50 protein-coding genes and 1 other RNA gene (1 of these 51 running past the window's edge) are annotated in these 57,671 nt (G+C 31.5%); 23 read left to right on the forward strand and 28 right to left on the reverse strand.

From position 1 onward, the window contains the following. Positions 1-1,015, reverse strand: a 1,015-nt coding sequence (locus H526_RS30090) for an immunoglobulin domain-containing protein (RefSeq protein WP_035086624.1), incomplete at its 3' end; no start/stop codon positions are given. Between the two features lie 325 nt (positions 1,016-1,340). On the opposite strand from H526_RS30090, the gene H526_RS0124620 reads away from it, so the two are divergent. The 5 genes from H526_RS0124620 to H526_RS0124640 all read left to right on the forward strand — a co-directional run bounded on the left by H526_RS0124620 (position 1,341) and on the right by H526_RS0124640 (position 7,352). Next, positions 1,341-2,063: a hypothetical protein gene (locus H526_RS0124620; RefSeq protein ID WP_027395388.1), complete on the forward strand. Its 723-nt coding sequence runs from the start codon at positions 1,341-1,343 to the stop codon at positions 2,061-2,063. A gap of 156 nt (positions 2,064-2,219) precedes the next feature. After that, complete coding sequence (locus H526_RS0124625; RefSeq protein ID WP_155839780.1) at positions 2,220-3,710, forward strand: SGNH/GDSL hydrolase family protein; 1,491 nt, start codon at positions 2,220-2,222, stop codon at positions 3,708-3,710. Then, the gene (locus H526_RS0124630; RefSeq protein ID WP_035086628.1) at positions 3,700-4,977 is read left to right on the forward strand and encodes a GDSL-type esterase/lipase family protein; all 1,278 of its coding nucleotides are present in this window, start codon (positions 3,700-3,702) and stop codon (positions 4,975-4,977) included. Before H526_RS0124625 ends, H526_RS0124630 begins: the two co-directional genes overlap by 11 nt. Beyond that, positions 4,970-6,628, forward strand: coding sequence for an MBOAT family O-acyltransferase (locus H526_RS0124635; RefSeq protein WP_027395391.1), 1,659 nt, complete (start codon positions 4,970-4,972; stop codon positions 6,626-6,628). Before H526_RS0124630 ends, H526_RS0124635 begins: the two co-directional genes overlap by 8 nt. Before the next feature lie 70 nt (positions 6,629-6,698). Continuing rightward, positions 6,699-7,352: a uracil-DNA glycosylase family protein gene (locus tag H526_RS0124640; RefSeq protein ID WP_027395392.1), complete on the forward strand. Its 654-nt coding sequence runs from the start codon at positions 6,699-6,701 to the stop codon at positions 7,350-7,352. Between the two features lie 72 nt (positions 7,353-7,424). Here H526_RS0124640 and H526_RS0124645 read toward each other — a convergent pair whose 3' ends face one another. Both H526_RS0124645 and H526_RS0124650 read right to left on the reverse strand, forming a co-directional pair. Continuing rightward, on the reverse strand, positions 7,425-7,958 hold the full coding sequence (locus tag H526_RS0124645) for a hypothetical protein (RefSeq protein WP_027395393.1): 534 nt from the start codon (positions 7,956-7,958) through the stop codon (positions 7,425-7,427). 181 nt (positions 7,959-8,139) lie between these two features. Next, positions 8,140-8,727, reverse strand: coding sequence for a DUF1287 domain-containing protein (locus tag H526_RS0124650; protein WP_027395394.1), 588 nt, complete (start codon positions 8,725-8,727; stop codon positions 8,140-8,142). Between the two features lie 208 nt (positions 8,728-8,935). On the opposite strand from H526_RS0124650, the gene H526_RS0124655 reads away from it, so the two are divergent. Then, complete coding sequence (locus H526_RS0124655; protein ID WP_027395395.1) at positions 8,936-10,198, forward strand: hypothetical protein; 1,263 nt, start codon at positions 8,936-8,938, stop codon at positions 10,196-10,198. Between the two features lie 4 nt (positions 10,199-10,202). Here H526_RS0124655 and H526_RS32000 read toward each other — a convergent pair whose 3' ends face one another. The 10 genes from H526_RS32000 to H526_RS0124705 all read right to left on the reverse strand — a co-directional run bounded on the left by H526_RS32000 (position 10,203) and on the right by H526_RS0124705 (position 18,447). Further along, the gene (locus H526_RS32000) at positions 10,203-10,385 is read right to left on the reverse strand and encodes a DUF6576 domain-containing protein (RefSeq protein WP_155839781.1); all 183 of its coding nucleotides are present in this window, start codon (positions 10,383-10,385) and stop codon (positions 10,203-10,205) included. 159 nt (positions 10,386-10,544) lie between these two features. Continuing rightward, positions 10,545-11,306, reverse strand: a complete 762-nt coding sequence (trpA, locus tag H526_RS0124665; protein ID WP_027395396.1) for a tryptophan synthase subunit alpha — start codon at positions 11,304-11,306, stop codon at positions 10,545-10,547. 87 nt (positions 11,307-11,393) lie between these two features. Further along, positions 11,394-12,575: a tryptophan synthase subunit beta gene (gene trpB / locus H526_RS0124670; RefSeq protein WP_027395397.1), complete on the reverse strand. Its 1,182-nt coding sequence runs from the start codon at positions 12,573-12,575 to the stop codon at positions 11,394-11,396. 49 nt (positions 12,576-12,624) lie between these two features. Beyond that, positions 12,625-13,299: a phosphoribosylanthranilate isomerase gene (locus H526_RS0124675; RefSeq protein WP_027395398.1), complete on the reverse strand. Its 675-nt coding sequence runs from the start codon at positions 13,297-13,299 to the stop codon at positions 12,625-12,627. Further along, positions 13,296-14,081, reverse strand: a complete 786-nt coding sequence (gene trpC / locus H526_RS0124680) for an indole-3-glycerol phosphate synthase TrpC (RefSeq protein WP_027395399.1) — start codon at positions 14,079-14,081, stop codon at positions 13,296-13,298. The genes H526_RS0124675 and trpC overlap by 4 nt, the downstream gene beginning before the upstream one ends. Before the next feature lie 17 nt (positions 14,082-14,098). Next, a complete protein-coding gene (trpD, locus tag H526_RS0124685; protein ID WP_027395400.1) occupies positions 14,099-15,094 on the reverse strand; it encodes an anthranilate phosphoribosyltransferase in 996 nt (331 codons plus the stop codon). Between the two features lie 93 nt (positions 15,095-15,187). Beyond that, complete coding sequence (locus H526_RS0124690) at positions 15,188-15,757, reverse strand: anthranilate synthase component II (RefSeq protein WP_027395401.1); 570 nt, start codon at positions 15,755-15,757, stop codon at positions 15,188-15,190. Positions 15,758-15,761: 4 nt separating this feature from the next. Next, positions 15,762-17,159, reverse strand: coding sequence for an anthranilate synthase component I family protein (locus H526_RS0124695; protein WP_027395402.1), 1,398 nt, complete (start codon positions 17,157-17,159; stop codon positions 15,762-15,764). 227 nt (positions 17,160-17,386) lie between these two features. Next, entirely contained in the window at positions 17,387-17,953 is a 567-nt protein-coding gene (locus H526_RS0124700; RefSeq protein ID WP_027395403.1) for a YceI family protein, read from the reverse strand. A 41-nt stretch (positions 17,954-17,994) separates the two neighbouring features. Next, complete coding sequence (locus tag H526_RS0124705; protein WP_027395404.1) at positions 17,995-18,447, reverse strand: MarR family winged helix-turn-helix transcriptional regulator; 453 nt, start codon at positions 18,445-18,447, stop codon at positions 17,995-17,997. Between the two features lie 218 nt (positions 18,448-18,665). Between H526_RS0124705 and H526_RS0124710 the strand changes: the two genes are divergently transcribed. The 4 genes from H526_RS0124710 to H526_RS0124725 all read left to right on the forward strand — a co-directional run bounded on the left by H526_RS0124710 (position 18,666) and on the right by H526_RS0124725 (position 20,707). Then, on the forward strand, positions 18,666-19,187 hold the full coding sequence (locus tag H526_RS0124710; protein WP_027395405.1) for a TlpA family protein disulfide reductase: 522 nt from the start codon (positions 18,666-18,668) through the stop codon (positions 19,185-19,187). 44 nt (positions 19,188-19,231) lie between these two features. Continuing rightward, positions 19,232-19,858, forward strand: coding sequence for a thioredoxin family protein (locus H526_RS0124715; protein ID WP_027395406.1), 627 nt, complete (start codon positions 19,232-19,234; stop codon positions 19,856-19,858). A 114-nt stretch (positions 19,859-19,972) separates the two neighbouring features. Continuing rightward, positions 19,973-20,287: a rhodanese-like domain-containing protein gene (locus H526_RS0124720; protein ID WP_027395407.1), complete on the forward strand. Its 315-nt coding sequence runs from the start codon at positions 19,973-19,975 to the stop codon at positions 20,285-20,287. A gap of 18 nt (positions 20,288-20,305) precedes the next feature. Continuing rightward, on the forward strand, positions 20,306-20,707 hold the full coding sequence (locus tag H526_RS0124725) for a rhodanese-like domain-containing protein (protein WP_027395408.1): 402 nt from the start codon (positions 20,306-20,308) through the stop codon (positions 20,705-20,707). A gap of 78 nt (positions 20,708-20,785) precedes the next feature. Here H526_RS0124725 and H526_RS31250 read toward each other — a convergent pair whose 3' ends face one another. The 3 genes from H526_RS31250 to H526_RS31260 all read right to left on the reverse strand — a co-directional run bounded on the left by H526_RS31250 (position 20,786) and on the right by H526_RS31260 (position 26,447). Continuing rightward, a complete protein-coding gene (locus tag H526_RS31250) occupies positions 20,786-23,104 on the reverse strand; it encodes an N-acetylmuramoyl-L-alanine amidase (RefSeq protein WP_027395409.1) in 2,319 nt (772 codons plus the stop codon). A 109-nt stretch (positions 23,105-23,213) separates the two neighbouring features. After that, the gene (locus H526_RS31255) at positions 23,214-25,646 is read right to left on the reverse strand and encodes a peptidoglycan DD-metalloendopeptidase family protein (protein WP_051336346.1); all 2,433 of its coding nucleotides are present in this window, start codon (positions 25,644-25,646) and stop codon (positions 23,214-23,216) included. A 141-nt stretch (positions 25,647-25,787) separates the two neighbouring features. Further along, positions 25,788-26,447 (reverse strand): response regulator transcription factor, encoded by a 660-nt coding sequence (locus H526_RS31260; RefSeq protein ID WP_027395410.1) that lies wholly within the window; start codon positions 26,445-26,447, stop codon positions 25,788-25,790. Between the two features lie 727 nt (positions 26,448-27,174). Here H526_RS31260 and H526_RS0124745 point away from each other — a divergent pair. After that, the gene (locus H526_RS0124745; RefSeq protein ID WP_027395411.1) at positions 27,175-27,531 is read left to right on the forward strand and encodes a T9SS type A sorting domain-containing protein; all 357 of its coding nucleotides are present in this window, start codon (positions 27,175-27,177) and stop codon (positions 27,529-27,531) included. Between the two features lie 104 nt (positions 27,532-27,635). Here the strand turns inward: H526_RS0124745 and H526_RS0124750 are convergent, their stop codons facing one another. Continuing rightward, positions 27,636-28,250, reverse strand: coding sequence for a hypothetical protein (locus tag H526_RS0124750; protein ID WP_027395412.1), 615 nt, complete (start codon positions 28,248-28,250; stop codon positions 27,636-27,638). Beyond that, the gene (locus H526_RS0124755; RefSeq protein WP_027395413.1) at positions 28,240-29,274 is read right to left on the reverse strand and encodes a reprolysin-like metallopeptidase; all 1,035 of its coding nucleotides are present in this window, start codon (positions 29,272-29,274) and stop codon (positions 28,240-28,242) included. The genes H526_RS0124750 and H526_RS0124755 overlap by 11 nt, the downstream gene beginning before the upstream one ends. A 95-nt stretch (positions 29,275-29,369) precedes the next feature. Here H526_RS0124755 and H526_RS0124760 point away from each other — a divergent pair, with 95 nt between their 5' ends. Beyond that, the gene (locus H526_RS0124760; protein WP_155839782.1) at positions 29,370-30,284 is read left to right on the forward strand and encodes a protein rep; all 915 of its coding nucleotides are present in this window, start codon (positions 29,370-29,372) and stop codon (positions 30,282-30,284) included. A 43-nt stretch (positions 30,285-30,327) separates the two neighbouring features. On the opposite strand, the gene H526_RS0124765 is transcribed toward H526_RS0124760, so the two are convergent. Genes H526_RS0124765 through tssD form a run of 3 tightly spaced genes read right to left on the reverse strand, consistent with a single transcriptional unit; the run spans position 30,328 to position 32,818 of the window. After that, complete coding sequence (locus H526_RS0124765; RefSeq protein WP_027395415.1) at positions 30,328-30,780, reverse strand: hypothetical protein; 453 nt, start codon at positions 30,778-30,780, stop codon at positions 30,328-30,330. An 8-nt stretch (positions 30,781-30,788) separates the two neighbouring features. Next, positions 30,789-32,129, reverse strand: coding sequence for a hypothetical protein (locus H526_RS0124770; RefSeq protein WP_027395416.1), 1,341 nt, complete (start codon positions 32,127-32,129; stop codon positions 30,789-30,791). Further along, positions 32,129-32,818 carry a type VI secretion system tube protein TssD gene (tssD, locus tag H526_RS31265; protein ID WP_051336347.1) on the reverse strand — a complete coding sequence of 230 codons (690 nt, stop codon included), beginning with the start codon at positions 32,816-32,818 and terminating at the stop codon, positions 32,129-32,131. The genes H526_RS0124770 and tssD overlap by 1 nt, the downstream gene beginning before the upstream one ends. 264 nt (positions 32,819-33,082) lie before the next feature. On the opposite strand from tssD, the gene H526_RS0124780 reads away from it, so the two are divergent. From H526_RS0124780 to H526_RS0124800, 5 genes are all read left to right on the forward strand, one after another. Beyond that, on the forward strand, positions 33,083-34,333 hold the full coding sequence (locus H526_RS0124780; RefSeq protein WP_027395417.1) for an ImmA/IrrE family metallo-endopeptidase: 1,251 nt from the start codon (positions 33,083-33,085) through the stop codon (positions 34,331-34,333). A 231-nt stretch (positions 34,334-34,564) separates the two neighbouring features. After that, positions 34,565-35,785, forward strand: coding sequence for a hypothetical protein (locus H526_RS0124785; protein WP_027395418.1), 1,221 nt, complete (start codon positions 34,565-34,567; stop codon positions 35,783-35,785). Positions 35,786-35,787: 2 nt separating this feature from the next. Continuing rightward, positions 35,788-36,804 carry a hypothetical protein gene (locus H526_RS0124790; RefSeq protein ID WP_027395419.1) on the forward strand — a complete coding sequence of 339 codons (1,017 nt, stop codon included), beginning with the start codon at positions 35,788-35,790 and terminating at the stop codon, positions 36,802-36,804. Further along, the gene (locus H526_RS0124795) at positions 36,797-38,632 is read left to right on the forward strand and encodes a metallophosphoesterase (RefSeq protein ID WP_027395420.1); all 1,836 of its coding nucleotides are present in this window, start codon (positions 36,797-36,799) and stop codon (positions 38,630-38,632) included. Before H526_RS0124790 ends, H526_RS0124795 begins: the two co-directional genes overlap by 8 nt. Positions 38,633-39,189: 557 nt before the next feature. Further along, entirely contained in the window at positions 39,190-39,399 is a 210-nt protein-coding gene (locus H526_RS0124800) for a hypothetical protein (protein ID WP_027395421.1), read from the forward strand. A 92-nt stretch (positions 39,400-39,491) separates the two neighbouring features. Here the strand turns inward: H526_RS0124800 and ssrA are convergent. Next, positions 39,492-39,889, reverse strand: a transfer-messenger RNA (tmRNA) gene (ssrA, locus tag H526_RS31570). A gap of 142 nt (positions 39,890-40,031) precedes the next feature. Here ssrA and H526_RS0124805 point away from each other — a divergent pair. The 4 genes from H526_RS0124805 to H526_RS0124820 all read left to right on the forward strand — a co-directional run bounded on the left by H526_RS0124805 (position 40,032) and on the right by H526_RS0124820 (position 44,041). Next, a complete protein-coding gene (locus H526_RS0124805; protein WP_027395422.1) occupies positions 40,032-41,240 on the forward strand; it encodes an NAD(P)-dependent oxidoreductase in 1,209 nt (402 codons plus the stop codon). 26 nt (positions 41,241-41,266) lie between these two features. After that, positions 41,267-42,088, forward strand: a complete 822-nt coding sequence (pyrF, locus tag H526_RS0124810; protein WP_027395423.1) for an orotidine-5'-phosphate decarboxylase — start codon at positions 41,267-41,269, stop codon at positions 42,086-42,088. A 297-nt stretch (positions 42,089-42,385) separates the two neighbouring features. Then, on the forward strand, positions 42,386-43,174 hold the full coding sequence (locus tag H526_RS0124815) for an ABC transporter substrate-binding protein (protein WP_027395424.1): 789 nt from the start codon (positions 42,386-42,388) through the stop codon (positions 43,172-43,174). Positions 43,175-43,255: 81 nt separating this feature from the next. Beyond that, positions 43,256-44,041 carry an alpha/beta fold hydrolase gene (locus H526_RS0124820; RefSeq protein ID WP_027395425.1) on the forward strand — a complete coding sequence of 262 codons (786 nt, stop codon included), beginning with the start codon at positions 43,256-43,258 and terminating at the stop codon, positions 44,039-44,041. 17 nt (positions 44,042-44,058) lie between these two features. Here the strand turns inward: H526_RS0124820 and H526_RS32005 are convergent, their stop codons facing one another. The 4 genes from H526_RS32005 to H526_RS0124840 all read right to left on the reverse strand — a co-directional run bounded on the left by H526_RS32005 (position 44,059) and on the right by H526_RS0124840 (position 49,806). After that, on the reverse strand, positions 44,059-44,232 hold the full coding sequence (locus tag H526_RS32005; protein ID WP_108801552.1) for a Lacal_2735 family protein: 174 nt from the start codon (positions 44,230-44,232) through the stop codon (positions 44,059-44,061). Between the two features lie 154 nt (positions 44,233-44,386). Beyond that, positions 44,387-45,748, reverse strand: a complete 1,362-nt coding sequence (locus H526_RS0124830; protein WP_027395426.1) for a RagB/SusD family nutrient uptake outer membrane protein — start codon at positions 45,746-45,748, stop codon at positions 44,387-44,389. A gap of 44 nt (positions 45,749-45,792) precedes the next feature. Then, on the reverse strand, positions 45,793-48,807 hold the full coding sequence (locus tag H526_RS0124835) for a SusC/RagA family TonB-linked outer membrane protein (RefSeq protein ID WP_027395427.1): 3,015 nt from the start codon (positions 48,805-48,807) through the stop codon (positions 45,793-45,795). Positions 48,808-49,086: 279 nt separating this feature from the next. Further along, on the reverse strand, positions 49,087-49,806 hold the full coding sequence (locus H526_RS0124840; RefSeq protein WP_027395428.1) for a DUF4197 domain-containing protein: 720 nt from the start codon (positions 49,804-49,806) through the stop codon (positions 49,087-49,089). Between the two features lie 105 nt (positions 49,807-49,911). Here H526_RS0124840 and H526_RS0124845 point away from each other — a divergent pair, with 105 nt between their 5' ends. After that, positions 49,912-50,799 (forward strand): MBL fold metallo-hydrolase, encoded by an 888-nt coding sequence (locus H526_RS0124845; protein ID WP_211237862.1) that lies wholly within the window; start codon positions 49,912-49,914, stop codon positions 50,797-50,799. On the opposite strand, the gene purU is transcribed toward H526_RS0124845, so the two are convergent. Both purU and H526_RS0124855 read right to left on the reverse strand, forming a co-directional pair. Beyond that, the gene (gene purU / locus H526_RS0124850) at positions 50,794-51,648 is read right to left on the reverse strand and encodes a formyltetrahydrofolate deformylase (protein WP_027395430.1); all 855 of its coding nucleotides are present in this window, start codon (positions 51,646-51,648) and stop codon (positions 50,794-50,796) included. The genes H526_RS0124845 and purU overlap by 6 nt on opposite strands. A 202-nt stretch (positions 51,649-51,850) precedes the next feature. Then, positions 51,851-54,463: a zinc-dependent metalloprotease gene (locus H526_RS0124855; protein ID WP_027395431.1), complete on the reverse strand. Its 2,613-nt coding sequence runs from the start codon at positions 54,461-54,463 to the stop codon at positions 51,851-51,853. 273 nt (positions 54,464-54,736) lie between these two features. Here H526_RS0124855 and H526_RS0124860 point away from each other — a divergent pair, with 273 nt between their 5' ends. Next, positions 54,737-57,671: the 5' portion of a methylmalonyl-CoA mutase family protein gene (locus tag H526_RS0124860; protein WP_027395432.1), read on the forward strand. Its footprint extends 500 nt past the window's final position; 2,935 of the gene's 3,435 nt are visible here — the first part of the coding sequence; the start codon lies at positions 54,737-54,739; the stop codon falls past the right edge of the window.

Consider the following 57,671-nt stretch of genomic DNA (forward strand, 5'->3'; position numbering starts at 1 on the left):
TAAAAGTTATATTAGGTAAGTCAAATACTTCTATGGAATCACTTGAACTATCGTTACAAGTGCCTGCACTTGTGTAAGTTATTGAATGTGTTCCGACATCCGAAATAGTTGGGTTAAAGCTGTAGGTAAGTCCATTACCATCATCAGTTACACCAGGACCAGAATAAACCCCTCCAGTTGGAGTTCCGCCTCCTAAATTAGTTTGTATTCCAGCATTAATACATAAATCTGCGGGTGCTGAATAACTTGCAACATCATTTGCAGTGACATTGACCGTAAGATTTGCACACGAACCGGGAACTACACATAAACCTCCTTCACCTCTTACAAAATAAGTGGTGCTTGGTGATGAAGGGGTAACTACAAAGGATGATGTGCTGGTAGTTCCGATTTCTGTACCTCCACAAGCTCCTGTGTATATGTACCATTCTGTTGCGTCGTTTAAGTTTCCAGAAATAGAAAGTGTAGCAGTGTCACCTTCGCAAAGAGTAGTTGGAGCATGTGTAACGGTAGGGATATCCGGATCAGTACAAGGAATCGCAGTAAGGTTTACTAAAAATAATAAATCACTGTTTGCCTGTGGGATTCCATTTTCATAACGTTGACCATCTGCATAATTAGGTGTTGGTTCATTATCATACGCTATTAGTCCACCTATATTGGAAATATCAAGCGTATACGTTTGTCCAGAGATTAGAGTAATATTTAACGCTGAAAAATCAAATTCCGAATAATCAGTAGGAGTCGAAAAAGGACTAGTAGTCTGATTCGTTAGCGTTCCTAATACCGTTCCACCATACCCTTCTCCATCATAAAGAGTTACATTTACTACATCACTAGTAAAAGTTAGAATACCAATAGAATTTAAAATGCCATTACAAGAAGCTATGAAACTCTGCCCAGATTGAAGAGAAGTTCCATTTATCAATTGGTCATCATCATTTTCAATAGAACATTGACTATTTCCAACATTTGCAATACAAAAGATTGCAATTACAAGTATAATTCTTTTCACTTTATAAGTATTTTAAATACACCTTTTCAGAGTTGTTAACACTGAATTTAAAAGTTATTAACAATGTAGATTGGGGGCTTATTTGTATAAGAGTGTCTACTGTTATGACTTTAAGTTTGTTATATGTTTATTGCGTAAAGATAGATAATTATTTTTTGTTAATAACTTTAACATTAAGAAGACCTGTCAAATAGCTGAAATTTCAAGATAGAAAATGATGTAAAACACAGACTTTTAGATGACTATTATTAATCGCGCAAAGTTTTATGAAGAGGATTGTGCTTTGTGTTTATAAATAATCATAGAGATTTATTATTTTCGTCGGATGCCATATTTTTTAATTATCGCTTTACAGGGCTTCTGCATATATCACGCTTTTAAAAATAACCGTGAGTACTATTGGTATTTTCTAATTGTGCTTTTACCAGTAATAGGATGCATTATTTATTTAGTTACGCAAGTCTTTAATAAAAGGGATTTAGATGTTGTTCAAAAGGAAATCGTAAGTGTAGTAAATCCAACTAAAAAAGTAAATGATCTTAGAAAACAAGTGGAGTTTGCTGATACTTTTCAGAATAGGGTTTTACTTGGTGATGCCTTATATGAAATTAATGATTATAATTCTGGAATTGGAGAATATGAAATAGCTTTAAATGGTAAGTACAAGTCTGATTCGGGAGTTGTCAAAAAACTTCTAGAAGGGTATTATCATACAAGTCAATTTGATAAAGTCATTTTTTGCGCCGAAAAAATAGTTAAAAACACTGACTTTAAAGGGTCTAGAAGTCAGTTTTTATATGGTTTAGCTTTAAAAGAAGAAGGAAGGTCTAATGAAGCTGAAGAAAACCTAAGATCAATTGATCAGCGATACTCTAATTATGAAGAGCGCTATGTTTTAGCTCAATTTCTTATTAGCAAAGGAAAAAATATAGATGCTAAAGAAATCTTATCAGAAATAATGTTAGAATCGCAACATATGTCTAAACATAACCGCAACAAATATCGAGGAGTTGTTAATGATGTAAAGAAGTTAATTACATCTATTTAGTGCGTTAGATTGTAATAATAGACGATATAAGCTAATTAAGAGTAGTATTTACCGGTAAAGAATAGATAATCTCTTTGCATTTCGCAAAAACTTTCTATTTTTACAAAAATCAAAAGTTCCCCGATCACCTTGAAAATCAAACCTATTCAAATATCTTTGTTTCTAATACTCGTGTTGGGAGGATTATTCGGTTTAATGTTTTTGAGCAAAAAGGGAGGAATCCAAAAAGCTCAGATACAAGAAGATGGCTTCTCCTATGAAGGAGTTTCTCTAAAATACCCTACATATAAAACTTTCTTAGCTTTAGAAAAAGACTCATCACTTACTAAAAAGCAAGATATTTTAAAAGTTACGGAAACCGTTGTTCCTGTGGCTGATGAGTCCGATCTGGAATATGAATCCTTATCAGCAATTAAAGAAAATAAAGATAGTTTACAAAGGCCAGATTTCTCTAAGATTGATAGTACTAGAATTGAAAGAATACGATACCCTGTAGATAATCCGGATTTTGTAAAAGAGCTACAGTCTAAATTATCTTCTAGATCTTGTAGAATAATACATTATGGTGATTCTCAAATAGAAGGAGATAGAATTACAGGTTATATTAGAAATAGGTTGCAAACCATGTATGGAGGTAGTGGTCCAGGTTTTATACCAGTAAAACCAGTTTATAATCAAATAGCCGCTGTGGTAAAGCCTAGCGAAAATTGGTTTAGATATGCTAGATTTGACCCGACACAGGAGAGATTTAAGCATAGGAAATACGGGGCATATATGTCAGTTTCTCGATTTACCGAACATAAAAAAACACTTCCTGATAGTACTACGTTGGATTCCTTACCCGTGGTAAAAGCTTCCGTGGTTATTGGAAAATCTAAAAAAGCATATGCTAAATTCAGAAGATTTACTAATATAGGATTACATTACGGAAATTGTAATTTTCCAATTAAAGTTTCTGTTTACAATGATGGAAAGCTAATTAAACAGGATAGTTTAATTGCAGATGGTCGATATCATAGGTATACGATAAAAACCAATACAACTCCAAGTAGTTTAAAAATTGAACTAGAAGGAAAAGTAAGCGCAGATTTTTATGGGCTGACATTAGATGGAGGATCAAGAGTACAGATTGATAATGTTGCTATGCGTGGTTCTTCAGGAACCATTTTTTCTAGTACCAATGCTTCTATTTATGGTCAGATGACTAGAAATCTAAAACCTAAGATCATCATTATGCAATATGGTGGAAACACGATGCCCTACTTGAAGGACTCTACAAAGGTTGATAACTATGCAAAATCTATTGTAAATCAGATTAATTGGTTGAGACGAAGAACTAAAAATGCAAGTTTTATATTTATTGGTCCTACAGATATGTGTCTTCCTGTAAATGGAAAAATGGAGACTTATCCTTTATTACCATATTTAAACACTAAATTAATAGAAACTTGTTCAGAAAATAACGTTGCGTATTGGAGTATGTATGATGCTATGGGAGGGAAGGGTTCTATGCCTTTTTGGGTTGAAGAAAAGTTGACTGCTAATGATTATATGCACTTTACTTGGAAAGGAACTAAGATTATTTCGGAGTTGTTTTTTACTGCATTATACTTAGATCTAAAAAAAGAAATAGCCGATGAAACATAGTATATTATATTTATATTTTTGTTTAATGTGCACTTCGGTTATAGGTCAGGATTATGTTTTGGATACTATAAGAGATAAATATCCTTTTATTAACTGGAAAGCAAATAAGATTAAATTTGTAGAAAATGCTCCTTCTTTTGTGAAGTTATTTCATAAACTAGATACTATAGCCAGAGGAAATGAAGAAAATGTTCATATTTTTCATATTGGAGGCTCTCACATACAAGCTGATATTTATTCTAATAGGTTAAGAACGTATTTACAACATATGAGTCCTACTGCAAAAGGTCAAAGAGGATTTATTTATCCGTATAAAATAGCAAGCACGAATAACCCTAGTAATTTCAATGTAGAATATGATGGGAATTGGAAGGGATATCGTTGTTCTATAAAAAGAGATAGTATCGCCTGGGGTATGGCAGGTGTAACGGCAGTTTTTAAAGATTCAATTTCAAATATTAAGATAAAGGCAAATCATAGAGGGTACGATGCGCAACAATACGATTTTAATAGAATTAGAATTTTTTATGATAATTGGAGTGAAGATTATGAAATCTACTTTAAAGAGTCTGGACTAATAGCGGATACCAAAGTAAATAAAGAGGCGCATTTCATTGAATTTGTATTGACACAAACTTTAGAAGAGGTAGAATTTTGTGTTCAAAGAATTGGTAATCCTAAAAACCCAGAGTTTTTAATGATGGGTATGGAGCTAATGAATGATAATAGCGGGGTAGAGTATACTACTATTGGTGTTAATGGGGCAAGTTTCAGCTATTATGATAGGTGTAGATATTTTAATGATCAGTTGATGTTGTATAAACCAGATTTGTTTATTGTCTCAGTTGGAACTAATGATGCGTATCATCCAGATTTTAATCCAAAAGAGTATAAAGCTTATTACGAAAACCTTATTTTAAACATACAGAAAGCTAATCCAGATTGTGCAGTTTTACTTACAGTTCCTAATGATTCTTATTATAAGAAGAAGTATCCAAACCCTAGAACTAGGGTGATGCAAAAGATTATTTATGAATTGGCAGAAAAACATAAAATGGCAGTTTGGGATTTTTATGAAATAATGGGAGGTTTTAACTCCTCTAGAGATTGGTATCAGAATAAGTTAATGCCACGAGATAGAATACATTTTACACAATTGGGATATAGAATTAAAGCAGATTTATTATTACAAGCATTGACAAATTCCTGGGAAAAAGAATTAAAGTTAACGCCTAATTCTGTTTTGAATCAAATAATTAATGAATAGATTAAGAGATATTTTTTCTTTTTCAGAGGAGTATCCTCTGATATTTACACAGGCGGATTTCTGGGTTTTCTTTGCAGTTATCTATTTTCTGTATTCGATATTATACAGCAAAAAGAATCTACGTAGCGCGTATCTGTTTGCGATAAGTCTCTTATTTTATTACAAGACGAGCGGTTTATTTATCGGAATCTTACTTTTTAGTACAGTAAACGATTTCTTTTTGGGTAAAGCCATTTACAATAGTAAATCTATATTGATCAAAAAACTACTGGTAACAGTAAGTGTGATAATTAATCTGGGAACGCTTTGTTATTTTAAATACGCCTATTTTTTTACAGAATCTTACAATAGCCTTTTTAATACTAATTATGAGGTTATTAATTACTTAGCTCAATTTGCTAATTCCTGGGCAAGTATTGATTATTTTACTGTTGACGCGATCATATTACCCGTGGGAATTTCTTTTTATACCTTTCAGACTATTAGTTACAGTGTTGATATTTATCGAAAACAGATAGAACCTCTAAAGTCCATTATAGATTTTGGTTTTTTTGTAAGTTTCTTTCCGCAATTGGTAGCAGGTCCTATAGTTCGTGCTTCGGATTTTGTTCCTCAAATCAGAAAAGAAATTACAATTACTAAAGAAGAATTTGGGAGCGCAACATTTATGATTCTAAAAGGATTAATAAAGAAGATGCTTTTTGCAGATTTTATCGCGATGAATTTTATGGATCGTGTATTTGATGTTCCAGAAATGTTTTCTGGGTTTACAAATATTATGGCAATGATTGGATATTCATTACAGATCTATGGTGATTTTTCAGGATACACGGATATTGCGATTGGACTGGCATTGCTAATGGGTTATAAATTACCGGTTAATTTTAATTCGCCTTATAAGGCCATTCATTGCGGGGATTTTTGGAAACGATGGCATATATCTCTGTCTAGTTGGTTAAAAGATTATTTATATATTCCAATAGGAGGAAACCGAAATGGAAGTATATTCTCTTATGTTTTTATTACTGTTTTTACTTTTTTAGGAGTATTTGCATATTCAGATTTTGGAATAGCAATTATAGCAACAGCGGGAATAGGCTTATTACTTATTATTACACTATTCTCCGCCAAATTAGCTTGGCATTTTAATAGAAATGTTAATATTATGATTACGATGTTAATCGGAGGTCTATGGCACGGAGCTTCTTGGAAATTTGTAATATGGGGAGGATTAAATGGATTGGGAGTTGTTGCATATAAATATTGGCGCAAAATAAGCCCTTATGAAAATTCTAATGCTTGGTTAGCAGTTACCTGGAAGATTGCATTCACTTTTATCTTTATAACTTTTACCAGAATCTATTTTAGAGGTAATAGTATGGATCATATTAATCGTTTTTATCAAGCGATTATGACTAATATGGATTGGACAAATGCATTGGTGGTTCTTTGGGAGTATAGAATCGTGTTTATAGTAATGTTATTGGGTTACATCACGCATTGGTTGCCATACAAAACTAAGGATTGGATATTAGATCAATTCATTAAAAGTAATGTTATTGTCAAAGGAATAATAGCGGTTATTGTTGCTGTTATATGTTATCAAACATATGCGGCAGATTTTCAGCCATTTATTTATTTCCAGTTTTAAGATCTATACTGATTTTAGACCCTACTAGATAAAATCTTTTTAACTTCGTGTTTGTAAATAAAAACTAGTATTGTTTCAACATACACATCCATACGAGCCTTTTTTTCCTGCGGGAGCCACAAAATTAATTGTGGGAACATTGCCACCTCCACGTTTTACTTCTGGAAAATTGAAAGAAGGAGATGTTGATTTTTGTTATGGAAGTATTAGCGGATTATTATGGCCGGTTTTAGATCGTATTTTTGATTTAGATTTGATTTTTGAAACAACACAAAAAGCAATAGATCAGCGTAAGAATTTTTTAACCTCTCGAGGTATTGGAGTATGTGATATTGTGCATAGTTGCGAACGTGAAAAAATTGATGCATCTGATTTAGGTATGCAGCATATCCAACTAAGAGATGTAGTGTCATATTTACATCAATACCCTAATATAGAAACTCTTTTATTTACTGGTGGTAACAGTAAAAATGGACCTGAATATTTTTTTAGAAAACATCTTAAAGAATATCAATTAAAGTTAGAAGTAGTTTCTAATGATATTCCAAGAATTCATAGTTTTAGACTTGGAGAAAGAACTATAAAAACAGTTTCGTTGATTGCACCGTCGGGAGCTGCAAATAGATCTATTGGAAGTTTACAAACTTATAAAGATTTAAAAAACCAAAATCCAACATTCAATACAATTGATTTTAGAGTCTTGCAGTATAAAGATTATTTCTGATAAGATAGAAAAATCGACATCAATATTAGTGATGTCGATTCTCTTAATAAGTAACTTTGTTACAATACTATATTATGCATCTTGATAGGCTTGCGCTTGTGCAAGTAGAAATTTAGCTTGTTTTTCTGGTGCCATTTGAATCTGTACTAACCTCCATGTAAGATTGTAAGTACTAATCTTAAAGTTAGCAGGAATAGAACCGAAAAAAGGATCATTTGTGTCTAATGCGGTCGTTGCAAATGATGGTTGTCCTTTGGTGATTAGTTTAATTTCCGAAACACTCCCATCAATTGAACCTGTAACAGAGCGATAATATTGCCAAACTAAAGACGTGCTACCAATGCTATTAGTTAGATCTCTAAAACCATCTGCTGGTGGTGCAGATACATTATACGGTACTGTTGAGCTGGTTCCGAATTTATAAGATAATGAATTCACAATTTCTTTACCGCCCATGTTTACCGAAGAATAATCAAAATCCGTTTTTACGCTTTTGATTCCGTTCATTACATCCTTTACAGATGATTGAGCAGTTACATTTGGTACCTGTAGGTTTTCGAAATAACAGTAGAGTCCCACAACTCTAAAACTTACTTGTAATGACATAGTTCTTTTTTTAAAGTTAATATTTTTATTATGCCAAATTACAGTAAGTATTCAGGGAAAATACCCCGTATTAATACTGGTTAACAATTGTTTATTTATAAAAGAAAGAAAGTTTATGTCATTCAATTAAAGCTATACAATCGTTAACGTTTTTTTATAATCAGAATAGGTTTTAGTGAGATTATCTATTTCCATTGTAACGATAGTGTCCAATGATTTTATAGTCAAATAAACAATCTGCTAGTACTTGACCAGAACCAATGTTATGAACAATTAAATATCGTTTTTGATCAGAAGATTTTTTGTTTACGACTAATCCAATATGAGTAAGCCCTCCTCCTAAACTCCAACTAATGATATCTCCAGGTAAGTAATCTGTTGCGTTGTTAGAATTAGATTTTGTCTCTCCAAATCTAGAAAAGAATTTCATTAAATTAGGAACTCTTCGATGATCAATATTTTTATCTGTTTTAGATAGTCCCCAGTTTTTAGGATATAAATGAAAATTCACTTTCATATCTTCATGAACCTCTTTTTGAAGATCGATTCCTAGTTTTCTATAGGCCCTTATTACTACATCTGTGCATACTCCTTTATCACTCGGAACATCTCCATTTGGATATTTTATGGAGAAATATGAAGGATCATAAGTCACATTATCTGCGGTTAATCTTATTGTAGCGTTGGATAGTCTATCATAAAAGCTTTCTTGAGAAACAAGAATATTAGAAAATGTAGATACTAAAAGGAATAAGATTAGTCTATGCATTTTGTTTTGTTTTTAATTTATTAACGTTATTAATTTTTTATTATTAAGAAAATTCTTGCATTATATTGTTAAAATTCTTTTTTTTGATCCTTGATTAGAATATAGTCTATTTTAATCAAGTATATAATTTTTGATACCCCTAATCTTCAATTTGTACTCATTATACTTTCGCGAAGGTGACTAACTAAAGTTACTACGATATTTCGTTATGAGAATTTACTGTTTACTAGCTGCTTTTTGCTCTTTGCTACAATATAGTTATGGGCAACAATTAGATGTTGATTTTTCCAGAGATGGATTGCTAGTTTTTAAGGAATTAGGAGTTTTAACTTCTCATATTATTGATTTTGATGTTCTAGAAGGTGGAGAAATTAATGTTTTGTACGAATCTGATGCAAAAAGAAACCTGGTACGTCTTACTAAAAATGGTACAAAAGATATTCGTTTCAATACCGAAATAAGTAATCTAAATAACGAATATACCATACCAGTAGCGATTAATTCTAAAGCAGATGGGAGTATATTAGTTCTATCAAACTTCTGGAATGGACATAGTTGGATGATTTCTGTAAATGAGTTTTATGATGATGGAACTATTAATCACGGGTTTGGTAGTAGTGGAGTGTACAAAAAAAATATTCTTGATAATTTAGATGATAATTATGGACAATATATTTATGCTTCATCAAGAGATGAGATAATAGTTGTTGCTAAAGTAAAAGATTTTAGAAAAACAGAAAGTGAAGAAAAGATTGCTATTCTTAAACTTTCTGATATTGGAGAAACATTATCATCCGGTCTATATGATGATCATTACTTTACATTAAATTGCTCTGCAATGACAGATGATTATCTATTGTTAGCATATTCTGAATCTATTGATAATGGAGAAGAACAGGCCACATATTTGGCTGGATTGGATAGCGGAAAAATGTCTTCTAATAAATTAAACTGTATACAGATTAATGAAGATTATCAATCATTTGATCGTATCGTATTATCTGAAAAAGCATTATATACCTCGCAATTAAAAAGTGATTCTGAAGGTTTGTATCATATTCGTAAATATGATGTAGAAGGAAATTTAGATGTTTCTTTTTTTGATACCGGAGAAATGAGTTATAGCGCAGATATTTATAATACGGATTTTGTAGTAAATAATAAAGGAGAAGTATTTGTTATTTCTGCTAGTTTGGATAATGAATTCGAAATATTGATCAAAAAGTTATTAAACAATGGAGATATCGATATGGATTATGGTACCAATGGAGTAGCTTCAGTTTTTCTTAAATACCCAATCTTAGAATTAAATAAAATTCTATTGGATGAAAAAAGTGAGTTGTATATTTCTGGTGAAATGCGTGTCGAAGGCGATTCTTATGGTTTTATGACAAAATTAAAACTAAATATGGAGCAACTAAAAAGAGAAAAATTAGAAAAATTCTTGGATAATTTATTTACTAAAGAATAGTAAATTATTTAGATAACTCTTCTAACCTTTCCTTTTCTATTTTAGTGAGTTTATCAATACCTTGTTTGTTTATTTTATCTAATAAATCATTTAATTCTTTTTCTTTTTCTATTTTATTTGAATTGTATCGATCGTCTATATCTAATAGCCCTTCTGGTTTTTCCTTAATACTTTTTTTGAATTGCAAAAAATCAGGTTTTAACCACTTGATGAAAACAAAAATGACAATAACGGCGATTATTAAAGGAATAGAAATAAAGGTTATCAATAAAATCGGAGATATCATAAAAATTCTAATTAATTCAGAACGAATATTATAAATATTCTTTTTTTAAATTTATGAATATTATCTAATTGTTTCAATAAAATCTTCAATACTTTCTACACCATTTTGAGTTAAGTGTTTGATAAAAGCAGATCCAATAATTGCACCTTTTGTAGTTTTAGTCGCTTTAGTAAACGTTTCATTATTACTAATACCAAATCCAACAATCTGTGGCGCCTTTAAATCCATATTAGCGATACGTTCAAAATATGCTTCTTGTGTATTTCCGAATCCAGATGTAGATCCTGTAACACTTGCAGAGCTTACCATATAAATAAATCCATTTGAAACACTATCAATAAAACGTATACGTTCTTCTGAAGTTTGCGGAGTAATTAAAAAGACATTGATTAATCCGTATTTTTCAAAAGTTTCTTGATATTGCTCGTGATACTCGGCAACTGGTAAATCAGGTATGATTAATCCATCAATTCCTATTTCTTGACATTTGGCGCAAAAAGCTTCTACACCATACTGCATCATTGGGTTAAAATACCCCATAATAATTAATGGTATGCTCACAGATTTTCTAATATCTGCAAGTTGTTCGAACAACAGTTTAGTAGTCATTCCATTTTTTAAAGCTATTGTAGAACTTTCTTGTATTGTTGGTCCATCTGCCAACGGATCGCTAAAAGGTAATCCTATTTCTATCATATCAACACCGCTTTTTTCTAGATCCTGAATGACTTTTTTTGTATCAGATAATGAAGGATAACCTGCTGTAAAATATATTGATAATAGTTTTTTATTTTGCTCAAGAGCTGTATTAATTCTGTTCATGTCTTTATTAGTACAGTAGTCTTTAATTAGTAATCAGTGTCAATAAAATAGATTGATACTAAGTACTAATTACTTTCTACTAATTTATTATAATTTGAAATAATCTATATAAGTATTAAGATCTTTATCTCCTCTCCCAGAAAGACTAATTACTACAATGTCATCAGGTTTAAATTTTTTGTCATTGAATATAGCCAAGGCATGCGATGTTTCTATTGCTGGGATGATACCTTCTAATTGAGATAATTCTAATCCAGCAGCCATGGCATCGTCATCTGTTACAGAGTAAAACTCTCCTCTTCCGGTTTTGTATAAGTGCGAGTGTAAAGGGCCTACACCTGGATAATCTAATCCAGCCGAAATAGAATATGGTTCGGTGATTTGGCCATCGCTCGTCTGCATTAGTAATGTTTTGCATCCGTGTATAATTCCTTCTTTACCTAATTGAGATGTTGCAGCACTTTCTCCACTATTAACGCCTTTACCAGCAGCTTCTACAGCAATAATTCCTACGTTTGGTTCATCTAAGAAATGATAATACGTTCCTGCTGCATTACTTCCGCCTCCGATACAGGCCACAACATAATCTGGATTTTCTCTTCCTTCTTTTTCTTTTAATTGCCATTTGATCTCTTCAGATATAATCGATTGAAATTTAGTAACCATATCTGGATACGGATGTGGTCCAATAGCAGAACCAATAATATAATGAGTATCTACTGGGTTATTTATCCAATCTCTAATAGCTTCATTAGTTGCGTCCTTTAATGTTTTACTTCCGGATTTTGCAGGCCTTACTTCTGCACCAAGCATTTTCATACGAGCTACATTAGGAGCTTGACGTTTAATATCAATTTCTCCCATATATACGATACATTCAATTCCCATTAATGCACAAACTGTGGCAGTAGCTACACCGTGTTGCCCAGCTCCTGTTTCTGCAATAATTCTATTTTTGCCTAATTTTTTTGCTACTAGAATTTGCCCAATGGTATTGTTTACTTTGTGTGCCCCAGTATGATTTAAGTCTTCACGCTTTAAGTATACTTTGGTATTGTGTTTTTCAGAAAGACGTTTGGCATAGTATAATGGAGATGGTCGTCCTACATAATCCCTTAATAGTTGATCAAACTCCTCTTTAAAAGAAGGTTCATTCATAATCTCTAAATATGTAGATCTTAACTCTTCTACATTAGGGTATAGCATTTCTGGAATGTATGCTCCTCCAAAATCACCATAATATCCTTTTTCGTTTACTTGGTAGCTCATTTCTTTTCTTTTTGTGATATATCATAGTTGTAAGACATAAATAGCGCCTTTAACAATCTACAAACAATAGTTTTTTAAATTTTTCTAAATCATTTATATTTTTTAATCCTGGTTCAATTTCGAATTTACTATTGATATCTATTCCATATATTGGTAAATCTGTTTCTAGGATTTTTTTTACATTTTCAATTTCTTGTAATCCAATTCCACCACTTAAAATAAATGGAGTAGAGGAGTTATAATTATTTAAAACACTCCAATCGAATGTATATCCGTTACCTCCTTTTTCTTTTCCTTTCGTGTCAAAAAGAAAATAATCTACAATTCCTTCATAAGGTTTTAATTCTTCAAAATCGAATTGATCTTTGATCGAAAAAACCTTCCATACTTCAAAATTATAAGGCTCAAAACCAACTTCGATTCCATTTTCGATAATCGGCAATGATAATTCCCCTTCTTTTAGTGCTTTACAGTATTCTGGACTTTCATTGCCATGAAGTTGTATAGCTTTTAACCCATATTTTGCGGTTTTTAAAACAACCTGATTTAAAGGCTCATCCACAAAAACTCCTGTTTTTTTAATCGTATCTGGTATTTTAGGAATTATAGCATCAAAATTTCGAGGAGATTTTTCATAGAAAATGAACCCAAGATAGTCCGGCTGCAATGCTGCAACAGCTTCTATGTTTTCTTGATATTTCATTCCGCATACCTTTAGTTTCATCTTTGTAAGGCTTTTATAAATTCTACAGCGCTAGATCCCGGGTTTTCAGTTTTCATAAAATTTTCACCTATTAAAAACCCTTTGTATCCATATGGTTGTAATTCTTTTATAGCTTCGATATTACTAATACCACTTTCAGAAACTTTTACAAAATCATCAGGAATATGTTTGCTCAACTCTTTACTTATATCGATACTAACCTCAAAAGTTTTGAGATTACGATTATTAACTCCTAGCATATCTAAGGAAGGCATTATTGATTTCTCTAATTCTTCTAGATTGTGAACTTCTAATAATACGTCCAATGATAATTTTTTTGCAAACTCTGATAATGTTTTGATTTCGTCTTTAGACAATACAGCGGCGATTAATAATATTACATCAGCACCGTATGCTTTAGCTTCTAGGAGTTGGTATTCGTCTATTATGAATTCTTTTCTTAATAAAGGCATCTTTACAGAAGCTCTAGCAAGCAATAAATCGTCTAATGATCCACCAAAATATTTTCCGTCTGTAAGAACTGACATTCCACAAACTCCAGCGTTTTCGTACCCTGTAGCTACATCTTGGACGCTAACTTTTTGATTAATTATGGATTTAGAAGGAGATCTACGTTTATGCTCTGCAATAATTCCTGTATCGCTCTTTCGTAAAGTATCTGCCAAAGAATTTCCTTTACGATCAAATAATACAGAGTTTTCTAATTGATGAATAGGTATTAAACTTTTTCTGAGTTCAACTTCTTTGTATTTATCTGCTATAATTCTATCTAGTATGTTCATTGTTAAATAACTGATCACTAATTCTTACTCAATTCTTGTACTTTTTTTAATGCAGCTAATCCTTTTCCTGAAAGCAACGATTCTTTCGCTTTTTCAAATCCTTGAATTGGAGATAAATTTTCTACCGTTGCGATTGCCATTCCTGCATTGGCAGACACAACATTGTTTTGTGCCTCTGTACCTTTACCGCTTAGGATATTCATGAAAATAGTTGCTGACTCTTCTATAGAATCTCCACCCACAATCTCTTCCATTTTTAAAGCAGATACCCCAAAATCTTCAGGTGTTAGCATTCCTTCGGTTGTGTTAGAAATTGTTTTCGTACTTCCTGTAAGTGATATTTCGTCATATCCATCTAGTGCATGAATTATAGTAAAATTTTTATCTGTATTTTGATATAAATACCCATACATTCTTGCTAATTCAAGATTGAATACACCTACGATTTGATTTTTTGGAAATGCTGGATTTACCATAGGCCCTAGCATATTAAAGAATGTTTTTACGCCTAATTCTCTTCTTATAGGAGCTACATTCTTCATGGCTGGATGAAATAAAGGTGCATGTAATACGCATATCCCTGCTTCATCAATACTACGCTTTAGAAAATCTTTGTCATTACTAAATTTGATTCCTAAATGTTCCATAACATTAGAACTACCACATTTAGAAGAAACGCCATAATTACCGTGTTTAGTTACTTTAATACCAGCACCTGCAGAAACAAAAGATGATAATGTAGAAATATTAAAAGTATCTTTTCCATCTCCTCCAGTTCCACAAAGATCGATAGGATTATATTCGCTTAGGTCTACAGCAATACATAGTTCTAATAAAGCGTCTCTAAAACCTTCTAGTTCTTCGACAGTAATACTACGCATCATATAAACCGTAAGAAATGAGGCAATTTGGCTTTGGTTATAATCTCCTTTAGATATATTAACCAAAACTTGTTTAGCTTCTTCTTTAGAAATGGTTTCGTGATTGATTAATCGATTTAATAAATTTTTCATAAGCCATTTTTTCCCAGTTTTCTCAGAGTATTGATAGAGAATTTACATAGGATATTTTTTAAAATTAATATAGTATCATTATTATTATCAATCTCAATTGTTGATCCAGTTTTCTAACATTTTCTTTCCGTCGGGAGTAAGTACTGATTCTGGATGAAATTGCACGCCTCTAACATCTAATTCCTTGTGACGAAGAGACATTATTTGTCCATTCTCATCAAATGATGTTGCTTCTAAACATGATGGTAAATCTTTTTCTGATACTACCCAAGAGTGATATCTCCCTACATCGAATGTATCGTTTAATCCATTAAAAAGTGGCTCGTCTGATACTGTAAGTTTTACTTCGGTAGCAACACCGTGGTAAACTTCATCGAGATTGATGATGTTTCCACCAAAAACTTCTCCAATAGCCTGCTGACCAAGACATACACCGAATATACTTTTGGTATTTGCATACGTTTTTATGATATCTTTTAATAGTCCAGCCTCATCAGGAATACCAGGTCCTGGTGAAAGTAGTATTTTATTAAAAGATGCTACTTCTTCTAAGTTCAATTGATCATTTCGTTTTACAACTACTTCACACCCTAAGTCTTCTAGATAATGAACCAGATTGTAAACAAATGAATCGTAGTTGTCTATTACTAATACTTTTTTCATCTCCTTATATTTCTTCAGCTAGTTTCAACGCTTTGGTTAGTGCTCCCAGCTTATTGTATACTTCTTGTAATTCGTTTTCTTTGTTTGATTCATTGACTAATCCTGCTCCAGCTTGCCAATGTAATTGATGATTTTTACTTAAAAATGTTCTAATCATGATTGCATGATTAAAATTTCCAGAGAAATCCATAAAACCAATTGCGCCACCATAAAAATCTCTGTTCACGGTTTCATACTTTTCTATAAGCTGCATAGCCATATGTTTTGGTGCTCCACTTAATGTACCCGCAGGAAATGTATCTGCAACTACTTGCATAGTAGTGGTGTCCTTGTGTTTTTTACCAGTTACTTTACTTACTAAATGAATTACATGAGAATAGAATTGTACTTCTCTATAAGTATCTACGGTAACGTCACTACCATTGCGACTTAAATCATTACGAGCTAGATCAACTAGCATTACGTGTTCTGCGTTTTCTTTTTCATCTACAGATAATTTTTTAGCAAGTTCTGCATCTTGTTCATCATTTCCTGTTCTTTTAAAAGTTCCAGCGATTGGATGAATTTCCGCAATATCATCTTTAACTACTAATTGCGCCTCTGGTGAGCTTCCGAATATTTTGAAATCACCATAATCAAAATAGAATAAGTAAGGAGATGGATTAACACTTCGTAAAGCGCGATACACATTAAATTCGTCTCCTTTAAATTTTTGAGAAAAGCGTTTAGATAAAACCAATTGAAAAACATCTCCTCGTTGGCAATGCTGCTTAGCTAAGGCAACATGTTCCTTGTATTGTTCATCATCTAAATTAGAGGTCGTTTGACCAACTGTAGTAAAATTATACGATGCAAAGTTTTTTACATTGAGTAGAGATTCTATTTCCGAAATATTACTCGCAGAATCGTAACAATGGGCAAAAATGTAAGCTTCATTGTTAAAGTGGTTGATTGCGATAATATTTTGATATACGGTATATTGCATATCAGGGATGTCTAAACCACCTGGTTTCTTTGTGATTTCTATGTTTTCGAAATAACGGACTGAATCATAAGAAATATACCCAAATAATCCATTGTTTATAAATTTGAAATCACTTTTAGAGGTTTTGAATTTCTGCCCAAATTGCTCTATAACAAGAGGAATGTTTGTATCATTAGTTATTGGGGTTTCACTAAATGTTTTGTCAGGAAATGATTCATAAATGGTCTCATTTTCGATCCTAATATTAGCAATTGGATTACAACAGATATAAGAAAAACTGTTTTCATTACCTCTATAATCGCTACTTTCTAATAAAAGGCTATTAGGAAATCTATCTCTAATTTTTAGATAGACACTAACCGGTGTAATGGTGTCGGCAAGAATTTGTTTGAAATGTGTGGTTAATGTATAACTCATGTTAGATTTTAATATTTATAATTTATAAACCCCTTGATTATATGAACAAAAAAAAGGCTTGTCGTGATTTGACAAGCCTTTGATATGTTTACTTAACTATATGACAGGATCTATCTCACGACGTTTTCGTTATAAGATGACCACCACCATGTATTTGTTAAGATTATTTTCATTTTATTTTTCTTGAGTCAAATATATAAATTAATTATAATTCAAAAAATAAAAAATTACATTTTTAAATTTACAGCTAATTCGAATTCATCGCTGATCGCTTTATCTCCTAAATTATCAAAGAAACTTCCTGATCCGTATTTGATATCATATTTGGTTCTATCTACTTTTAAGGTAGTAGAAGCAGTTGATCCATTTACAGCAAGGTCAAAAGCTATAGGATTTGTTTTTCCCTTGATGGTAAGATCTCCGGCTATTTTATAACCACCATCCATTTTCGAGGCTTTTTTAATTATAAGTTTAGCGTTTTTGAAATTTTGTACGCCAAAGAAATCATCAGAATTAAGGTGACCTTCTAATTTTTCTTTTCCTTTTCCAGCTTCTAGATCTGTTACCGCAAGTGAGGTCATATCTACGATAAACTCACCACCACTTAAATTTTTGCCATCAAAGGTCAAGAATCCACTAGAGAAATTAAGTGTTCCAGTGTGTTGACCAGTCACTTTTTTTCCTGTCCAATTAATAGAACTTTCTGCTGTATTTATCTTTTTTTGTTGAGCATAAATAGATGTAGTAGCAATTATTGTTAATGCTAAGAATAATGGTCTAAGTTTGGTTTTCATAATTTTAAAATTTAATGATTATATAAATTGTGTTTACTTAATTAACTTCTAAGTTTATTTAATAGGTTGTTTAGAATGTTCAATTCTTCTTTAGATAAGTTGGAGGTGATTTTTTTTTCGAAATTATCCATTACGGGGCTTATTTTATCTAAAAATTTATTCCCGTTTTCTGTTATCGTGATTTCTACTTTTCTTCTGTTAGTTTCACAAATGATTCTTTTTACTAAATCTTTTTTAATTAGTTTATCAACTAATCGTGTCGTATTACTCATTTTACTAACCATTCTCTCTTGTATAGTAGATAAGTTGGCTGGTTTACCTCCTTGACCCTTTAAAATTCGTAGTACATTAAATTGCTGAATAGAAATATCATAAGTTTTTAATTCTGAACTTATTCGATCACTTATCCAATTTTCGGTATATAATAAATTAATGATCACCTTTCTAGAGAGAGGAAGTTCTTTTTTTGTTTGTATGATATCTTCTATATTCATTTGTATAAACAATATTTGTATGTACAAATGTATAATGTTTTCTCTCTTAAAAATTATAAAGAGTTACTAATTCTTTGTTAAAGTTCAGATGATTGATATTCATTAATATTATTATTGTTCGATTATAGGATGAACGAAATCCTAAAATTCTCTTTATGAATTATTTAAACCTTGTTAATTTTCTTTTGAGAAATAACGTGTTTTAATACATTAGTGTAATGCAGAAACTGATCTTATATATAGGATTAACCTTTTTGGTTGTTGGGTGTAAAGGAGAACAAAGAGTTGCTTTTGAGGCATCTAATGTTTTTTCTAGCAAAGGTGTAGAGATACCAGTATATGATTTTGAAAATTTTGAACACCTTTTAACTATTAATGACGGAAAAACACGGGTGATTAATTTTTGGGCTACTTGGTGTAAACCTTGTGTTGCAGAATTACCGTATTTCGAATTGATTAATAGTAGATATCCGGATAAAGAAGTAGAAGTGATATTAGTGAGTCTAGATCTTCCTAATCAGGTAGAAACTAAGCTGATACCGTTTGTAAAAAAGCAACGTATACAAAGCAAAATTGTATTGTTGGATGATCCTGATGCTAATACTTGGATTCCTAAAGTGAATGAAAATTGGTCTGGTTCTATACCAGCTACCATAATATACAAAGGAAATACATCTAATTTTTATGAGCGATCCTTTACCTATGATGAATTAGAAAGAGAATTAAAAAAAATGTTATAATAGTTCCTAGTCGTACTGATTAAAACCTTAATTAAATAAAACAGATGAAAACTTTAAAAATTTTAGTAGCAGTTGTTCTAGTAATTGCAGTAAGTGCATTTGCGATTGATAAAGTTAATTTGTCAGATAGTGATGCTGGATATGTGATAGGTGATGTCGCAACAGATTTTAGCCTTAAAAATATCGATGAGACCACAGTTTCTTTAGCTGATTATAAAGATGCTAAAGGATTTGTTGTTATTTTTACTTGTAATCATTGCCCATATTCTGTGGCTTATGAGGATAGGATTATAGAATTGGATAAAGCTTTTAAAGACAAAGGGTATCCTGTTATTGCTATCAATCCTAATAATCCTAAAGCGTATCCAACGGATAGTTTTGATAACATGAAAGTAAGAGCAAAAGAAAAAGGGTTTACATTTCCTTATTTATTTGATGATGGCCAGAAAATATATCCTCAATATGGAGCTACAAAAACTCCTCATGTTTATATTTTAGAAAAAACGGCAAACGGTAACGTTGTGCGTTACATCGGAGCAATAGATAATAATTATAAAGATGCATCAGCTGCTGATAAAAAATATGCTGAGGATGCTATTAATGCTTTATTAAAAGGAGAAAAAGTTCCTGTAGAGACTACTAAAGCAATTGGTTGTAGTATAAAAGCATAATTAGCACTGTACTTTTAAAATAAATGGATGTACAACTTCGTACAATTCAGTAAGGACTCTTATATTTGTAAGGAATTGCGGATTTAAAAGTTCAATTAAAAAAGGAAATATAAAATGGCCGAAGATATCACTCAAGATCAATGGGAAGATCTAATTGCTAAGGATACAAATGCAGTAATTTTAGATGTTAGAACAGAGGAAGAGGTAGAAGATGGATTTATACCTAATATGTTAAATCTAGATATACGCCAAGGACAAGGTTTTTTAGATGAAGTACAGAAATTAGATAAATCCAAAAATTATTATGTGTACTGCCGTTCTGGAGCTAGAAGTGCACAAGCTTGTACATTGATGAATCAAATGGGTTTTGAAACTACTTATAATCTCATAGGTGGTTTTATGAGCTGGGATGGCGAAGTTGCCGAATAATAGTATTTAATTGTGTTTATGAAAATTAAAACAATAGTAACCGTAGTTGTCCTTTCAATGTTGTTATTCAATTGTAAAGATGCTAAAACAGATGATACTGCCATTGTAGAATTAATAACAGTAGCAGAGATGGATTCTTTATTGGAAATGGAAAAAGTACAGCTTGTAGATGTACGAACTCCACAAGAATATGCAGAAGGTCACATAGAAGGAGCGATTAATATAGATTTTAGTGATGAGAATTTCGAAACACTAATATCTGAAGTAGATAAAACAAAACCTGTAGCTGTATATTGCGGTAGGGGAGGAAGAAGTGGTAAATGTTCTGCGTATATGAAGAAAGCAGGGTTTACTAAAATCTACGATCTAGATGGTGGTATTACTGAATGGAAATATAAAGGAAAGACTTTGGTTAAATAATTTTTAAGTGTTTCTGTCATGATATAAAAAACCGACCATATAGTGGTCGGTTTTTTATTTTATATTTTTCCGAATTGATTATTGTTTTAAGATTCTTGAATAGGTTACATTTTTACCATTTTTTACTTTTATAATATAAGTTCCACCCGCAATTCCTTCAATTAAAGAGCTGATGTTTAGATTCTGTAAACTATTTTCTTTGGGTGTCGTATTAATTTTATTTAATAATTTACCAGTAATATCCCAAATAGATACTTCTAAACGTTGATTTGAGGTAGCATTATATGTCAATGTCAATGATTTAGTTGTTGTTGGATTTGGATAAATGATTGGATCACTATTGTTTAGTTTTGTATCATCAATAATATTTGGATTTTGTCTAGAAAGAGAGCTAATCGTTATATCTAAGTTTCCAGGAGCAGACCAATTCCCAGCAGCATCTCTTACCAAACTTTTAATTTTTCCATTTTGTCTTCTTATATCTTTAGTCACAGAAGATCCAGCTGTTATGGATTGTGTTTGATTTGCTCTAAATTTATACACTTTAAGATCATCGAATTCCATATTGGTTTTGTTCGTTCTTAACGAGATAGAACTTCCATTTTTGATTGGAGTCGTGTCTGTCCATCTTAAAAGCGAGGTATTGTTTCTAAAAATTTCTAATACTCCAAAAGCCGGGCTATAGGTTATTTTATAATTAGCCCATTGGTTATCTAGTGATACATCACTAATCGCTCTAAAATTTAGTTGATTATTTACTGTCTCATATATTCTGACCTTATTATCTTCTCCACTAAACCATATTAAATATGAGTTTCCTCTCTGACTTTGGGTTACATCATCAGCCATGATATGTAGACCAAATTTTTTTGGCCCAGTTGTAGAAATTGTTTTAGCAGAGAACTCATACAAATAAGGGAGCCCAGAATTTTGCGATAAAAAAGTATTCAATTTTGTATTGTCAGACGAAATGTCGGATTGACTTAAATGTCCATTACTAATACTCCAATTTCCAGCTCCTTGGGTATATCCAGAGTAGAAAATATTAAAATTGTCATTAAAAAAGCCATTGCCTCGGTTTGCATACCAATTATCACCATATTTCTCTAAAGCTTGATAAAACCTTCTAGTTACCCCTATGTTATCATTGTCATTAAAGTTAGCTGTAAAATCACCTGATTGTGTATTGCCGCCAGAAGCACTAATAGTCGTAGTTGGAGATTGATTATCGGTTCCGCCGCCAGATCCAGAGCAATTATTGTCAATAAGATTTTGTACTCCTGTTCTTATACTTGGCAGAATAGCATAACCTCCATCTCCTGGACACGCCGAACATCCACCTCCATCTCTATGCCCTGATATAGTTCTTAAAGAACCATCAATAGAATAGTGATAGGCAAATCCAGAAGGGTTAATGTTCTCTTTTGTAGCTTTCCAGGCTAATAAATCTTTTAAAGAATTTTGAGTAGCGACTTTTGGTGTAGCCGATGAATAATTACCTAACATACAAACTCCCATTGTATTACGGTTTCTACCACAAAAATGAGCACCTACCGCACTGTCTCCGCCAGCTCTTCCTTCGTAAATAACTCCATTCGGATCTATTAAGAAATTATATCCAATATCCGACCATCCATTAGAATTCATATGAAAATTTTGTACAGATCGTACTCTTGCAGCCCAATCACTACTAGAATTAGATCCAAATTCATGATGAACAATGAGATGTGTCACGCTCGAAGTAGGAAATGAACTTCTTGGAGGCCTTGCTCCCCATTGTGATCGTGAAACTACAGATGGTTTACTACAAGCTGCTTTATTTTGATTTTTAGATTTTATGGTGTTAATTTCTTCTAATGTTTTTCTTGGTGTAGCTCCAGGGCTGTAATGTTTTAACAGTATTTTTTCTAAAATCATTTCTTTATTCGTGGTAATATCTAATGCATATTGAATATAGGATATTGACTTATCTAGATATAATAGAGAAGAAATTAGATAGTTGTTATTTATTTTATCAAAATGTCCATCAAAAGGAATTTTTTTCCAATCTGACCAAATTTCCCCTTTTTCTGAAGTTCGGTAGGTGATCAAGATGGCGTCGTGATTTAAATTAGTACCATTTAATTGAAGATAAGTACTAATAAATGGTTCTGGTTCTATGAGTGAAATTTCTACAGGACTTATAATTATTTTTTCTGTTTCTGATAATTTAGAAAAGACTATTCCCTCATTACTATATTTTAAATTTTTAGATGTATAGCTAATAGCTTTTTTAGAACTTAATTCAATTACATTTTCTGTAGAACCTTCTCCTTTAAGTTTATTTCCTTGAGACCAAATTACCTGATGTAATAATAAACTTAGAATGAGGTAAATAAGTTTTGTGTTAGTTTTCATATGATGTTTGTGTTTTGAGTTTATATTTTATGAAGGGTTTTGCAAGAAAAAGGGCTCAGACAAGTTGTTAACCAAATATGTAGAACCCTTTTTACACACTTACAAAAAACTACCTTTTAATGATAGGGATCACTTGAGAACCTCTATCATCATTTATTTTGATAAAATATGTGCCATCTCCTAAGGATCCGAAATAACTGCTTAGATCTATAGATGTATTCTTTCCTTCTTCTGTGTATTTTATGAAGGATTTTAAAACGCTACCTTTTATATCAATTATGGATATAGATGCATGGGATTTATGTAGAGATTGATAGCTAATTGTTAAATCAGATCCATCTGTAGGGTTCGGAAATACGTTTGCTTTAATAGTATCACTATTAAGAAAAGTATCGTTTATAATTTCTGAATTTTGTCTTGTTAGAGAACTTATAGTTACATCTAGGTTTCCAGGAGTAGACCAATTTCCAGCGGCATCTCTAACCAAACTTTTTATTTTTCCATTTTTTCTTCGTATATCCTTAGTTATTTCTGATCCTGCAGAAATCTCTGTAGAACTGTTTGCTCTAAACTTATAGACTTTTAAATCATCGAATTCAATATTCGTTTTATTTGTTCTTAAAGAAATTGTGCTTCCGTTTTTTATTGGTGATGGATCTGTCCATTTTAAGATAGAAGTGTTATTTCTAAATACTTCGAGAACACCAAACCCAGGACTGTATGTAATTTTGTAGTTCGCCCATTTATTGTCTAGTGGGACATCATCAATTGCTCTAAAGTTTAATTGGTTATTTATGGTTTCGTATACTCTAACTTTGTTATCCTCTCCGCTAAACCATATTAAATAAGAATTTCCTCTTTGGCTTTGATCTGGAGAATCTGCCATGATGTGAATTCCAAATTTTCTAGGACCATTCGTAGATAATACTTTTGCAGAGAATTCATATAAATACGGTAATCCTGAATTTTGAGACAAGAATGTATTTAATTTGGTGTTGTCTGATGTAGTGTTCGATTGAAGTAGATGATTATTATTAATTGACCAATCCCCATCTCCTTGTACATATCCAGAATAAAAAACATTAAAGTTGTCATTAAAAAAACCATTACCTCTATTGGCGTACCAATTGTTTCCGTATTTCTCTAAAACTTGATAGAATCGACGTGTTACCGCAATATTGTCTGAGTCGGTATAGTTGGCAGTAAAATCACCAGATTGTGTAGTTCCTCCATTAGCTGTTATAGAAGTGGTAGGAGCTTGTGTGTCTGCTTGCGAACCAAAGGTATTCTGTGAACGATAAATATAATTTTGTCTTGGTTGTCCTGCATCAACAAAAGAACCAGGAGTAGAAGAGTTTCCTCCAGCAGCTCTCCACTCAAAATGAATATGATCTCCTGTAGATCCTCCTGTTGTGCCTTCTAAAGCGATTACTTGTCCTTTTTGTACAGATTGCCCTTGACTAACTAATAGTGTTTTGTTATGAGCATAATATGTTCGAGTTCCATCGCTATGTCGTATGATAATTAATCTCCCATAACCACTAGATAAACTTCCACTTATTCCAGAAAAAGAAACAGTTCCTGCGGCAGAAGCTCTTACGTTATCATCTCCGGATAAAGAAGTTGCAAAATCAATTGCGTGATATCCGTGATGGCCACCTGGAGTAAAAAAACCACATTGACCTACAGGGCTATGAGAACCAGTTGGACCAGGTGTTCCGTGTCTAGAGACACAATTCTCTTTGCCAAAATCCCAAGGTAAATAATAGGATAAATTAGATTTTTGATTATGGATAGATTCTTTATTAGTTTTAGAATTAACATTCCAACCTAAGATTTGAACCTGATCTCTTTCTGATCGATATATAGTCTTAGTTGTTTGTTGTTCGATATCATATTTATAAATAAGGTCAGAAGTACCATGTAGGTAGTCTAGTTTTTTATCGGTAGATCCAGAGAAGATAAAATAATCTCGCTTCGGAGAGAGTAACGGTGTACTGGTGTATTTAAAAGAGATAGGAAGTTTTTCGATATGATTTGTTTGAATGTCATATATAAAAATCCCTTCGTGTTCTTCTGCTGCATCTAAGTAAATCCCTTCTACAAAGATTTTAGAAGCATCATTGGTCCAGCCAATAGGTTTTAGCGCTATTTCCTTTCGATCATTATTAGTTTTACTTTGTAAAGTAATCTGTTTTTTATTAGAAAGATCTACTTTTTGAAGTTTAAAGGCTCCTCCAATTTGTTCTCTCTCTAGATATATCCATACATTCGGATTAAAAGGACTCTGTAATCCCTGAAAAAAATCAAAGTTAGCCGCTAGATCTAGTTCTCGCGAGATATTATATGCTTGCAATACTATCACATCCATTGCTGAGGTGATAGCTAAAGAAGACTTATTCTTATTTAATAATACGGTATTGCTGTTACTTATATTTTGAGAATATAGTTGCTGGTTTTTTTCTATAATAAGTTCTTGAGCTTCCGATATGTGTATATAAAATAAGAGTATCAATAAAGCTTTGAGTGTAGTGTTTTTCATAATTAAGAGTTGTGTGTATTTTGTTTATTTTGGGTATAAACAGTATCGTTAGTTTTCGGTAGGAAAATTAAAAACTCTATGAATGAAAAATATAGGCACAAGTACTCAATTTTTTACTGAAGATTATTGCGCTTTAACAACCTAATGATACACATCTTTTAATTTCATGGTATATTTAAAAAGAGCATTACTACCTGCAATCTGTAGCTTTTTGCAAATATTTTGGCGATGATTTTTGATAGTTTTTTCGCTTTTAAATAGATCAAATGCAATTTCTTTATTGGTCTTGCCTAATGCTACTTGATTTAATATTTTGATTTCTGTTTTAGATAATTGGTGATATGATTTATCAGAAACTTCGGGAATAGGATTTGCTTTTTCTTTAAACCAAGATTCTCTAAATCGTTTACTTACATAAGGTTTGTTTTGGATAGCTCGCCCAGCACATTTAGTCAGATTTTCTACAGTATCAGCCTTATATAGAATCCACTTTATCTCTAAGTTTTTTAATTCTTTTATCAACCACTCTTCTAAGGTAAATGTCATGATAACAATCTTGGTCTTAGAAGCGTGTCGTTTAGTATATTTTGCTAATTCAATTCCAGAATCATTAGAATTTAGAGTAGCATCAATAACAATAAAATCAGGTTGGGTATCAACAATGACTTTTCGTAAGTTTTCTAAATCACTTATATCTTCATATAAATTAAATTTCATGTCTTTTGGGGCTTCTAGCATGGCTTTGATACCTAACCTTTTTAGAGGATCATCATAGGCCACAACAACGCTATATATTTTCATAGTCTTAGGGATTTGTTATGAAATGTCAATAATAATTCTGGTTCGGTGGGTGGAATGTATTATTGAGAGAAATTAGGGTATTATGTTTGTTGTAAAAAAGCTACTTAGGTTGATGATCTTCCAATAAATACGGGTAGTGCAAATATGCAGTGTAGCGGTTCGTAATATTCATGAGTTTGAGGTTTTGTGTTAGCCTCATAAAGTTAATTGATATTTTAATTGATTTAGGAGAGATAGCTTTCTTTTCGATATAATGATATGTTTTTTAGCTAAAGACAAGAGTTGATATAACATACCTAATTAATACAATGATAGTGTGTTAATTCAATCTCCAAAAGCAAATACCCTAGTATTCCTGTAGGTTTTAGTTAAAACAAATTTTTAGCATTACCGCTTAGATTTGTAAGTTTTTACGTACCGGTTCTAGTCATCTATATTTACTCAAAAATAGATGAATGTATTGATTTTGATTACTTTTTACTTGTATTTTATTGGTAGAAATGCCTGTAATCAAACTTTATGGTGTAGAATAGTTCTATTTTGTTGTTGATATTTCTTGTTATTAATTTAATTCCTAATTTCTTTATCTAGATTACCATAGGTTGTACTATTCGGAATATTTTAAACAAAACATAAACTTTTCTAAAAAACCAGGTTTTTAGATTTTTTATAAAATAGTTAACGGTTTAAGTTATTGTAAATCTGTATCTTAATAAGAAAATAAGATATGAGAAATAAACTACTTACCCTACTGTTTTTAATTGCTTGTATCTCTGGTAATGCCAGTGATGATTATTTAGTAAGCAATAGATTGGAAACTATTAACGATACTACATTTTCTTTTAAACTCGAATCTACGACAGTCCAACGGTCCATTACGATTATATCCGATGTAAGAGAACCTATGTTAATCAAGGTGATAGATGATTCTGGTTTTATTAGAATTCAGAAAAAGCTTCATGTAGATAGAGAAGTTGATATCTCTGGTTTATTAGAAGGTACCTATGTGATTAGAATATATGTAGGAAATCATACTGCAGTAAAAAGATTCTATAAAGGACAAGATGATGTTGACATAAAGTAAAGCAGCGGCTTTCTCTTTAATAAATAATATTTTTCATAACGTTTCGGTTAATGATGTAATATTTACAACCATATAACCGGATATTGATCTTGTATACCTCATCTTTATTCTTTTGATGAGATTAGTTTTCCATTTTTATAGAATTCTTTAGTTACTTCTTCAATAGTAGTGTCCTTTATGACCCAAGTACCGTCTTTTTTATCCTTTTTATATTGTCCTTTAACCTGAATACCTGACATATTATCTTCACTAGAATAAGAACCACATTTCAACCCATTTTTATAGTTGATATTTTCGTGTGTGTCATTTTCACTATGTTCCCAATAGCCATGTTTTTTACCTTTCTTATAAAACCCTTTTTTTGAAAAAGTATGGTTGTCGGATTCAAAATAGTAACCTTCCAAAACATTATCCTTGTAATTTGCTACAAAACTTAATTTTAGCCCTCCAAATAAATTACGATAAGTGATCCATTCTCCTGTTTTTTCACCCTTATCAAAGCGTTTTATTTCAATTGTAATGATGTCTCCTTTTTTACTTCTAGTGGTAATACTAAAATTACCATCCATCTTATTGGTATTTCCATTCTTAGTAAACTCCTCATATTCATAACCCGCTAGTTCCATATACTCATAACCTTTAAAGTTCTGAGAAAAGACCAGTAGGTTATTTAAAACAAAAACTACTAAGACAATATTTTTTATAAATCTATCCTCCATGATACTGTTTTACTTCATTAGTCATAATATCCCATTGCCATTTCCAAAAACTAATTCCCTCTGAATTAGGATTATGAATAGTTTCTCCCCCTGGGACATCATAACCATTATAATCCATTACATTTTCTGTTGTAGCTTTATTAAATGGGTGTTTAGGAATAAACGTTAATCTTGAAGCTTTTTCGCTTTCTAGCTCTTTGATATAATTGTTTTTTCTTTCCCTCACATCTTTTAATGTTTTAGTACTTCCTTTAACAGGCGTGCTATCTGGATAAGTTTTATATTTCTCAAGATACGTTTTTTGCTTTAACAATGTTTTCTCAATCGTCTCCAATCGTTTTGTGTTTTCTTCTTTAGTAGCCCAAGTATGATCCAATCCTAATGTATGTCCTAATTCGTGAGCAAATGAGTTAACATTTTCACTTCCTACAGAGCCGGGAGTCATTAAAATATAATTTAATTCAGTTGGGTATAATTTTGCGTGTCCTTCTCTTCCATCCTTTTGCTGAAATGCACTTAAAAAGAATATGACACCTCCGTATTCTCCATTATTTTGCACATATTCTTTGTATAACTCTCTATCAAAACCATTGTTATATCTAGGGATACCTTTAACTCCATTTGTTACCAATGCCTCAAGTACTCCTTTATTTTCATAAGATTCTACATCGATAATCATTTCTTCTAATCCATCATTTTCAGCCTTTATTAATGATTGATTGAAATATTTAGTATTGAACTTCTGAATCGTACTCTTAACCCATCCATTCGGCATTTGACCAAATGTTCTTTTATTGTAAGTGTTACCAGGTTCATTGCTCATAACTTTTATAAATTTAATCTTTACTGTGTTAACCTCATCATTTTTTACAACAATGATTTCACCTACAGGATTATCATTCTTATCCAATAGCTCAATACTTGTATCTTGACTTAATGGATTTTCACAAATAACTTTTACCTCAACTCTAGTAACTTTTGAAACATCTAGTTTAAAGTTTAGGATAACATTATCTTGATACATTAGCAGAAAGTAGGACAAACAAAACGGGACAGAATAGCATTATTGTTAATGGAGAAGGTTCTGACCTCAACAAAAAAGAGGCGTTAAAAGGCAGAGTGAAACGAAAAACCATCACGCAAATAATGATGTTACGCTTAATAGAGGTGGCTCAGGAAAATGGAGAGCCAGAATTGGAGAAATCTTATTGGAACACTTACTATTGTCAACAAAACATTATTACAGCGGACGGGAGATTATACGGCAAGTATTGTAAAAATCGCTTTTGTACTTTGTGTTGTAGTATTCGAAAGGCTGAGATGATCAATAAATATTATCCAGTAATGAGAGAATGGAAAGAACCATATTTTCTAACTCTAACGGTGAAATCATGTAACGCATATAATTTGCCTAGATATATAAAAAAGTTTACACAAGGTTTTCAAAGAATAACGGGTAAACATAGGAAAAGATTTAGTAGGGGAGACGGAAAAAAATTAATAGGAGTACGCTCCTTAGAATGCAATTTCAATCCCAAAAAGAAAACATATAATCCGCACTTCCATATAATCACTAAGGACAAATATACTGCTGAGGTTTTGTTGGAGGAATGGCTGCAATTATGGACACCAAAATATGCTAATAGAAAAGGGCAGAATATTCAGAAAGTTACTGATTTAGAGAACGGATTAGTTGAAATTATAAAATACGGTAGTAAAATATTTACAGAACCGGATTTAAAGAAAAGAAAGAAAGAATCCAGTACCGCACAAATCTATATCAAAGCTTTAGATACAATACTAACCGCAATGAAAGGTAAGCGTATTTTTGATCGATTTGGTTTTAGCTCGACCAAGAAAACAATAAAGCAAAAATTCTCTGCCAAGTTGCTTAGTAACTACAGTGAATGGGAGTATAACCCAAAGACTTCTGATTGGGAAAATAAGGCTACAGGAGAGCTTTTAAGCGGGTATGAGATGCCATCACATTTATCAGCTCTGCTGACGAATAATATTAATAATTCAATTAGCTAAAATTTATTACAACGCTGCTGGTTGGTTTAAGGTGTCTATAAATTTATCTTGTACAGGCTCTTATAGCTTCATAGAAGGTTCTATATTGATCGTATTTCACTAAGTCACCATTTTTATCTAGTTCAACTGTTTTGTTTTTTAAGAAATCAACAAAAGAAATTCTTTTTATCGCATAATCACGGAACACAAATTCAAGATTACTACTTTCGTTGATCATATTTTTATCATATCTGAAGGAAAAATCTCCATCGAAATTCCCGTACGAATTAACACAAACAGAATCATTAATATTTAATTTAATAGCTACTAAATCCGTTGTTGTAGAATCATTATGAATCACCTTGCCATAAATGAAATCATTTCCAATAGGTTTGTAACTATCCTCAATTTTTATTACTTCCTCAGCTTCTATTATAGGCGGTGGATCGATTGTAGTTTTTGTTTTGCACGAGTTTAGTAATAAGAACGTTATGAATAAATAAAATAATGTTTTCATATCTGATTCTAGTTATAATATTTTATTACTTCCTTCTGCATAATCTTCCATTGCCAATGGAAAAAATCTTTATGGTTATTTTCGTAATCCATAAGATTAGTAGTTTTTGACTGTTCGAATTTAAATCTATTGTTTTCTTCCACTTTTTTATAATCTCGAATGTTATTGTCAATTTTAGTCATTCTATTATTTAGCTTTTCAATATTATCACTCACTTGTGTTTGATTATATCTCGAATCATTTAAATATCCACTATTCTTATCTAATTGATCTTGATAAAACTGTTTACTATTATTCATCCTAGTTACATAATCTGAACTTTCTACAAATGTATGTTGTAAACCTAATGCGTGACCTATTTCATGTGATAGATCAGTTTCTAATGCTGAACTTAGGTATAAATAAACAAATTGATCATTTAACGGTAAACTTTGCGCATCTCCTGCTTTACTATCTACGTGTTCTACTCCTAAATAAAAAACGACTAAACCTTTAAAATTATCACCTAAATTACATCTTTCCTTTAATTCGTCTCTACCTTTACTATTTATTTTAGTTCTATTAGAATTAAACATCTCATCCGGTAAATCATTTAAATTGATAAACTCCAGATTATCAAATTCCTTTTCGATGATATTTGGCTTTATAAGAGCTTGATTTAATGAGTTATTTTCTAAGTGAGTTTCAATATCTGATATACTTCGATTAAATTTTTTCTTCAAATAATTTAAAGATCTTGTTTCATCACTATTAACTATAACAAATTTGACATCTACATCAAAGACCTCATCATTCTTTACCACAATAATTTCACCAACAGGACTATCGTTTTTATCCAGTAATTCAATACTTACATCTTGACTTAAAGCATTCTCGCAAATTACTTTAATTTCGGTTCTATCTATCGATGAAACATCTCCATCAAAACCTTTTGCTTTCTCTTTTTCCAAAGCTTTCTGTTCTTTTACTAAATCTTTTATTGATACCTCATCAGGATCAAATTTTATACCGTCTATGGTTGGTAACTTAATCACATCATCCTTTCGGGCTTTTCCTTCAAGAATATCTAACTTTAAATTTAGTATAACTCCCTCTTGATTAGGAAACATACTTAAATACGGAACAAAGTATTCTTGATTGTTAATTTTAGTTTCTTTATATTCTTTTTTTAGTTCCTCATAATTTTGCGATACTGTTTGATAATTATCTCGCATCCAATCAAAACCAAACTCACCTTTATAATCTCTTTTGCGTTCGAATTGAACCGAGAATAAAATATCCTCTACAACTTCAACACTTGCGGTTTTAGTAATCCCTGCGACTTGTAATTTAAAAGTATTTGTACCCATTAGTTTTGCTGCTTAATTACTTCTAACTCTATTTTTTCAAGGTTACTGCCTATTTCATAGTCAGTTAAAGTATCGTTAACTAATATATCTCCATTATATTTAAAATCTACCGTTTGGTTATCCAGGTTAATCGTCAATTTCTCACCGATTAAGTTTCTGGAATCAATATTTAATAGAATGTTTTCACCTACTATCGTTTCCTCAATTCTCTTATTGTTAGTATCTGTAATGTAATATTCTACAATTCTAGGTTCATTGTCAGATGTTTCACTATCAGCTACTGGAGCAGTATTAGGATATGTAACCCTCCAATACTCTGAGAACTCCGCAGTACCTTCTTTCATTCCTGCTGAGGTAATATTTAGATTAATGGTCATTGGATTCTCACTATCACTAGTAAATTGTTCTACATAATTTACACAACAAGAATCAATAAAATTGAGAGTTCTTCCTTTACCATTTAAAGCTCTTGGTTCTAAACGGATTTTTAGTTGCTTAGACATAAAAGGATCCGTCATCCATTCTAGTAAATCAGCATCTTTTGTAGCTTCTATAATTAGTGATAAACCTAAAAATTGAGGTTTAGAAGACGGGTTTCCATTATAATCACTCTCTTGACTAAAAGTATAAGAAAAATCAAGAATGTTTATCTCTTTATCATCAAAGAGCAGTTTTGCAGTAAAACTCATATATGCCTATGTATAAAAAAGTACAAATATAAAAGTATATCTATGATGTATGTATACGGTAAAACCTTTTATTTATTGTTTTTAGGAATGAGAATTTTGTGAATTTATAATGGGGAAAAAATAGTCTATTTGAAATATTTTCTTATTTTCGTTTCAAGATAAAAGGATTCAGGAAAACAACTATATACTTTATACAGAAGGTGTATGGTGCTTTTTGTTGCTATACTTGTTGGTTGTGCAACATTTTTAAGCTAAATAAAATCAATGAATACTACCGAGAAAGGAGACATTTTAGAAAATAAAGCGGTTAGGGTAATCGAAAAAATTCTGAATGACGGACTTATCGGAATAATGAAAGAATACGCAAGAGTTTTCTCTAAAAAGAAGTATCCATCAAATTTAAGAGGATCAGGAGATGTAGAGTTTGATTTAACAATTGAGATTTGGCCTCCAGATGCAGACCAATACTCAATGATTTACTTCATAGAATGTAAAAACTACAATCATCGAGTTCCAATAAATGAAGTGAAAAAATTCTACGCGGATATTGAAGAAACGAGTGGAATAAACGCCAAAGCTATTATTATATCTAGTTCACCTTTACAAAAAGGTGCATTTGATTATGCAACAGCGAAAGGAATGATGGTTATTGAAGGGGAATCCGTAGACAACTTTAAGATTATACTCTACAAAAGAAACAATGAAGAGAATAATATAATTCCAATAGTTGAAAACACTATGAATAATGAATTTCTTGACGAAGGAGTTATTTCATTGGCTAAAGTTGTTGACAAACAGTTATTGAGTTGTTTAGTTAAACAGGAAACCGAAATAAGCTATGGAATTGATTTACTATCAAAGGAAGATATTAACGCAATCACCATAAATGAGCTTGATAATTTTGATGTGTCATATTTGATTAAAGGTTATGGTTTAAGTGTAGATGATTTGAGCAAATATTTAAAAGCCGAATATGACATTGTAATCGAATATTTTAACCCTGAAGAAAACAAGTATTTAGGCACTTGCGATATTGATAAAAAAATTATTGGAGTGAGTAAAAAACTTATAAACACACCAAGAGAGCTCTTTATAATTGCTCACGAATTTGGACATTTTTTATTACATCAAAAACTTCGAATCAATCAAGAATTAATGAATTCATTTTCTGACTCGAAATATGACTTTACAATCGGAAAGAATCGTCTTGAAAATCCTAGGCATTGGGTTGAGTGGCAAGCAAACTATTTTTCAGCATCATTGTTATTGCCTAAATCATCAATAATTGCAAAAGTTTGGCAATATCAAGGTCTAAAACAAAATTTAGATTTTGATGATATATATTCAAACCAAAAGAAGTTTAGGAAAATTATCGAGAGGTTAGCAAATCATTTTAGCGTTTCAAAAACAAGTATAATGTACCGATTAAAAGAGTTGAATATGATAACCGACAACACAAGTACAAAAAGTATCGGAGAGTTAATAAACCAATGGAAATCCGAATACTTTGCGTAAAAAAGAGTTACAGAACACTATATATAGCAAATAAGGCTATTAGTCTTTAACCAAAAAGTTATTATCAATTAGCGAAGTGACCAAATCTTTTGATTAGGTATGAAAAAAGAAAATTAAAACAAAATACAAAAGATATGGCTTGTGGCTAAACCGAAAATAATCACTTGTTTTCTACCCTACTTGTCATAATATTAAACGTTAGGTTTAAGCTAAAAACTTTATAAAGATAAAATGATAAGTATTTTAAAGAATAATGAAAACTTAACTACTTTCAAATTTTACACTTCTTTTTTAAAAGAAGTAGCACTTTACATAAAAGAAAATGATAACATTGATTTTGAATTTGTTGAACATGGCGATAATCTAGTTCATGAATCTAATTATAGTATAGACCCAATTACTATTCCATTATTATTAAGCTTGATTGAACAACTAAGTAAGTTTTACAAAAAACCAATAGAATTATCATTATATAATAATCAGGCGACAAAAGACGTCTTAAAGTTTTTAATGAGTAGTGATTTCTTCAATATATCAGGCGATAACACAAATCCATATTTTCCATACGGAAGAAATATATTACATTACGATAAAAGATTTTTGGGTGATTTCAACAAGAGAAATCCAAGACCAGAGCATAGAGTTAGGTGCTATTCATTAAATGACAATAATCTATTTGAGAAACTTAAAGAATTCGAGAATGAGGATGAAAAAAGAGACTACCTTATTTCTGAATACACTTATATAGTTAGGGAACATTTTCAAGAATTATTATTTGACAATATAAATACATCTTTAAAATCTGATTTTTATATTGAAATACTTTCTGAATTAATTACTAACGGTGTTTTGCACTCAAAATCAAACACTTTTGCATTGATGTTTGTTAATAAATTTTCTACTAAATTTTCAATTTCAGATAACGGTATTGGTTTTGAAGAATCTTTAAAAACCAAAGAAGAAAATTCTATTTACAAACCCTTAGAATTAAAAAATAAACTTGATGCTATTAAAATTTTACAAGTCAATGATAAAGTTTTAAATAATTTAAACTACATCATGGAAACATTATTTTTCTCTTCTTTAAAAGACAGAAGAGGTTTATTTGACTTAATGACTTCTGTTGTTTTAAACTCTAACGGATACTTCAGATTACATTCAAATAATGCTCAAATTATTATCTCTAATAGAATGAGAGATGAGCTGAAAGAATTAAGTTCTCTCAGAAATACTTTGTTTGATTTGCACAAAAATATTGCAATAAACAAAATAGACGATGAAAGATATAATGGAGAAATGATTTCCATTAAAAATGATATTCTAGAGTTCTTTGTGAAATTTTATTATAACCTATGTAATAAGTATAACAACGATTTCAAATATTCTTCTATTAGATTTTATAATGTAAGATTTAAAGGGGTTCACATTGAAGTAGAAATACCAACTGCTTAATTATGATAGTATCACTAATAGAAACTCCGAATTACAGCTACATAAATCTACATGCTGAAGAAGTGATTTCATCTAATTATTTAAATGATGATAATCAAGGTATTTACATTTTAAGTTTACAATTTGAAACAGTAAACAGACTTTTTAACTTCTTAAAACAATCATCAGCTCAATCTAATAATTTAGTTCTTGATTTTAAAAACATTCAAAATGTCCAATCAAATATAATTGATAAAATAATTGAAATTAGAGACTTAGGATACAAATTAGTTTTAATGAATATATCAGAAAAGCTAATTAAACCTTTAGCATTAAATACAATTGAAAATTCAAAGAACAAACTTACTGATGATGAGTACACCATATTTTATTTTTTCTCTGAACAAGAATCCGATTTATACCAAATAAATATAGAAAGTGGAAATATTTTTTACTATGAGTTTAAAAAACGATTAATAAAATATATTGATGAATATAATAAACCGCATGCATCTTCATTTGTTTACTTACATTCATTTATAGATTTAAAAAAGTTCATCAGTTTTGAAACTCCATTTATTTATTACGCATTATATAGATTAGCAATAAAAATCAAAAAAAATTGGGAATCTAATCTCAAAGACGAGCCAATTCTAGTTGGTCAAAGTCTTACAAGTACGTTCATTGTTTCGGTGTTATCTAAACTATTGAAACTAGATATTCTTGTTTTCGATAAAATTGGTCCAATAAATAAGCTCTACAATAAACTTGAAAAACATAATTACGAAAACAAAAAATATATTGTTGTTTCTGATTTAGTTTGTTTAGGTACTGAAGTCAAAATAACTAAAAACTTAATAGAATTTTCTGGAGGTAAATATTTAGGAAATGTATCTCTAGCTAAAATTGAAACACTAACGAGGGAAGATTTAGATTTAGATTCGATAGATAGAACTATCTCAGTATTTTCTATTACAGATAAAAACAATGTTGAGTTAAATTATTACATATATACAAACTTAAAAAAGCTTAATGGATAGTATAATTCTACATATTTCCGATTTTCACGTATCTCTTGACAAAAAACTTAAAGAAGAACGTGTGAATTCAGATTCCTTTTTGAGAGCTTCCAAAGAGGGACTTTCTCTACAATATATTGATAAATTTATACAAAAGGTGAAACAAGAATTCAGTTCTAAAAACATATATTTATTAGTAACTGGAGATATTACAGATTGTGGTGCTGAACTTGAATTTAATTATGCAAAAACATATTTAGAAAATATAATCACTGAACTGAAGATTAAAAAAGAATGTGTTCTTTTAATTCCGGGCGATCATGATATTAACAGAAAGGATATTGAAAATTTAATATACTCCAAGGAAACTTATAACAAAGAAGAAGTAAACGTTGAGAAATTTAAGAACTTTTCAGCATTCTATGAAGCAATCTTGGGTAAAAAATTCGATCCAAATAAAGTCATATTCGATACTTTGGAAATTGAAAACAGATTTTTGTTGCTAGGTGTAAACTCATCTTATTATGTAGATATAGAAAATACAGAAGGCAAAATAGATGTAGAGAAATTTAAACTTGAGTTAAAAGAAACAACAAAAGATTCCGAATTAAAAAATGTGATTTGCTGTCATCATAACATTACTTCTCTTTACGAAAACAAAAACTCTGGCCAATGGAATACAGAAAATAGATTAGCATTTACTACAGCCTTGGAATCGAACAATATTAAATTTATTTTTTCAGGAAACGAACATACTAGTGGTTGTAAAAAAATAGCTGGAGATTCTATAACAATATCGGACTCAGGGACATTATCTTCTAAAAAGGATGATAGTGCTTTTAAAATATATGAATTGGAAAATAATGATGCTGATAATGTCATTTTAGTAAATCATATTTATGGGTTACAAAAAGTTGGTGGTAATGATGATCCATATTATTGGGATAAAAGAAGTAACACAGGAGCAAAACAACAAGAAAAGTTTGAAATATCTGTTGCTAAACCTCCTGTCTTAGAAGATGAAGTAATTGATTTAGTTGATTTGTCTCAAAAAGAAGAATCACCTTTAGAGAATTCAAAAAAACAAGAAATTGAAATTTCAAACTCAGATGTTGATGTATATTATAATTCTGAATATACCGAGGTTTTATATGATAAAGTAAAAGAATTAAATCTATTTCATTCTGGTCACTTTCATTGGAGCGAAACTTCTAGAGCTCACAATTGGATTGACACCTCGAAACTTATTGAAAATAATGAAGATTTAAGTTTTACCAAAAACGCAATTATAGACGTAATAGAAAAAAAACAATTAGAAAAAAAAATTGACCTAATTATTGGTCTTGGATATGAAGGAAATATAATTTCTTCTAAGGCAACAATTAAATTTAATAAGCCTTATGCTTTTTTACCCTATTCATATAGACACGATGAACATCACCATTATGAAAATGAGTTGAATTATGACAATTCTGCTAAAAAATTTAAAAATGTTTTAATAATCACTGATGTTGTAAATGACGGTCGAACAATTAGAAAATTATTAAAGAAAAGAAAAACATTAAATACTTTTTTTGAAAATGTAAATAAAGTATATGTAATTTCTCTTTTCTATACAGGTGAATCCAAATTAAATAATAATATATTAAATTTCGATTTTGTAAAAAACCTACCTAATTATGATTTTGACAATGACGAAGAAGTTAACAATATTGAATTTTATACTGTTAAAAGTTTAAAAGTAGAAAAATGCCCTTATGGTGCTGATTTTAGGGAAACATGCTTAATTGTCAAAGATGGATTAGGATGCGTTAATTTATTTTATGATGAATCAAAATATTTAGAATAAGCCTATACCCAAAACTATATATATAGCTGGTCAGTCGCTCAACCAAAAGAAAAGGCATGTTTAGAAACTCGCCAAATTTTTAAATTTGACATTTTCCAAGAAAAAGACAAATAATAAAATTAAAAAACCTTTTTTGTGCTTAAACAGGAAAAGAATTTAAGTAAAGTGGGATGGGAGAGGTCTGTAACGTTAAGTAAATGTCTTGAAGACCTTTAAATAATAGTTTATAATTTTACTTTAATCTTTCCTAAAGGTCAACAGCGAAATAAAAATACTTAATCAAAAATTAAAAGAGTGTAAATATTTTACCTATATCAGCTAAATAAAGAGGGATAAAATAAGTAAAGAAAAAGATAAAATACATTTAAAATATTTGGGGAAATATTAGTTTATTAATTTTTAATATTAATAGTCAAAAATGTTTTTAAACATAAGTATATTAGGGTGAATTTGATAATCAGTGTACTGATTTTTTTAAAAAGTTATTGCTGTTTTTTAGACTGTTTTGGTTTAATTAAATCTTGAAATAAATAACCAACTAAAATTAATGATTGTAAATGAACGAAATTAAATATTCCCTTGAGTTTTCTCAGGAATTATCAGCTGTTATCAATGATTTTGTAATTAATTTTAAAGAATTACACGTACATACAGAAATAGTTGATAGAAATGAGGCTAAAAAAATCCGTCTTACCTTTTTTACTGATCCAGAAATGAAAGAGTATTTTATATATAAGCTCAATCGTGAAATAAAACTATCGAAATGATTATCGAACACTAAGTAAATGTTTGTTGCTAATTCCCTTTTTCATTCCCTTTAAAAAATAAACCCCTGATAATCAAGGGTTTATTTTATTAAGTGTGGAGTCGGAGGGATTCGAACCCTCGTCCAAACAAGTAATACAATAGCTTTCTACACGCTTAGTTTTTGTTTAGATTTTCGTGGGATTGCCGGCCAAAAACCGCCAACGCACCCCTTATTCTCAATTGATTTCGAAACTATATCAAGATCCTATAGTTTCTAGGTTTATTTTTACGATACTCAAAACCAAACGCCATAAACCAAGGCTTCTGAAGAGTATCCTGCTTGTCTACCTAGTAGACCGAGGCACTATCCTACTATAATTCGGATTATGCAGCTAGGGCGTAGTTATTCTCGCCGTTTAAAAAAGGTGAAATATGATATTTACGAGCTGTATCTCAGCGCTCGACGTGCTTACCACTCTATTAATCTCGCTGTCAAAACCAGTCGACCCCGATATTTATGTAATTGGTATTCATTTAAAGTTAATTTGACATAAATTACCCTAGTTAGAATACCAAAATGGTTGGCAAAGATAATCATATTTGTCATATCTTAGCCGCGCTTTTAAATAAACAAAATACATACCAAACCTATATGACTACATTCGGAATAATTAAAGAGCGTAAAAACCCGCCAGATCGTCGGGTAGTCTTTTCTCCAAAGGGACTTAGTGACACCATGTCTAAATTTCCTGAGGCATCTTTTATGGTAGAAAGCTCTGATATTAGAATTTTTGATGATGCTGCGTATAGAAATGTAGGTGTAGAAATAACTAATGACATATCTGATTGCGAGGTGCTATTAGGTGTAAAAGAAGTTCCGATTGAAGCATTAATTCCGAATAAAAAATACTTTTTCTTTTCACATACGATAAAAAAGCAACCTTATAATAGAAAATTGCTAAAAGCGATTTTAGATAAGAATATAGAATTATATGATCATGAGGTTATTGTAAATCAAAAAGGGTGGAGACTAATAGGTTTTGGAAGATATGCAGGTATTGTAGGTGCGTATAATGGTTTTAGAGCGTTTGGACTAAAAAACGAAAGTTTTACGCTTCCGAAAGCAGAAACTTTACCAGATCAAAAAGCTCTAGAAGCAGAGTTGTCCAAAATTAATCTACCAAATATCAAAATTGTTCTTACAGGAAATGGTAAAGTAGGGAGTGGAGCTAAAGAGATTTTAGACGCAATGCGAATCAAAGAAGTTTCTGTAGATGAATATCTAAATACAGAATTTGATGAAGCTGTATATACCCAGATTGATGTATTGGATTATAACAAACGAAAAGACGGTCAGTTATTAGATAAAAAGGATTTTTATGATAATCCAGAGGAGTATGATAGCGACTTTATGAGATTTGCCAAAGTAAGTGATGTGTATATGGCAGGTCATTTTTTTGGTGATGGCGCACCTTATATTTATACTAGAGAGGATGCAAAATCCAAAGATTTTAAAATTAAGGTCGTTGCTGATATTTCTTGTGATATCGATGGACCCGTCGCTACAACGATAAGATCATCTACCATAGCAGATCCGATTTATGGATATCATCCTAATAGAGAAGAAGAAGTAGATTTTAAAGATCCAAAAGCTATTGTGGTAATGGCAGTGGATAATTTACCTTGCGAGTTGCCAAAAGATGCGAGTGAAGGTTTTGGAACGATGTTTATGGAGCACGTAATACCTGCTTTTTTTAATAATGATATTGATGGAGTATTAGAAAGAGCGAGAATGACCCAATCTGGTAAGCTTACTGATCGGTATAGTTACTTACAGGATTATGTTGATGGAAAAGAATAGTTTATATAACGCAAATTATACGAAGAATGACGACTAAGCAACTTGTTGATCAAATTTGGAAAAAGAAATCCTTTCTATGTGTAGGTCTAGATGTGGATCTAAACAAAGTACCGAAACATATACTAGAGACAGAAGATCCTATTTTCGAATTCAATAAAAAAATCATTGATGCTACACATCATTTAGCAGTTGCATATAAGCCGAACATAGCGTTTTATGAGGCCTATGGCTTAAAAGGTTGGCAGTCTTTAGAAAAAACTATCCAATATTTAAACACGAATCATCCTGAGGTGTTTACAATAGCGGATGCTAAAAGAGGTGATATTGGTAATACAAGTTCTATGTATGCCAAAGCGTTTTTTGAAGATTTAGAGTTTGATTCTATAACCGTAGCTCCTTATATGGGTAAGGATTCTATAGAACCTTTTTTAGCTTTTGAAGACAAACATACGATTATGCTTGCGCTGACTTCTAACCAAGGAGCTTTTGATTTTCAGACTAAAATGGTTGATGGGACAGAATTGTATAAGCAAGTATTAGAGACTTCTAAAGGCTGGAAAAATGCAGATAACTTGATGTATGTGGTTGGAGCTACAAAAGCAGAATACCTGGCGGATATAAGAAAGATTATTCCTGATAGTTTTTTATTAGTTCCTGGAGTTGGAGCGCAAGGTGGAAATCTACAAGATGTATGTAAATATGGTATAAATGATCAGATTGGTCTATTAATTAATTCATCTAGAGGAATCATCTATGCTTCTGATGGATTGGATTTTGATACCGTTGCTGGCGAAAAAGCAAAAGAGCTTCAGTTACAAATGGAAGAAATATTAGATGCAAGAAAATAACAAAAGGAGATTACTTGTAATCTCCTTTTGCTGTAGTTTTTAAAATTAAAAACTAGCGTCTATTGGCTTTAAATACTTGTTTTGCATATCCTATAAGTCCATACGTGATGAAAATTACAAAAAACGCTAAACAAGCATAGATAATAATGTTAAGTAATATTGAATTCATAGCCCCAAAATTTTAAATTAATATTTCTTCTTATAAGATACGGTTTTTTTAGAGAATATTAGCTTTAAATATTTAATTTTTAGATAGTTGTGTTTTTTTTTAGTATTGTAGCTAGTCTCAATTAAAGTATGATTTATATAGATCAATTAGATAGAAAAATTACCTTAGTTTCTACTCCTGTAAGAATAATATCATTGGTGCCTTCTCAGACAGAGCTTTTGGTTGATTTAGGTTTGTCTGATTTTATTGTTGGAGTTACTAAGTTCTGTGTGCATCCAGATACAATAAGAAAGGAAAAGGTTGTCGTCGGAGGAACAAAAAGTATACACTTACAAAGAATCAAAGAATTGAATCCGGATATCATTTTATGTAATAAAGAAGAAAATACCAAAGAGATTGTCGAAACATTGGAACAAAATTATTCTGTACATGTTTCAGACATTGCTACCATAGCAGAGTCACTGGAGTTAATCAGTCAATATGGCGAAATTTTTGACAGAAGGAATAATGCAAAAAAGCTTACAGATAAAATTAAACTAGAAGCAAAAGAGTTTTCTGAATTTATACAAAACAAACCAAAAAAGAAGGTTGCCTATTTTATTTGGAGAAAACCTTGGATGGTGGCCGGAAAAGGAACATTTATTCATCATTTATTGGAGATAAATGGTTTTATAAATGTATTCGGTAATCAAGAACGATATCCTAATATTCCAGAAGAAGATCTAGCCGCCTTATCTAATCTTGATTTTATCTTGTTGTCATCAGAGCCTTTTCCTTTTTCTGAAGAACACCAGGAAGAAATGACTAAATTAGTGCATGAAGTTAAAACACTTTTGGTAGATGGGGAATATTTTTCTTGGTATGGGTCTCGATTGGCTAAAGCATTTACTTATTTTAGATCACTTCATGAAAACTAATACATTGAACAATACATTAAATACTGTTAATCCTTCTTATACTGTATAAGAAGTAGTTATCTTTACGTCATCAATCAGTCTATGCTTAATTATTCTATATATCGCCATCCAGATAATACCAAATGGGTGACCTTTGTTCACGGAGCAGGCGGAAGCTCTTCTATATGGTTCAAACAGGTTAGAGAGTTTAGAAAGCATTATAACGTGCTATTATTGGACTTAAGAGGTCATGGTAAATCTAAACCAGCAATTAAAGATGCTTTTAACTTTAAATACACTTTTGATTTTATAACAGATGATATTCTAGAAGTTATAGACCATGAACAGATAGAATCGTCTCATTTTATAGGAATCTCACTAGGTACCATTTTAATCAGAAATCTTGCTGAGAAATATCCAGATCGGGTGGATAGTATGATTATGGGAGGTGCAATAATGAAATTAAACTTTAGATCTCAGGTCCTTATGAAATTAGGAGTTGTGTTTAAATCAGTGATTCCATATATGTTTTTGTATAAGTTTTTTGCATTTATTATCATGCCTAAAAAGAATCATAAGCAATCGAGATTATTATTTGCAAACGAAGCTAAAAAGTTATATCAAAAAGAGTTTATTCGTTGGTTTCGGCTGACTTCTGAGATAAATCCTTTACTACGTTTTTTTAGAGATAAGGATATAAAAATACCTACACTTTATGTAATGGGAGAAGAGGATTATCTGTTTTTACCATCTATAGAAAAAATAGTTTCTTTACATGAATTTTCTAATCTCTTTGTGGTTAAGAACTCTGGACATGTTGTAAATGTAGAGCAGCCAGAGATTTTTAATGAAGAATCCTTATCCTTTTTGAATCGGTTCTCTCTATAATGTCAAATACATTCATCTTATGACTGATGCTGTAGTTTTTTAATTTCGATTAAAAGTTTGCTTGCTTCCTCGTGTAAAAGATCACTTTTTTCTTTATTCTTAATCGCAAGATTATATGCGTTTTTCATTAGCCTACAATATCGTTTTTGTAGTTTATCAAGATTAGATTTGTCTTTAGTCCAATAGAACATATACTCTCTCTTTTTCTTTTATACAAAAGTATTAGCTAGGATTCTAAATGATTCTTAAGACTACGTTAAGTTTGTTTAATACAATATTAAAAAAGGATAGTGCAATTGCATATACACTATCCTTTTTTATGGCTAATCAAATAATTTATTGTGTTTAGTATCCGTCGTTTTGCTCCAGATTAGGATTTACATTTCTTTCTCTTTGTGGTATTGGTAACACTAATCTATCATCATCAAATGGTAAAGCTCCTACAGAAACTTCTAATCTTTTAAAATCATGTAATTTGTGTCCTTCAAAAGATAATTCACGTAGTCTCTCTAATATAATATCTACATAAGCTACATCTGTTAGCGCAAAAGCATTTGATCTAGTACGTACTAGATTTACATCACTTGTTGGATCCGCTCCAACTGCAGTACTAAGGACAAAATTAGATTCGGCACGTATTAAATGCATTTCTGGTAATCTGATAAATGGAATGTTAGAGTTTCCGAATATCCATTTATAAGATGCTATTCCAGATCCTGTTTCTGAATCTACATAAAAGTAACCTGCTCTTAGATCATTGAAGTCATCAAATATTCCAAAAAATGCATCTTCGATAGATATATCTGGATTTCCAGGTCTTCCGCCGAATCTGTCCGTAGCCCAAAATGTATTCATGCTATTAGCACCATCAGAATCTGTTACTTGCCAAGCAAAGATATCTTCAGTAGAGTTGTCATCATTATTATAGGCATCATCGAGAGTTTCGGTTAGAGCGAATCGCCCTGATTGTATTACTTCATTAGATAAATCTCTAGCTTGTTCATAATTACCAATCTGTAAATGGATTCTTGCTAATAAGGATTTAGCAGCATTTATAGATGCAAAAACACCATTGGTTTCAGGTAATAATACAATCGCATCTTCTAGATCATTGATGATGAAATCATATACTTCCCCAATTGTATTTCTAGATGGATAAGTAATATCCTCATATTGGATTACTGGTGTTCTTATAATAGGTACACCCAGTTCGCCGTCATTTATTCTGTTGTTATTATGTTTAGAGAAAAAACGTAATAAATCAAAATAGGTTACTGCTCTTAAAAACTTAGCTTGACCTTCTACCGAATTTTTACTATCCAGATTTTCAAAAACATCTAGGTTGTCTAAGACGATATTAGCTTGATTACTGATGTCATATCCATTTAACCATAAGTTAGCGACAAAGGTATTATTAGTGTTGATCACCTTGTTGTTAAACTCTCCAGGATCAGAAAATGTTCCGTTCCATTTTAATTCTTGATCATTTCCTAGCAATTCGGCGATTGTATATAGTTGACCACCATAACTAGCCGCTTGTCCCGCTTGTGCATATGCTCCAATAAGAATGTTGGTTACTTTCTCAGGAGTATCGAACGCGTCATCTGTTGTTAATGATTGATCCGGGTCAGTGTCTAGTCTGTTCTCACAACCGATGTTTGCAATTGTAAGAGTAAAGATTAGTATAATTTTTATGTATGTTTTCATTTTTTTTGACTTTTAGGTTAGTACTAAATTTTAAAAACCTGTTTTTAAAACTCAATATTTATACCTAGTGAATATGTTTTTGCTGGTGGTGCGGAGTAAAAAGAGGTACCTGTTCTTACTCCTGAATTTCCGTTAAAATCTGCTGTAGATTCAGGATCATATCCATCATAATCAGTAATGGTAAGTAAGTTTACACCACTGAAATAGAACCTTACTTTTTCTAAGAAAAATCTTTTAGAGAAAATAGGATTAATCGTATATCCCAACGTAATGTTTCTAAGTCTTATAAAGTCGGCTTCGTCTAGGTAACGAGTAGAATCCGCTTGTCCATTCTCTTGATTTAATCTGGCTTGTGGAACATCGGTAATATCACCAGGATTTTGCCATCTATCTAATTGATCAATGGTTTGGTTGTCAAAGAATTTACCATTTCCAGAAGAGAATTTACCGGCTTGATCAAAAATGGAAGCTCCAAATTCTCCTTGAAAAGTGAATTGAAAATCAAAATCGTTTACCTTTAAAGTATTTGTAAACCCGATCTGATACTCAGGAAATGGATTTCCTACTACAATTTTACTTGCTTTAGAAATACTATTTGTAGTTGTTTTATCTAAAGAACCGTCTGCATTTAATGTATTAGTATAAAATAAAGCATCTCCATTAGATGGATTAACACCTGCGTACTCATATAGATAGAAAGAGGAAATAGTTTCACCTTTTCGTATAATATTTACTCCATCGATGATATCACCACTTGGTAGATCTGTTACCTCATTCTTGTTTTGAGTAAATAGTGTACTTACGTTCCAAGTAAATGAAGGCTTAGATATGATTCTTGCATTAAGACTTACTTCGAATCCTTTATTAACAATCTCTCCAATGTTTCTAACAATAGAGGTAAAACCAGAAGTACCTGGTAATGGTTGATTGAATAATAAGTCATTGGTGGTTTTATTATAGTAATCAAATTCACCAGAAATTGTACCATTAAACAAACCAAAATTTACTCCTAAGTCATACTGGGTTGTCTTTTCCCAACGTAGTTCATTATCTCCTAATTGAATTGGTGAAACACCAAGCCTTTCATTATAGGTAGTTACACCATAAAGATCTTTACTGGCAAAATCTCCAATTTCTGCATTTCCAGTAATACCCCAACTTCCTCTTAATTTTAAATTACTTAAAAAATAAGAATTACTTAAGAATCTTTCATTACTAACTATCCAAGCAGCAGAAGCAGCAGGGAACCATCCAAACTGTGAGTCCTCACCAAATCGAGAAGAACCATCACGACGAATACTTAGATTGAATAGATATTTTTCGGCAATGGAAAAACGTGATCTGGCAAAATATGATAAGAAGTTATATTTAGTTTTGTTAGAACCTCCGTTCGTTATTAATACTGCATTGTCTAAGGTCTGTAGATCATCCGAAGGAAATCCTTGTCCTATTGTAAATTGACTTTTACGGTTGGTTTCTTCAAAACTTCCTCCTAGTGTAGCAGAAAAATCTACTGCATCCCCAAACGTACGTTTATAAGTCAAGTAATTTGTTAAAATATATCTTTCTGTAATTGCATTACTTACAGTACCAACTCCACCTGCCGAAGCAAATTCAGTTAAACTTCCAGAGAATCGTTCCGCATTCTGGTTATTAGCATCATAACCAACTTCGGATTTAAGCCTTAAATAATCATTGATATAAAAATCACCATACATATTGGCTGTGGTTCTCCAGATGTCAGTAACAAATCTTCCTGTTTGTTCTTGTCCTAGAAAATTTTGAAACAGTGTAGAATTACCATCTACATTGGCTGTTCCATCTTCTAACAAAGCGGGTGTTAAGGGAGACTGACCGATAGATTGAAGTGGTGATATAAATGCATTGTCATTAGATAATCGATCAATCGTAACTTTAGAGATATTGATGTTTACTCCAGCTTTTGATTTTTCTGTAATATCTGCATCAACTTTACCTCTTAATGTATATCTGTCTAATTCATTTCCTAGTATAATACCTTCTGTCTTATTGTATGATGTAGAAACAAAATAGGTGATTTTTTCACTTCCGCCAGAAGCTGATAAATCTATATCCTGAGTAATACCTTCTACCAAAGCGAGGTCTTGCCAATCTGTATCCACTTCATTGTTTCTCCAATCGTTACCTAGAGACAATTGATCAAATTTGGTTTCAATTTCACTTAAAGAAAGTCCACCATTAAGAGCAGCTTCGGTATAAAATTCTACATATTGTTCAGCATCTAAATATTCTCTTTTGTTAGTAGCAAAGTTCCATCCTGATGCAGTATTTAAGGTAACTTTAGTTTTTTCTGCTTTACCTTTTTTGGTAGTAATGATAATAACTCCATTAGTTCCTCTGGCACCATATATTGCAGCTGCTGATGCATCTTTTAAGAAATCAATAGAATCTATATCGTTAGGATTCAGTCCAATTAAAGGATTGATTGGAGAATTGTTTATAGACTCATCATCATTAATAAGCGGTACTCCATCCAAAACGTATAACGGTTCCTGAGAAGCACCAACAGTAGAGACACCTCTAATTCTTACTTTTATACCAGATTCTACCCTTCCAGAAAGCTGAGTTATCTGCACACCAGTAACTTTACTAGTCATTAGCGATTGAACACTTGGAGTGTTGATATCTGCAATTTCACTAGCTCTTATACTCGAGACACTAGTGGTAATCTCTTTTTTAGAAGAACTACCATATCCTATTAGAACAACTTGATCTAATCCTTCTACATTATCTTTTAACGTAACATTTATTACGGTAGATCCAGTGATAGTAACTTCCTGAGTTTCGAAACCTACATAAGAAAATATAAGTATATCGCCAGTAGTAGCTTCAATAGAGTAATTTCCATCAAAGTCAGTTTGAACTCCATTATTTGTCTTTTTAACTAAAATGTTTGTTCCTGGAAGTGGAATTCCGGATGGGTCGATAACCGTTCCAGTAATTGTTTTCTCTTGGGCTTGGGCAAGTCCAGAGCATACTAGCATAGCCATAGCTATGCTAAGTTTGATTAAGTTTTTCATTGAGGGCGTTTTAAAATCGGGCCCAAAATTACGCTAATCCCGTAATAAAAACACCCCTACAATGATGTGAGCTAATGAAAATAGCTGTTTTTTTTTAAGAATATTTTATCTGCGACAAGAATTGAATTTTGTTATTCTTAATAAAAGCAAATATTATGTATTATTATGATAAAAAAAAATACAAAAAAATGAGTTTTTGTGAAAAATAAAAAATTCGTTAAAACCAACACTAGGTTAGATAAAGTGTATGGATTGTAAGTCTATTCTTTCTTACTTTTATTATTTTCTGTCTTGTAGGGCAAATACCTTACGTAATAAATCTGTTGTCCTAGAACTAAGTTTATTTCTAATTTCTCCTTCTTCTACAGCAATCATGGTATATACACCTTCTAAAGCTTCGCTAGTAACATAGTCTGTAAGATCCGGGTTTACGTTACTAGTAAAAGGAATCGTATTGTATTTATTAATAATGTTTGACCAAACTTGGTCAGCTCCTACCTTAGATAAAGAGTTCTTAATAACAGGATTAAATTTAGAATACAATGCAGATTTGGTAGTACCTTTTAGGTATTGTGTGGCAGCATCTTGGTTACCTAGTAATATCTGTTTGGCATCGTTAAATGTAATTTGTTTTACTGCATTTACAAAAATTGGAGTAGCTTCTTGTACAGCATCTTCGGCAGCTCGGTTAAGAACTTTTAAACCTTCGTCTGCTAGATTATCAAGACCAATATCTCTTAATGTCTTATCTACCTTTTTTAATTCTTCTGGTAATACAATTTTAACTAACTCATTTCTGAAAAAACCATCTTTTTGGGTAAGTTTAGTTACTTGTTTATCGATTCCTTTGTCTAAAGCTTCTCTTAAACCATTCCCTATGTCAATATTGCTAAGACCAATTGCTCCTGTAGTTTCTTGAGGAAGGCTCTCTATTACTTGTTGTAGTTCTGCACAACTTGAAAGTTGAAATATAACTAACAGTAAAAAAATTCTTTTCATAATTTCTTATTAGATTTGAGATTGTAATGATTTTATATGAATTCAAAGTTAATTTTTTTCATACTATCTATTTCAATTCTTTCCTGCAAAAATAGTGAAGATTCGATGAAAGGGAGATCTTTTGGGCCTAATGATCCAAAACAATACATAACTATTTTGGGAATTGCCCAAGATGGAGGGTATCCGCATATTAATAATAAAGACGAATTCGTAGGTGTTGCCCAAGGTGATATTAGCAAAGAACTTGTTGTTTGTTTAGGAATTGTAGATCAAAAAGAGAGAAAAAAGTTTTTGATAGAAGCTACACCAGATTTACCTGAACAACTGGCTATGCTAGACGCAATATATCTAAATAAAGCTCCCATTATTGATGGTGTATTTCTAACCCACGCTCACATTGGTCATTATACTGGGCTTATGTATTTTGGTAGAGAGGCAATGGGATCAAAAGACATTCAGGTTTTTACAATGCCTAAAATGAAATTATTTTTGGAAAACAATGGCCCCTGGTCGCAATTAGTGGATTTACAAAACATTGTACTACGTCCATTAGAACATGAAGTATCGGTAGAATTGACAGAAAATATTAAAATAACACCATTCCTTGTGCCGCACCGAGATGAATTTTCTGAAACAGTTGGGTATAGAATTGATGGAAAATCTAAGTCTGGATTATTTATTCCTGATATTAATAAATGGATTTTATGGGAAAAGAAAATTGTAGATGAAGTGAAAAAAGTGGATTATGCTTTCATAGATGCTACTTTTTTTAAAGAAGGAGAAATACCTAGACCTATGGCAGAGGTTCCGCATCCTTTTATTCAAGAGAGTATCGAATTATTTAAAAATGAATCTAAAGAAGTTAAATCAAAGATTATTTTTATTCACTTTAATCATTCTAATCCTTTAATGGCTCCTAGTAACAAAGAAAGAATTCAGTTAGAAAAAGAAGGATACAGGTTTGCAAACACTAATGATATATTTGAGTTATGAAAAAATAACGGTTTTGTTATTGTATACCAATACTTTTCTTTCTATATGATGTTTTATGGCTCTGGATAAAACTATTTTTTCAAGATCTCGTCCTTTTAAGATAAAGTCCTGTACATTATGAATATGTGATACTCTAACCACTTCTTGCTCAATTATTGGTCCTTCATCGAGATCAGAAGTCACATAATGACTGGTAGCTCCGATTATTTTCACACCGCGTTCATAGGCAGAATGGTAAGGTTTAGCACCAGGAAAAGCGGGTAAAAAAGAATGATGAATATTGATTATTTTATTGGGAAATTGATCCACAAAATTTTCAGATAAGATCTGCATATATCTTGCTAAAACAATGAAATCAATTTTAAGTTCTTTTAATAAAGCTATTTGTTCTGCTTCGGCTTGTTGTTTGTTCGATTTGTTAACAGGAATATGCTTAAAAGGGATTTTAAAATTATCTGCAATCGGTTTTAGATCTAAATGATTACTTATGATGATTGGAATTTTTACCTGAAGCTCTCCAGAAGCGTGTCTTCCCAGAATATCATATAAACAATGGTCATACTTAGAAACAAAAAGTGCCATTTTAGGTTTTTTCTCAGCATTATACATTTCCCAGTGCATATTGTAATTATAGGCTACTTCTTTATTAAAAGACTCTTTAAATAAAGCTAGTTTCTCTTCATCTTGATCAAATTCACATTCTAATCTCATAAAGAATTCTCCTAATTCTCTATCAACATGTTGTTCAATATAGACTGTGTTTCCTTTTTTTGATAAGATAAAATTAGTTACTGTAGCTATGATCCCTTTTTTATCTGGACAGTTAATGAGTAAGGTTGTTTTTTTCATGTAATGATTAGATTGAAAATTCTAATTTTTGGAATATAAACTTACTATTTAAGTTGTAATAATTGCTTACGAACGTGACCTATTCGAATCGTTTTTGATGAATTAAAAAAATATGCCTGTTTTTTCTAAATTATCTATAATAAAAAAAGGTTGATTTTTATAAAAATCAACCTTCTCTTAATACAGTGATATGTAATATCTGTTATTTAATATCCTCTACTACATTATTAATTAAAGTTCTTATATGGTCTTTATGTGCTTTAGATAGTTTGTCTCCAGTACCGTTAGAAACCATCGACCTGATTCGTTTTAGATTATATAATGCCATTGATTTCGATGCATAAGTGTATTTAGGACCTCTAGCATTATTCATCGAAATAACTTGGATGAGCCTTTTGGTATATTCTAATTGTAAATTCTGTCTAAAAGTATTTACAGAACTTGCAGCATCTGCTTGAAAAATAGCATTATTTAGATCTGTCATAAACTCTGATAATTTATATTCATTACCATATAATTCAGAATCGGTAATTCTTTGTAAAGTATTAGGGTGTAAAATATGATCTAGTACTCTTTTTTGAAACCCAAGTGTAAGATCATGAATTTTAGGATCTTCTGGACCTCCAAAGAAGTTGTATCCTCTTCGTTGCATAGCAATATAATTATAAAGATCATTTGGAGTCTTATATGCATCTGGTGCAAACACATACTTTTTTAAAGCATTCATTGCTCTTTTTTGATCTTCATAACTAACGGGTGTAAAAGGTTTGGCATTTGCATCTTGCCCTACCATACTTCTATCAACATATACACCACCAATGAATCTTGAAATAACATTTCCTGCTTTAGCATATTGACCGCTCAGGATGTAATAAGCTTGTCTCAGTTCTTGATAAGACTCTCCTTTTTTACTAAATTTCAGTTTGATTTCGCCCATCATATTATTCACTAATTCCATTCTGTTGATAGAATATTTTATTTGATCATTAGACATATCACCAATCATTACTCTTGGATCTATTGCCTTTCCTGGAGAGCGCATATCATCTGCATCATTCCCGAAAATTAGTTCAGGTTTCGTAGATTGACTAGCGATTTTTTCCAGCTCTTTATCCGAGCTTACTGGAGTATATCCATATTGTATAGCCCATTTATCATAAGGTCCAACTGTCGTAGAAAAATATTGTCCTTGATTTGATTTATCATTTGTGACATTAATTGCAGTATAATCCATAACAGATCCTGTAAGACATTTGTCTTTAATAAATTCCGGATTATTTAATTCTTCTGGAGAGAACAACTGACTTGCTTTCATGTTATGATTTAATCCTAAAGTATGACCAACTTCGTGCATTACTAATTCCTTCATAGCTTCCATTTTCATACCTTCCATTTCATTGTCATTTGCTCCATAAGCAATAAGAGCAGCTTGACCAAATAAAGAGTTTTCCTGCATGATATGACCATATGAGCAATATGTATGTTTATCCTTGATAATAGTTGGATAATTATTATCCTCATCTTGATCGCTTACAGCTAGGTTAAACAATCGATCATATTTTACACGAGTTGTATGATATACATACTCTAGCATAATATCTGCACCTAAAATTTCACCTGTTCTTGGATTCACAAAACTTGGTCCATATCCACCAAAAGGAGGTATTGGAGAAGATGTCCATCTCAGTACATTATATCTAATATCTCCAGCATCCCATGTTGCATCATCAGGTTGTAATTTTACAACCATTGCATTTTTAAAACCTGCCTTTTCAAAAGCTTTGTTCCATTCTAAAACAGCTTCTTTAATGGTTTCTCTAAATTCTACTGGTGTAGAGTTTTCCATCCACCAAACAATTGGCTGCACTGGTTCGGAAATTGCTAAACTTGGATCTTTTTTAACTAAATTCCAACGATGTACTAAATCTCTATAAGGTGTTGGACTTGCAGAAGTCATATCAGTCACCTGAGTTAAGAAATAACCAATTCTAGGATCATCAAATCTTGGCTTATAATCATTTTCTGGCATTGCAATAAGACTGTGCTCGACCTTAATTGTCACATTTCTACCATCCGTAACGGCTCTAGAGCCTCCATTAAGTATGTTTGATTTAGAATATACATAATGACTGTTTACGTTCAGATTTTCTGGATAATTTTTGATCATCTTAATTTTAGTTTTCTCTTTACTAAGAGAACCTAGCTTAAAAGCAAAAGGTGATTGCCCAGGGAAATTCGGCATTTTTATTTGTTCAAAAGTCTCTTTAAGAAATAGATCGTCTGATTTTATTAGATACAATCCTTTTTCTTCGTCCAAAGCTTCGATTTTTAAACTTGCCATAATTCCTTCGCTAATATTTGCATTAGCTGATTTTGATAAAGCACTGTTTTCGTCAAAATAATAAGAAGCATTTTGAGTGATAAACTCAATTTTATTATAATGTTTTTCGATTTTAAAAACTTTATTATCCATGTATGAACCTCTAAAAGCACCCGCTTCTAGTACGCCATCAGAAATTTGACTGAAATAAATAAACTCTTTTCCAATTTGATCTTTTTTAATCACCATTTTGGTAGTTCCATCAATAGTGTCTCTATAGATCGTAAACAATCCTTCTATCTTTTTACTTTTCTTGGTGAGCTCTTCAATCGATTTTTCTTTGGAATCTTTCTTAGCAGTATCTACTTGCTCCGTTTTCCCTTTTTTTGATTTTTTCTTTTTCTTACGTTGTGCTTCCATGTTTTGGGTCCCTAATCCCAAAAAAAATGCAAATGATAAGAGTAATAATTTGTTTTTTGATGATGTAATTTTCATTTTAAAATGTATTTGTTTTCAATAATTTTGGAAGATATAATTTTCCAGATATAGTTAGAAAATCTTTAACAATAGTGTTAACACTTTCTTAAGTACTATATTGACCAATGGAATGTCCTTTTGTTACAGGAATTGAAAAATAATAAACGTAAATTTGAACTATAAATAATAAAACGATAGTTAGAGTTATTGAAATTATATAATTCTAAAAAAATATCGGTTTTTGATGCGTATTTCGTAAATTAGCACCTATTAAAACACTTTTTATTGTCAATGGAACAAATTGCACCCTATAAGCCCAAGAATAAAGTTAGAATTGTAACTGCAGCATCATTATTTGATGGTCATGACGCGGCGATAAATATTATGCGTCGTATTATTCAGTCAACCGGAGTCGAAGTCATACATTTAGGACATGATAGAAGTGTTGAGGAAGTAGTGAATTGTGCAATTCAGGAAGATGCCAATGCTATTGCAATGACCTCTTATCAAGGAGGACATAATGAATACTTTAAGTATATGTATGATTTACTTAAAGAAAAAGGAGCTTCACACATTAAAATATTTGGAGGAGGAGGTGGAGTGATCTTACCCGAGGAGATTAGTGAGTTAATGGACTATGGAATTACTAGGATTTATTCTCCTGATGATGGAAGAGAATTAGGATTGCAAGGAATGATTAATGATCTAGTGCAACAATCTGATTATCCTATTGGAGATAATTTAAATGGAGAAGGAGCTCATTTAGCAGATAAAGAAATTGGTGCGATCGCTCGTGTAATTTCTTCGGCAGAAAACTTTCCAGAAGTAGCAAAGGACACATTAGATCAAATACACGAAAAAAATAAAACATCAAAAACACCTGTTCTGGGTATTACTGGAACTGGTGGAGCTGGTAAATCCTCTCTTGTAGATGAATTGGTTCGACGTTTCTTAATTGATTTTCCGAATAAAACAATTGGATTAATTTCTGTAGATCCATCTAAGCGTAAAACTGGTGGAGCTTTGTTAGGAGATCGTATTCGTATGAATGCTATAAATTCGCCTAGAGTGTATATGCGTTCATTAGCAACAAGACAATCTAATTTAGCATTATCAAAATATGTGGCAGAAGCTATCGAAGTTTTGAAAGCAGCAGAATTTGATCTTATCATCTTAGAAACTTCAGGTATAGGACAATCAGATACAGAAATTCTAGAGCATAGTGATACTTCATTATACGTTATGACTCCAGAGTTTGGAGCCGCTACTCAGTTGGAAAAAATAGATATGCTGGATTTTGCGGATTTAGTTGCTATTAATAAATTTGATAAAAGAGGTTCGCTTGATGCTTTAAGAGATGTAAAAAAACAGTATATGCGTAATCATCAACTATGGGATACTCCACAAGATGATTTGCCAGTATACGGAACTATAGCTTCGCAGTTTAATGATCCGGGAATGAATACGCTTTATAAAGCCATTATGGATAAGGTGGTGGAGAAAACAGGCGCAGATTTAAAATCAGATTTTCATATTTCTAAGGAAATGTCTGAAAAGATATTCGTAATTCCTCCAAGTAGAACGAGATATTTATCTGAGATCTCTGAAAATAATAGGGCATATGATAAAACGGCTAGTACCCAGGTAGATGTAGCTCAGAAATTATATGGAATCTATAAAACGATATGCAGTGTAGCTAATCTAGATTTTTTAGGTTTATCTAAAAATGGTGTTGAGGAAGAACAACTTAGAAAAGTAAAGAATGATGAAAATGAAGATTTCTTAAAACTTTTATTAGCAGAATTTGACCGAGTGAAATTAAATCTAGATCCTCATAATTGGGAAACGATAATCGGTTGGGCGGCAAAAGTTCAGAAGTATAAAGATCCAATTTACTCTTTTAAGGTTAGGGATAAAGAGATTAAAATAGAAACACATACCGAGTCTTTATCACATAGTCAAATTCCTAAAGTAGCTTTGCCTAAGTACCAAGCTTGGGGAGATATCTTAAAATGGTGTCTACAAGAGAATGTTCCTGGAGAGTTTCCTTTTGCCTCCGGGTTGTATCCTTTTAAACGTACAGGAGAAGATCCTACACGTATGTTTGCAGGAGAAGGTGGTCCAGAAAGAACGAATAGACGTTTTCATTATGTTAGTTTAGGGATGCCGGCAAAACGTTTATCTACTGCTTTTGATTCTGTAACATTATATGGAAATGATCCAGATCATAGACCTGATATTTATGGTAAAATTGGGAATGCTGGAGTTTCTATTTGTTGTCTTGATGATGCTAAAAAACTATACTCTGGTTTTGATCTTACTCATGCAATGACATCTGTTAGTATGACTATTAATGGTCCTGCACCAATGTTATTGGGCTTTTTTATGAATGCCGCGATCGATCAAAACTGCGAGAAGTATATCAAAGAAAATAATCTTGAAGCTGAGGTTGAGGCTAAAATAAAGAAAATTTATAAAGAAAAAGGAGTTGAGCGTCCTGCGTATCAAGGAGATCTTCCAGAAGGAAATGATGGATTAGGATTAATGTTGCTTGGTGTAACAGGAGATCAAGTACTGCCGATAGATATATATGCAGAGATCAAGGCTACCACACTTAATACAGTGCGTGGAACTGTGCAAGCCGATATTCTTAAAGAAGATCAGGCTCAGAATACTTGTATATTCTCAACAGAATTCGCTCTACGATTAATGGGAGATGTGCAAGAATATTTTATAGAAAAGCAAGTTCGTAATTTTTATTCAGTTTCGATTTCTGGATATCATATTGCAGAAGCAGGAGCCAATCCAATTACACAATTGGCATTGACACTGGCTAATGGATTTACATATGTAGAATATTATTTAAGTAGAGGAATGGATATTAATAAGTTTGGACCAAACTTATCTTTTTTCTTCTCTAATGGTATCGATCCAGAATACGCTGTAATTGGTAGAGTAGCTCGTAAAATTTGGGCAAAAGCCTTAAAAAACAAATATGGCGCTAATGCTAGAGCGCAGATGCTTAAGTATCATATTCAAACATCTGGGCGTTCATTACATGCTCAGGAAATAGACTTTAATGATATTCGTACCACGTTGCAAGCATTGTATGCGATCTATGACAATTGTAATTCATTACATACTAATGCTTATGATGAAGCTATTACTACACCAACCGAAGAATCTGTAAGGCGTGCTATGGCAATACAGTTGATTATTAATAAAG

It is taken from the genome of Aquimarina latercula DSM 2041 (genome assembly GCF_000430645.1).
Lineage (GTDB): Bacteria > Bacteroidota > Bacteroidia > Flavobacteriales > Flavobacteriaceae > Aquimarina > Aquimarina latercula.

Excerpts from the sequence above, each read along its gene's own strand:
- H526_RS0124705 (WP_027395404.1), bottom strand. The coding sequence starts at position 18,447 with ATGAATATAGAAGATATCATACAAACAAAAAAAGAACTTCCTCTCTCT.
- H526_RS0124790 (WP_027395419.1), top strand. The coding sequence starts at position 35,788 with ATGATAGTATCACTAATAGAAACTCCGAATTACAGCTACATAAATCTA.
- H526_RS0124840 (WP_027395428.1), bottom strand. The coding sequence starts at position 49,806 with ATGAAAAGAATTTTTTTACTGTTAGTTATATTTCAACTTTCAAGTTGT.
- H526_RS0124785 (WP_027395418.1), top strand. The coding sequence starts at position 34,565 with ATGATAAGTATTTTAAAGAATAATGAAAACTTAACTACTTTCAAATTT.
- H526_RS0124645 (WP_027395393.1), bottom strand. The coding sequence starts at position 7,958 with ATGTCATTACAAGTAAGTTTTAGAGTTGTGGGACTCTACTGTTATTTC.
- trpA (WP_027395396.1), bottom strand. The coding sequence starts at position 11,306 with ATGAACAGAATTAATACAGCTCTTGAGCAAAATAAAAAACTATTATCA.
- H526_RS0124780 (WP_027395417.1), top strand. The coding sequence starts at position 33,083 with ATGAATACTACCGAGAAAGGAGACATTTTAGAAAATAAAGCGGTTAGG.
- tssD (WP_051336347.1), bottom strand. The coding sequence starts at position 32,818 with ATGAGTTTTACTGCAAAACTGCTCTTTGATGATAAAGAGATAAACATT.
- H526_RS0124820 (WP_027395425.1), top strand. The coding sequence starts at position 43,256 with ATGCTTAATTATTCTATATATCGCCATCCAGATAATACCAAATGGGTG.
- H526_RS0124710 (WP_027395405.1), top strand. The coding sequence starts at position 18,666 with ATGCAGAAACTGATCTTATATATAGGATTAACCTTTTTGGTTGTTGGG.
- trpD (WP_027395400.1), bottom strand. The coding sequence starts at position 15,094 with ATGAAAAATTTATTAAATCGATTAATCAATCACGAAACCATTTCTAAA.
- H526_RS0124635 (WP_027395391.1), top strand. The coding sequence starts at position 4,970 with ATGAATAGATTAAGAGATATTTTTTCTTTTTCAGAGGAGTATCCTCTG.
- H526_RS0124750 (WP_027395412.1), bottom strand. The coding sequence starts at position 28,250 with ATGGAGGATAGATTTATAAAAAATATTGTCTTAGTAGTTTTTGTTTTA.
- H526_RS0124620 (WP_027395388.1), top strand. The coding sequence starts at position 1,341 with ATGCCATATTTTTTAATTATCGCTTTACAGGGCTTCTGCATATATCAC.
- trpB (WP_027395397.1), bottom strand. The coding sequence starts at position 12,575 with ATGAGCTACCAAGTAAACGAAAAAGGATATTATGGTGATTTTGGAGGA.
- H526_RS0124795 (WP_027395420.1), top strand. The coding sequence starts at position 36,797 with ATGGATAGTATAATTCTACATATTTCCGATTTTCACGTATCTCTTGAC.
- trpC (WP_027395399.1), bottom strand. The coding sequence starts at position 14,081 with ATGAACATACTAGATAGAATTATAGCAGATAAATACAAAGAAGTTGAA.
- H526_RS0124765 (WP_027395415.1), bottom strand. The coding sequence starts at position 30,780 with ATGAAAACATTATTTTATTTATTCATAACGTTCTTATTACTAAACTCG.
- pyrF (WP_027395423.1), top strand. The coding sequence starts at position 41,267 with ATGACGACTAAGCAACTTGTTGATCAAATTTGGAAAAAGAAATCCTTT.
- H526_RS0124695 (WP_027395402.1), bottom strand. The coding sequence starts at position 17,159 with ATGAGTTATACATTAACCACACATTTCAAACAAATTCTTGCCGACACC.
- H526_RS0124700 (WP_027395403.1), bottom strand. The coding sequence starts at position 17,953 with ATGAAAACCAAACTTAGACCATTATTCTTAGCATTAACAATAATTGCT.
- H526_RS0124675 (WP_027395398.1), bottom strand. The coding sequence starts at position 13,299 with ATGAAACTAAAGGTATGCGGAATGAAATATCAAGAAAACATAGAAGCT.
- H526_RS0124690 (WP_027395401.1), bottom strand. The coding sequence starts at position 15,757 with ATGAAAAAAGTATTAGTAATAGACAACTACGATTCATTTGTTTACAAT.
- H526_RS0124720 (WP_027395407.1), top strand. The coding sequence starts at position 19,973 with ATGGCCGAAGATATCACTCAAGATCAATGGGAAGATCTAATTGCTAAG.
- H526_RS0124650 (WP_027395394.1), bottom strand. The coding sequence starts at position 8,727 with ATGCATAGACTAATCTTATTCCTTTTAGTATCTACATTTTCTAATATT.
- H526_RS0124845 (WP_211237862.1), top strand. The coding sequence starts at position 49,912 with ATGAAAGGGAGATCTTTTGGGCCTAATGATCCAAAACAATACATAACT.
- H526_RS31250 (WP_027395409.1), bottom strand. The coding sequence starts at position 23,104 with ATGAAAACTAACACAAAACTTATTTACCTCATTCTAAGTTTATTATTA.
- H526_RS0124855 (WP_027395431.1), bottom strand. The coding sequence starts at position 54,463 with ATGAAAATTACATCATCAAAAAACAAATTATTACTCTTATCATTTGCA.
- H526_RS0124830 (WP_027395426.1), bottom strand. The coding sequence starts at position 45,748 with ATGAAAACATACATAAAAATTATACTAATCTTTACTCTTACAATTGCA.
- H526_RS0124800 (WP_027395421.1), top strand. The coding sequence starts at position 39,190 with ATGAACGAAATTAAATATTCCCTTGAGTTTTCTCAGGAATTATCAGCT.
- H526_RS0124655 (WP_027395395.1), top strand. The coding sequence starts at position 8,936 with ATGAGAATTTACTGTTTACTAGCTGCTTTTTGCTCTTTGCTACAATAT.
- H526_RS0124835 (WP_027395427.1), bottom strand. The coding sequence starts at position 48,807 with ATGAAAAACTTAATCAAACTTAGCATAGCTATGGCTATGCTAGTATGC.
- purU (WP_027395430.1), bottom strand. The coding sequence starts at position 51,648 with ATGAAAAAAACAACCTTACTCATTAACTGTCCAGATAAAAAAGGGATC.
- H526_RS0124805 (WP_027395422.1), top strand. The coding sequence starts at position 40,032 with ATGACTACATTCGGAATAATTAAAGAGCGTAAAAACCCGCCAGATCGT.
- H526_RS31260 (WP_027395410.1), bottom strand. The coding sequence starts at position 26,447 with ATGAAAATATATAGCGTTGTTGTGGCCTATGATGATCCTCTAAAAAGG.
- H526_RS0124770 (WP_027395416.1), bottom strand. The coding sequence starts at position 32,129 with ATGGGTACAAATACTTTTAAATTACAAGTCGCAGGGATTACTAAAACC.
- H526_RS0124815 (WP_027395424.1), top strand. The coding sequence starts at position 42,386 with ATGATTTATATAGATCAATTAGATAGAAAAATTACCTTAGTTTCTACT.
- H526_RS31255 (WP_051336346.1), bottom strand. The coding sequence starts at position 25,646 with ATGAAAAACACTACACTCAAAGCTTTATTGATACTCTTATTTTATATA.
- H526_RS0124715 (WP_027395406.1), top strand. The coding sequence starts at position 19,232 with ATGAAAACTTTAAAAATTTTAGTAGCAGTTGTTCTAGTAATTGCAGTA.
- H526_RS0124755 (WP_027395413.1), bottom strand. The coding sequence starts at position 29,274 with ATGTATCAAGATAATGTTATCCTAAACTTTAAACTAGATGTTTCAAAA.
- H526_RS0124725 (WP_027395408.1), top strand. The coding sequence starts at position 20,306 with ATGAAAATTAAAACAATAGTAACCGTAGTTGTCCTTTCAATGTTGTTA.
- H526_RS0124630 (WP_035086628.1), top strand. The coding sequence starts at position 3,700 with ATGAAACATAGTATATTATATTTATATTTTTGTTTAATGTGCACTTCG.
- H526_RS0124745 (WP_027395411.1), top strand. The coding sequence starts at position 27,175 with ATGAGAAATAAACTACTTACCCTACTGTTTTTAATTGCTTGTATCTCT.
- H526_RS32005 (WP_108801552.1), bottom strand. The coding sequence starts at position 44,232 with ATGTTCTATTGGACTAAAGACAAATCTAATCTTGATAAACTACAAAAA.